This is a genomic window from Brevundimonas sp. G8, assembly GCF_902506205.1.
Classification (GTDB): domain Bacteria; phylum Pseudomonadota; class Alphaproteobacteria; order Caulobacterales; family Caulobacteraceae; genus Brevundimonas.
On record NZ_LR732816.1, the window covers coordinates 1352106 to 1409128 of the forward strand.

General features: G+C 62.2%; 49 protein-coding genes and 2 pseudogenes (1 of these 51 only partly in view). 14 read left to right on the top strand and 37 right to left on the bottom strand.

Annotated features, from left to right (window positions below; all coding sequences use genetic code 11):
- The coding region (locus CHRYSEO8AT_RS06565) for a S8 family peptidase (protein ID WP_370514229.1) at nt 1-2115 on the top strand (2115 nt) is incomplete at its 5' end.
- Between the two features lie 24 nt (nt 2116-2139).
- Here the strand turns inward: CHRYSEO8AT_RS06565 and grpE are convergent.
- Nucleotides 2140-2781, bottom strand: a complete 642-nt coding sequence (gene grpE, locus CHRYSEO8AT_RS06570; RefSeq protein WP_159848028.1) for a nucleotide exchange factor GrpE — start codon at nt 2779-2781, stop codon at nt 2140-2142.
- Nucleotides 2778-3836, bottom strand: coding sequence for a heat-inducible transcriptional repressor HrcA (gene hrcA / locus CHRYSEO8AT_RS06575; protein ID WP_159851639.1), 1059 nt, complete (start codon nt 3834-3836; stop codon nt 2778-2780). Before hrcA ends, grpE begins: the two co-directional genes overlap by 4 nt.
- A 115-nt stretch (nt 3837-3951) precedes the next feature.
- Between hrcA and rph the strand changes: the two genes are divergently transcribed.
- Both rph and CHRYSEO8AT_RS06585 read left to right on the top strand, forming a co-directional pair.
- The gene (rph, locus tag CHRYSEO8AT_RS06580; RefSeq protein WP_159848031.1) at nt 3952-4677 is read left to right on the top strand and encodes a ribonuclease PH; all 726 of its coding nucleotides are present in this window, start codon (nt 3952-3954) and stop codon (nt 4675-4677) included.
- A gap of 64 nt (nt 4678-4741) precedes the next feature.
- Entirely contained in the window at nt 4742-5200 is a 459-nt protein-coding gene (locus CHRYSEO8AT_RS06585) for a hypothetical protein (RefSeq protein ID WP_159848035.1), read from the top strand.
- 10 nt (nt 5201-5210) lie between these two features.
- On the opposite strand, the pseudogene CHRYSEO8AT_RS06590 reads toward CHRYSEO8AT_RS06585, so the two are convergent.
- Nucleotides 5211-5455 (bottom strand): annotated as a pseudogene (locus tag CHRYSEO8AT_RS06590) (phosphoglucosamine mutase); the annotation flags it as partial.
- A gap of 223 nt (nt 5456-5678) precedes the next feature.
- Between CHRYSEO8AT_RS06590 and CHRYSEO8AT_RS06595 the strand changes: the two are divergent.
- Entirely contained in the window at nt 5679-7616 is a 1938-nt protein-coding gene (locus tag CHRYSEO8AT_RS06595; protein WP_159848038.1) for a DUF3363 domain-containing protein, read from the top strand.
- 291 nt (nt 7617-7907) lie between these two features.
- Here CHRYSEO8AT_RS06595 and CHRYSEO8AT_RS06600 read toward each other — a convergent pair whose 3' ends face one another.
- Together CHRYSEO8AT_RS06600 and glmM are read right to left on the bottom strand one after the other, a co-directional pair.
- The gene (locus CHRYSEO8AT_RS06600) at nt 7908-8843 is read right to left on the bottom strand and encodes a HEPN domain-containing protein (RefSeq protein WP_159848041.1); all 936 of its coding nucleotides are present in this window, start codon (nt 8841-8843) and stop codon (nt 7908-7910) included.
- A gap of 86 nt (nt 8844-8929) precedes the next feature.
- Nucleotides 8930-10279 carry a phosphoglucosamine mutase gene (gene glmM / locus CHRYSEO8AT_RS06605; protein WP_159848044.1) on the bottom strand — a complete coding sequence of 450 codons (1350 nt, stop codon included), beginning with the start codon at nt 10277-10279 and terminating at the stop codon, nt 8930-8932.
- 162 nt (nt 10280-10441) lie between these two features.
- Here glmM and glmS point away from each other — a divergent pair, with 162 nt between their 5' ends.
- Nucleotides 10442-12256: a glutamine--fructose-6-phosphate transaminase (isomerizing) gene (gene glmS, locus CHRYSEO8AT_RS06610; RefSeq protein ID WP_159848047.1), complete on the top strand. Its 1815-nt coding sequence runs from the start codon at nt 10442-10444 to the stop codon at nt 12254-12256.
- Here glmS and CHRYSEO8AT_RS06615 read toward each other — a convergent pair.
- The 5 genes from CHRYSEO8AT_RS06615 to CHRYSEO8AT_RS06635 all read right to left on the bottom strand — a co-directional run bounded on the left by CHRYSEO8AT_RS06615 (nt 12217) and on the right by CHRYSEO8AT_RS06635 (nt 16624).
- Nucleotides 12217-12885, bottom strand: a complete 669-nt coding sequence (locus tag CHRYSEO8AT_RS06615) for a Crp/Fnr family transcriptional regulator (protein WP_159848050.1) — start codon at nt 12883-12885, stop codon at nt 12217-12219. The two genes, glmS and CHRYSEO8AT_RS06615, sit on opposite strands and share 40 nt — an antisense overlap.
- A 52-nt stretch (nt 12886-12937) precedes the next feature.
- The gene (locus CHRYSEO8AT_RS06620; protein WP_159848053.1) at nt 12938-13681 is read right to left on the bottom strand and encodes a Crp/Fnr family transcriptional regulator; all 744 of its coding nucleotides are present in this window, start codon (nt 13679-13681) and stop codon (nt 12938-12940) included.
- Entirely contained in the window at nt 13678-13941 is a 264-nt protein-coding gene (locus CHRYSEO8AT_RS06625; RefSeq protein ID WP_159848056.1) for a hypothetical protein, read from the bottom strand. Before CHRYSEO8AT_RS06625 ends, CHRYSEO8AT_RS06620 begins: the two co-directional genes overlap by 4 nt.
- A gap of 67 nt (nt 13942-14008) precedes the next feature.
- Nucleotides 14009-15508 carry a phosphomannomutase/phosphoglucomutase gene (locus CHRYSEO8AT_RS06630; protein ID WP_159848059.1) on the bottom strand — a complete coding sequence of 500 codons (1500 nt, stop codon included), beginning with the start codon at nt 15506-15508 and terminating at the stop codon, nt 14009-14011.
- A 30-nt stretch (nt 15509-15538) separates the two neighbouring features.
- Complete coding sequence (locus tag CHRYSEO8AT_RS06635) at nt 15539-16624, bottom strand: glycosyltransferase family 1 protein (protein WP_159848062.1); 1086 nt, start codon at nt 16622-16624, stop codon at nt 15539-15541.
- 174 nt (nt 16625-16798) lie between these two features.
- Between CHRYSEO8AT_RS06635 and CHRYSEO8AT_RS06640 the strand changes: the two genes are divergently transcribed.
- Nucleotides 16799-17653, top strand: coding sequence for an FkbM family methyltransferase (locus CHRYSEO8AT_RS06640; RefSeq protein WP_159848065.1), 855 nt, complete (start codon nt 16799-16801; stop codon nt 17651-17653).
- A gap of 34 nt (nt 17654-17687) precedes the next feature.
- On the opposite strand, the gene CHRYSEO8AT_RS06645 is transcribed toward CHRYSEO8AT_RS06640, so the two are convergent.
- Complete coding sequence (locus CHRYSEO8AT_RS06645) at nt 17688-19907, bottom strand: AGE family epimerase/isomerase (protein ID WP_236547451.1); 2220 nt, start codon at nt 19905-19907, stop codon at nt 17688-17690.
- Between the two features lie 133 nt (nt 19908-20040).
- A complete protein-coding gene (locus CHRYSEO8AT_RS06650; protein WP_159848068.1) occupies nt 20041-20502 on the bottom strand; it encodes an Lrp/AsnC ligand binding domain-containing protein in 462 nt (153 codons plus the stop codon).
- Nucleotides 20503-20611: 109 nt separating this feature from the next.
- Between CHRYSEO8AT_RS06650 and putA the strand changes: the two genes are divergently transcribed.
- Complete coding sequence (putA, locus tag CHRYSEO8AT_RS06655; protein ID WP_159848071.1) at nt 20612-23743, top strand: bifunctional proline dehydrogenase/L-glutamate gamma-semialdehyde dehydrogenase PutA; 3132 nt, start codon at nt 20612-20614, stop codon at nt 23741-23743.
- A gap of 298 nt (nt 23744-24041) precedes the next feature.
- The gene (locus tag CHRYSEO8AT_RS06660) at nt 24042-25412 is read left to right on the top strand and encodes a glycosyltransferase family 1 protein (protein WP_159848074.1); all 1371 of its coding nucleotides are present in this window, start codon (nt 24042-24044) and stop codon (nt 25410-25412) included.
- A 235-nt stretch (nt 25413-25647) separates the two neighbouring features.
- On the opposite strand, the gene CHRYSEO8AT_RS06665 is transcribed toward CHRYSEO8AT_RS06660, so the two are convergent.
- From CHRYSEO8AT_RS06665 to rfbF, 11 genes are all read right to left on the bottom strand, one after another.
- Entirely contained in the window at nt 25648-26286 is a 639-nt protein-coding gene (locus tag CHRYSEO8AT_RS06665) for a bifunctional 2-polyprenyl-6-hydroxyphenol methylase/3-demethylubiquinol 3-O-methyltransferase UbiG (RefSeq protein ID WP_159848077.1), read from the bottom strand.
- 216 nt (nt 26287-26502) lie between these two features.
- Entirely contained in the window at nt 26503-27621 is a 1119-nt protein-coding gene (locus tag CHRYSEO8AT_RS06670; protein WP_159848080.1) for an NAD(P)/FAD-dependent oxidoreductase, read from the bottom strand.
- The gene (locus CHRYSEO8AT_RS06675) at nt 27622-28557 is read right to left on the bottom strand and encodes an NAD(P)-dependent oxidoreductase (RefSeq protein WP_159848083.1); all 936 of its coding nucleotides are present in this window, start codon (nt 28555-28557) and stop codon (nt 27622-27624) included. It abuts the gene before it with no gap.
- A gap of 12 nt (nt 28558-28569) precedes the next feature.
- Nucleotides 28570-29619: an NAD(P)-dependent oxidoreductase gene (locus CHRYSEO8AT_RS06680; protein ID WP_159848086.1), complete on the bottom strand. Its 1050-nt coding sequence runs from the start codon at nt 29617-29619 to the stop codon at nt 28570-28572.
- 138 nt (nt 29620-29757) lie between these two features.
- Nucleotides 29758-30672 carry a hypothetical protein gene (locus CHRYSEO8AT_RS06685; protein WP_159848089.1) on the bottom strand — a complete coding sequence of 305 codons (915 nt, stop codon included), beginning with the start codon at nt 30670-30672 and terminating at the stop codon, nt 29758-29760.
- Between the two features lie 32 nt (nt 30673-30704).
- Complete coding sequence (locus CHRYSEO8AT_RS06690; RefSeq protein WP_159848092.1) at nt 30705-32480, bottom strand: hypothetical protein; 1776 nt, start codon at nt 32478-32480, stop codon at nt 30705-30707.
- Complete coding sequence (locus tag CHRYSEO8AT_RS06695; protein ID WP_159848096.1) at nt 32480-35134, bottom strand: glycosyltransferase family 1 protein; 2655 nt, start codon at nt 35132-35134, stop codon at nt 32480-32482. The genes CHRYSEO8AT_RS06690 and CHRYSEO8AT_RS06695 overlap by 1 nt, the downstream gene beginning before the upstream one ends.
- A gap of 37 nt (nt 35135-35171) precedes the next feature.
- Complete coding sequence (locus CHRYSEO8AT_RS06700; protein ID WP_159848099.1) at nt 35172-35909, bottom strand: hypothetical protein; 738 nt, start codon at nt 35907-35909, stop codon at nt 35172-35174.
- Between the two features lie 49 nt (nt 35910-35958).
- Nucleotides 35959-37185, bottom strand: coding sequence for a class I SAM-dependent methyltransferase (locus CHRYSEO8AT_RS06705; protein WP_159848102.1), 1227 nt, complete (start codon nt 37183-37185; stop codon nt 35959-35961).
- Nucleotides 37186-37192: 7 nt separating this feature from the next.
- Nucleotides 37193-37765 (bottom strand): dTDP-4-dehydrorhamnose 3,5-epimerase, encoded by a 573-nt coding sequence (gene rfbC / locus CHRYSEO8AT_RS06710; protein ID WP_159848105.1) that lies wholly within the window; start codon nt 37763-37765, stop codon nt 37193-37195.
- A 7-nt stretch (nt 37766-37772) separates the two neighbouring features.
- Nucleotides 37773-38546 (bottom strand): glucose-1-phosphate cytidylyltransferase, encoded by a 774-nt coding sequence (rfbF, locus tag CHRYSEO8AT_RS06715; protein WP_159848108.1) that lies wholly within the window; start codon nt 38544-38546, stop codon nt 37773-37775.
- Between the two features lie 696 nt (nt 38547-39242).
- Here rfbF and gmd point away from each other — a divergent pair.
- Both gmd and CHRYSEO8AT_RS06725 read left to right on the top strand, forming a co-directional pair.
- Nucleotides 39243-40223 carry a GDP-mannose 4,6-dehydratase gene (gmd, locus tag CHRYSEO8AT_RS06720; RefSeq protein ID WP_159848111.1) on the top strand — a complete coding sequence of 327 codons (981 nt, stop codon included), beginning with the start codon at nt 39243-39245 and terminating at the stop codon, nt 40221-40223.
- 2 nt (nt 40224-40225) lie between these two features.
- Entirely contained in the window at nt 40226-41185 is a 960-nt protein-coding gene (locus tag CHRYSEO8AT_RS06725) for a GDP-mannose 4,6-dehydratase (protein ID WP_255451467.1), read from the top strand.
- Between the two features lie 170 nt (nt 41186-41355).
- On the opposite strand, the gene CHRYSEO8AT_RS06730 is transcribed toward CHRYSEO8AT_RS06725, so the two are convergent.
- From CHRYSEO8AT_RS06730 to CHRYSEO8AT_RS06745, 4 genes are read right to left on the bottom strand one after another with little or no spacing between them, the layout of a single operon-like run.
- Nucleotides 41356-42270 carry a hypothetical protein gene (locus CHRYSEO8AT_RS06730; RefSeq protein ID WP_159848117.1) on the bottom strand — a complete coding sequence of 305 codons (915 nt, stop codon included), beginning with the start codon at nt 42268-42270 and terminating at the stop codon, nt 41356-41358.
- A complete protein-coding gene (locus CHRYSEO8AT_RS06735; protein WP_159848120.1) occupies nt 42267-42947 on the bottom strand; it encodes an ABC transporter ATP-binding protein in 681 nt (226 codons plus the stop codon). Before CHRYSEO8AT_RS06735 ends, CHRYSEO8AT_RS06730 begins: the two co-directional genes overlap by 4 nt.
- Nucleotides 42947-44113: a chain-length determining protein gene (locus CHRYSEO8AT_RS06740; protein ID WP_159848123.1), complete on the bottom strand. Its 1167-nt coding sequence runs from the start codon at nt 44111-44113 to the stop codon at nt 42947-42949. Before CHRYSEO8AT_RS06740 ends, CHRYSEO8AT_RS06735 begins: the two co-directional genes overlap by 1 nt.
- 37 nt (nt 44114-44150) lie before the next feature.
- A complete protein-coding gene (locus CHRYSEO8AT_RS06745) occupies nt 44151-44936 on the bottom strand; it encodes an ABC transporter permease (protein ID WP_201304375.1) in 786 nt (261 codons plus the stop codon).
- 445 nt (nt 44937-45381) lie between these two features.
- Here CHRYSEO8AT_RS06745 and argB point away from each other — a divergent pair, with 445 nt between their 5' ends.
- From argB to dapD, 3 genes are read left to right on the top strand one after another with little or no spacing between them, the layout of a single operon-like run.
- Nucleotides 45382-46311, top strand: coding sequence for an acetylglutamate kinase (argB, locus tag CHRYSEO8AT_RS06750; protein WP_159851642.1), 930 nt, complete (start codon nt 45382-45384; stop codon nt 46309-46311).
- A complete protein-coding gene (locus tag CHRYSEO8AT_RS06755) occupies nt 46308-46982 on the top strand; it encodes a pyrimidine 5'-nucleotidase (RefSeq protein WP_236547452.1) in 675 nt (224 codons plus the stop codon). Before argB ends, CHRYSEO8AT_RS06755 begins: the two co-directional genes overlap by 4 nt.
- The gene (gene dapD, locus CHRYSEO8AT_RS06760) at nt 46979-47848 is read left to right on the top strand and encodes a 2,3,4,5-tetrahydropyridine-2,6-dicarboxylate N-succinyltransferase (protein WP_159848126.1); all 870 of its coding nucleotides are present in this window, start codon (nt 46979-46981) and stop codon (nt 47846-47848) included. Before CHRYSEO8AT_RS06755 ends, dapD begins: the two co-directional genes overlap by 4 nt.
- Here dapD and CHRYSEO8AT_RS06765 read toward each other — a convergent pair whose 3' ends face one another.
- From CHRYSEO8AT_RS06765 to CHRYSEO8AT_RS06805, 10 genes and pseudogenes are all read right to left on the bottom strand, one after another.
- Nucleotides 47849-49186 carry a cell wall metabolism sensor histidine kinase WalK gene (locus tag CHRYSEO8AT_RS06765; RefSeq protein ID WP_159848129.1) on the bottom strand — a complete coding sequence of 446 codons (1338 nt, stop codon included), beginning with the start codon at nt 49184-49186 and terminating at the stop codon, nt 47849-47851.
- A 154-nt stretch (nt 49187-49340) separates the two neighbouring features.
- Nucleotides 49341-49841, bottom strand: a complete 501-nt coding sequence (locus tag CHRYSEO8AT_RS06770) for a ferritin-like domain-containing protein (protein ID WP_159848132.1) — start codon at nt 49839-49841, stop codon at nt 49341-49343.
- 105 nt (nt 49842-49946) lie between these two features.
- Nucleotides 49947-50936 (bottom strand): UDP-glucose 4-epimerase GalE, encoded by a 990-nt coding sequence (gene galE, locus CHRYSEO8AT_RS06775; protein ID WP_159848135.1) that lies wholly within the window; start codon nt 50934-50936, stop codon nt 49947-49949.
- 95 nt (nt 50937-51031) lie between these two features.
- A complete protein-coding gene (thrS, locus tag CHRYSEO8AT_RS06780) occupies nt 51032-52969 on the bottom strand; it encodes a threonine--tRNA ligase (RefSeq protein ID WP_159848138.1) in 1938 nt (645 codons plus the stop codon).
- Nucleotides 52966-53217, bottom strand: a complete 252-nt coding sequence (gene yidD, locus CHRYSEO8AT_RS06785) for a membrane protein insertion efficiency factor YidD (protein WP_159848141.1) — start codon at nt 53215-53217, stop codon at nt 52966-52968. The genes thrS and yidD overlap by 4 nt, the downstream gene beginning before the upstream one ends.
- A 79-nt stretch (nt 53218-53296) precedes the next feature.
- The gene (locus CHRYSEO8AT_RS06790) at nt 53297-53752 is read right to left on the bottom strand and encodes an iron-sulfur cluster assembly scaffold protein (RefSeq protein ID WP_159848144.1); all 456 of its coding nucleotides are present in this window, start codon (nt 53750-53752) and stop codon (nt 53297-53299) included.
- Between the two features lie 72 nt (nt 53753-53824).
- Nucleotides 53825-54481 (bottom strand): GyrI-like domain-containing protein, encoded by a 657-nt coding sequence (locus CHRYSEO8AT_RS16285; protein ID WP_370514250.1) that lies wholly within the window; start codon nt 54479-54481, stop codon nt 53825-53827.
- A pseudogene (locus CHRYSEO8AT_RS16120) lies at nt 54438-54713 on the bottom strand (helix-turn-helix domain-containing protein); the annotation flags it as partial. The gene CHRYSEO8AT_RS16285 and the pseudogene CHRYSEO8AT_RS16120, both read right to left, overlap by 44 nt.
- A 70-nt stretch (nt 54714-54783) precedes the next feature.
- Nucleotides 54784-55449 (bottom strand): HAD-IA family hydrolase, encoded by a 666-nt coding sequence (locus tag CHRYSEO8AT_RS06800; protein ID WP_159848147.1) that lies wholly within the window; start codon nt 55447-55449, stop codon nt 54784-54786.
- Nucleotides 55450-55491: 42 nt separating this feature from the next.
- Nucleotides 55492-56340, bottom strand: a complete 849-nt coding sequence (locus CHRYSEO8AT_RS06805; protein WP_159848150.1) for a tetratricopeptide repeat protein — start codon at nt 56338-56340, stop codon at nt 55492-55494.
- 85 nt (nt 56341-56425) lie between these two features.
- Here CHRYSEO8AT_RS06805 and CHRYSEO8AT_RS06810 point away from each other — a divergent pair, with 85 nt between their 5' ends.
- Nucleotides 56426-57023: the beginning of a M17 family metallopeptidase gene (locus CHRYSEO8AT_RS06810; protein WP_159848153.1), read on the top strand. The gene runs 788 nt beyond the window's last position; only the first 598 of its 1386 coding nucleotides appear in the window; its start codon is at nt 56426-56428; its stop codon lies off the right edge, out of view.

Here is a 57023-nt window from a genome sequence, read left to right on the forward strand (position 1 = left end):
CCCCCACCTCCACCACCACCCCCGCCTTCGGTGACATCGAGCGAATATCTGCGGAACTACGGCCTGGCGAATATGAAGGCCCAAGTCGCCTGGCAGGCCGGGGCGACCGGGTTGGGCGTCACCGTCGCCGTCGTCGATTCCGGCATCGCCAACACCCTGCCCGAGCTCGAAGGGCGGATTTCCAGCGCCTCGACCGACGTGGTCGCGGGGCGCAACACCCCCTATGTCGCGTCGAGCAGCCACGGCACCCGGGTGTCGGGCGTCATCGCCTCCAATTTCAACGGCTTCGGCACGATCGGCGTGGCCTATGAATCGACCATCCTGTCGATCCGCACCGACATCTCGGACTGCACGGACAAGAACACCGACGTCTGTTTCAGCAGTTCGGACCTGGTGCGCGCCCTGGACTACGCCGTCGCCAACGGGGTCAAGATCATCAACATGTCGCTGGGCGGCGATGGCCGGCTGGGCTCGGCGTTCGAGGCGGCGCTGCTGCGCGCCGTCAACTCGGGCGCGGTGATCGTGGCCTCGTCGGGCAATGACGGAAACGCCAATCCGGGCTGGCCGGCGCGCTACGCCATCGATCCGCGCTTCGCCGGAAGTGTGATTGCCGTCGGCTCGCACGGCGCGACCGATGTCATGTCCAGCTTCTCGAACCGGGCCGGTGATACGGCGGCGGGCTACATCTCTGCGCCCGGCGAGGACGTCATCACCGGCTGCGAGGGCACGTCTTGCTGGCGCGTCAACGGCACCTCCTTCTCGGCGCCACATGTCTCGGGCGCTCTTGCCCTGCTGATGGACGCCTTCCCCAATCTGACGGCGCGAGCGGCCCTGGCTATTCTGGTCGATACGGCGCGCGACGCGGGCGATCCGGGCACCGATATCGTCTATGGGCGCGGCCTGCTGGATATGGCCGGCGCCTTCCGCCCGGTCGGCACGACTTCCACCCCGATGGCGGACGGAAGCTCCATCGTGACCCTCAGCGAGCCGGGCAGTTTCGTTGGCGCGGCCTTCGGCGACGCCTTCCTGCGTCAGAGCGCGCTCAACACTGTGCTGTATGACGCCTACGACCGGATGTTCGCGGTCCAGCTAGGCGGGGCCTATCCGACCGCGCCCAGCCGATCCTATCAGGCTGCGCCCTTCGAGCAGAGCACCACGGCGACCACCACCCTGGCCCTGCCCGGCGGCGGGCGACTGAACCTGATCGCGGCCCAGCCCAGCCCGACGCCCGAGCCCGTGACGCCGCGCCACGATCTTTATGACGCGCCGTGGATGGGCGACGAGCCGCGCCAGGAGGCGATGCTGAACCTAGAGACCGGGCGGATGAACTTCTCGGTCTGGCAGGGCAAGGGCGGGGCGGTCTCGCCTTTCGACGGCGCGGCCGGCGACGGCTTCGCCGCCCTGGCCCAGGCCGACCATGCAGTGCGCGGCGCAATGCGGTTCGGCGCCGTGACCATCTCGGCCGAAAGCGGGGGCGGCGATCGCCGCATGCCGCTGCGCCAGGTCGAGCAGGACGCCTCCACCTATAGCCGGGCGGCGATCGGATGGCGGGGCGCCGAGGGCGGCCTGTCGTTCAGCGTCGGCGCGCTTGACGAACGGCTCGGGCCATTGGGCGCCTTCCTGCCTGGCGGGTCCGACTTCGCCCTTCCGTCGCGGACCGCCTTTTATGCGCTTGGCGGGGACTGGACGCTGAGGCCCGGTCTGCGCCTGATCGGCGAGGCGGGCATGGGGTCGACGCAGATCGAGGGTCGGTTCCTGTCGATGGATCAGGCGGCGATCAGTTCGAACTGGCGGCTGGGCCTGCTGACCGGCTGTTCGATGCTGTGCGACCGGATCAGCTTTACCCTGTCGCAGCCCCTGCGGATCGAGAGCGGGACCTTCTCGGCCCTGCTGGCCGATGTTCCGGTCGAATATTTCGATCCCCTGACCTATTCGCGGCGCAGCTTCTCGGCGTCGCCCAGCGGTCGCCAGATCGATTTCATCCTGGGTGGTGAGCGTCGGCTGTGGGATGGCTCCAGCATGACGTTGCAGGCCGTCGCCAGCCGTGAGCCACGCCATGTGGCGGATGCGCCCCCGGAGTTCGCCCTGATCGGAGCATGGCGGCGTCAGTTCTGACCGACGCCGCCTGCTGAACCGGGATCAGGCCTTGCCGTCGAAGGCCTGACCTTCGGGCGCCTGTGCGGCCCCATAGGGGTTGGGCCCTTGCGCGCCAGAGCCCTTGGCCGCGACCACGACCATGGCGGGCCGGACGGTGCGGCCGAACAGTTCAAAGCCGGACTGCATGGTCTGGAGCACCGATCCGCCGGGCACGGTGTCCGACGGCTGTTCCATCATCGCCTGATGCAGGTGCGGGTTGAAGGCCTCGCCGGCTTCCGGCGCGACGCGCTTCAGGCCGTTGCTGTCGAACGCCTGAAGCAGGGCTTTCTGGGTCAGTTCCAGCCCGGTCACCAGGCCGGCGGTGGCGCCCTCTGCGTCCTTGGGCGCGGCCATCAGGGCGCGTTCCAGATTGTCGGCCACGCCCAGCAGGTCCTTGGCGAAGCGCTGGATGGCGAAGGCGCGGGCGTCGTTCTGCTGCGTCTCCGAACGGCGCTTGAGGTTCTCCATCTCTGCGGCGACGCGCAGGGCGCGGTCCTTCCACTCGTCGCGTTCGGCGATGATGGCGTCCAGCGGCGCCAGATCATCACCCCGATTTTCAGAAGGATGGGCGTCCAGGCCGTGTTCGGCGTCGGTCTCGGCCGCGTCCAGGGCGTCGAATTCGTCGTTAAGGGGTTTGTCGCTCACTTGTCGTTCCCGTCCAGCATCCGGCCCAGCACCCGGGCGGTATAGTCCACCAACGGAATGACACGGGCGTAGTTCAGTCTTGCGGGCCCAATGACGCCGATGGCGCCCAGGACCCTTTGTCGGCCGCTCATATAGGGCGCCGCGATCACGGCGGAACCCGAAAGTGAAAACAACCGTGTTTCCGCGCCGATGAAAATGCGCACGCCCTGGGCCGCATCGACGCCGTCCAGCAGGCCGATCAGCTGTTCTTTCTGTTCCAGGTCGTCAAACAGGACGCGCACCCGCTCCAGATCCGCCAGCCCCTCGCCGTCCTGCAGCAGATTGGCGCGCCCGCGCACGATCAGGGCGCGCTCGCGGTCCTGTCCGCCGGACCAGGCGGCGAACCCGTCCTCGACCAGGCGAGCGGCGGTCTGGTCCAGCTCGCGTCGGGCGATTTCCAGCTCGTGCGTCATCTCCCGCTTGGCGTCGGCGAAGGGGCGGCCGCGCAGGCGGGCGTTCAGGAAGTTGGAGGCCTCGACAAGAGTGGAGGGCGTGACCCCCGCTGACAGGGTCATGATTCGGTTCTCGACCGTGCCGTCGTCGGCGACGATCACCGCCAAGGCCTGATCCCCGCCCAGAGCCACGAATTCGACGTGTTTGACGCCGGAATCGCGCACCGGGCTGGACACCACGCCCGCCCCGCCCGCCAGGCCGGACAACAGATTGGACGCCTCGTCCAGGGCGGATTCGAAGTTCCGTCCGCGTCCGGCCAGGCGCCCGTCGATCTCGCGCCGCTCCTCCTTCGTCAGGTCGCCGACTTCCAGCAGGCCGTCCACGAACAGCCGCAGGCCGGCGTGGGTGGGGATACGCCCGGCCGAGGTGTGGGGCGCGGCCAGCAGCCCGGCCAGGGTCAGATCCTGCATGGTGTTGCGGATCGAGGCCGGCGACAGGGCGATGCCGCCCAGCGAGAGGGTGCGCGACCCGACCGGCTCGCCCGTCTCCAGATAGCTCTCGACGATGCGCCGAAAGATGTCGCGGGCGCGCGCGTCCAGCCCCGCCAGTCCCGCCAAGGCCATGCCTGGGGACTGGGCGCCATCGAACGGCGGGGTTTTGGGGGCATACAGGCTCACGGTTTCAGGATAAGCACCGCCGCCACGGCTTCCAAGGCCAGACTTCCAAGGAGTGCTCTCAATGCGCCATTCGCAACGCACCGACGATCAACTGCGTCCCGTGACCATCGAGACCGGCGTCAACCGCTATGCCGAAGGCTCGTGCCTGATCACCTTCGGCCACACCAAGGTGCTGGTGACGGCTTCGGTCGAGGAGAGCATTCCCGGCTGGATGCGCGGCAAGGGTCAGGGCTGGGTCACGGCCGAATACGGCATGCTGCCCCGCGCCACCCACACCCGCGGCCGCCGCGAGGCCGCCGCCGGCAAGCAGTCGGGCCGCACCCAGGAAATCCAGCGCCTGATCGGCCGGTCTTTGCGCGCCGTGGTCGATCTGAAGGCCCTGGGCGAGCGTCAGGTCGTGCTGGACTGCGACGTTATCCAGGCCGACGGCGGCACCCGTACCGCCTCGATCACCGGCGCCTGGGTCGCCATGGCCTCGGCGCTGAACTACCTCCGTGACGAGGGCGTGCTGAAATCCGACCCGATCCTGGACCAGGTGGCGGCCGTGTCGTGCGGCATCTGCAACGGCGTGCCCGTTCTGGACCTGGATTATGAAGAGGACTCAGAGGCCGAGGCGGATTCCAACTTCGTCCTGACCGGCGGGGGGCAGATCGTCGAGGTCCAGGCCACCGGCGAAAAGCGCGGTTTCTCGCGCGCCGAGTTCGACCGGCTGTTCTCGCTGGCCGAGGTCGGCTGCACCGAACTGTTCGCCCTGCAGAAGGCGGCGCTGGCGGCGGTGAAGCGATAGGGGGTTTCGCCTTGAGTCGTTGACGGGCATCCTCGCCTGGTTGGTCCTGACCGGAGACAAGTCGATGCGTCGATCCCAATGGCTTTCGCTCGCCGCCTGCGCTGTGCTGATGGCCGGATGTCAGCCCTCCGGCCCCGGAGCGCCCGCATCCAGCGATTCGGCGTCGAACCCCGACGTGATCGATGCGGTTCCACTACAGCCGGAAACCGCGCCGGTCGCTCCGCCTGCCAAGGCGGATGCTCCGGCCAAGGAGCCGGCAAAGCCCGTAGAGGAGCCCCAGGCCAGCATCCCCGAGGGGCCGGACATGGCGCCTCAGCCGGTTCCGGTCAGCGAAGTTCCATGTCGCGAAGCCATCGGGGCCGCCGCCTCGGCCCGCCTGGTCGAGCGCTGCATCCAGGTCAGCCCGGCGACCCGCCCGCCCTGCAACGCCGCCAACCCTTGCGACCTGATCCAGGGCGAGATCGACCGCTCCTGCAAGCTGTGGGAACGCGACGGCGACCCGCCGGCGGCGTGTAAGCCCTAAAGGCCGACCCTCAGCCGGCGGCGCGCACCGCGCCGGCAACATCGGCCACCACCCGTTTCACCAGCGCCTCGTCGTCGCCTTCGGCCATGACGCGGATCAGCTTTTCCGTGCCCGACGGCCGCACCAGCAACCGCCCCTGACCGTTCAGCGCCGCCTCGGCCTCGGCGATGGCGACCTTGACCGTGTCTGTCTCCAGCGGCTTTTCGGCGGTGAAGCGGACGTCTCCAGCTTTTGCTGCACCGGATCGAACTGACGGACGGACAGTCAGCAGCGAAGAGCGTGGGATGGGCGGTCGTCAGAGCGCCCAGGTCGTAAGGCCCGAACACGGTCGATCGTGATGCACTCCGATCAAAGGTGATCAAACCCCGTCAATCCGACGGAATAACTCAGGGCGCGACAGGCGCGACTTTGTTCGCAAAACTTCCGGCGACCGGTGGACGGTTCGCGAACAAAACGGTTGTTGACGACAGGTTGCCCCATGGCCACGCCTCACGATCCTGACGATTTTCCATTTCGTCCGTCAATGACGGCCCACAGAGATCACTATCCCCGCGGGGCCGTCGGCCTGCCCGGTCGTGCGACGGCGTCGATGACCTTGAGAGCGAGAACACGACACTTTGCCGCCAAGACCGTCGCGAAGCGGGTCCGGCCTGCCTTCCGGGGCGCCGGGCCGTCGCGTCGCGTATTCGTGAAGGTCAAGGTCGTGATGAGGACACCGAACGCGCGCGCCTCCCTGAAAGCTTGTGTGCGATATTTCGGACGGGAGGGCGCTGGCGAGGAGGGCGCGAGAGCGGCGTTTTTCGGGCCGCAGGAGGACCGGCCTGACGCCAAGGCGGAGGTCGATCGGTGGGCCGATGACCGCCGTCATTACCGGATCGTCGTGAACCCGGAGGATGGACAAGAGCTCGCGGACGTCAGGCAGTTCGCACGTCGGATGATGAAACAGGTTGAGATCGACACCGGCACGCCGCTCGAATGGCTCGCCGTGACGCACTACGACACCGGACGGCCCCATCTCCACATCATTTTACGCGGTCTGCGCGACGACGGGCGCGACCTTGTCTTCAGCCGCGGTTATGCAGCACAAGGCCTGCGCAGCCGGTGCGAGGCCCTGGCGACCGAAATCCTGGGTCCGAGATCCGACCGGACGGCCTCCACCCGTGATCTGACGGCGGACCGATTGACGGCGATGGATGACACGCTTTTGCGCAGTCAGGGCGACGGCAAGCTCAATCTCGAGGGTCTGGAAAGCGGAGAAAGAGCCAACGCCCTCCGCCGTCTGGTCCATCTTGAGCGTCGCGGATGGGCTCAGCGAGATAGCCAAGGCTTTTGGGCCGTCCCTGAAAATCTGCGCGATATACTGCGGAATCTCGGTGAACAGGAGGCGCGTGAAGCCGCCGCGACGCGCGCCATCTGGGGCGGCTTTTGGGGCGGGCAAACCGATCGCCTTGAACCGCTGAGTCTCTCGGAAGGCGAGGTGGTCGCTGGCGCTTACGCCGGCGTTCAGCCGCTCAAATGGCACAAGAAAGCGGCCCAGTTGCTCGTGCTCGAGACCATGGATGGACGTCTGGGGCATGTCCGGCTGGCGTCATTGGATCGCGTCATGATCCTGGATCGCGTGCCCGAGCGGGCCGTCATCGCGTTGCGGGGAAGGCCATGGAGGGAAAGGACTTCGGACCAGACCATCGCCCAGGTCGCGCGATTGAGAAACGGCGTCTACTCTGAAGGCGATCATCTTGCGGTCCGGCCCGAAGATCGGTCTGGTTTCATAGAGCGCCATCTTCGACGGCTCGAAGCGATGCGCCGCGAAGGCGCGGTTGAGCCTCTGGGCGAAGGCCGGTTCGCCATTCCACCCGACTACATCTCGCGGGCGTCGGCGGCGGATCAGGCGCGCCACGGTCCCACCGACGTCGAAGTCCGCGTGCTCGATGTCAGGCCTCTGCACCTCCAGACCGCAGCGCGTGGGGTCACGTGGCTGGACCGGGTTGCTGGCGGGTTCGAACCTGATCCCGGCGCGGGCGCCATGGCGGATGAAGCCAGGAAGTTGGGACAAGAACGGGCTGAGATTCGCAAGGGGTGGGGGATCGGCGATGGCGATGGCTCAAAGCTTGCCGACAAGGACATGCTCACCCTCTGGACGATGGAGCTAGAGACCCAGTTCAAGAGGCTTGGAAAAGGCGAGAAACTGGTCGTCAAGGCTGAGGAGGGGCAGCCCTTCTCGGGCGTCTACGACGATAGAGTTCACATGGGCGGTCGAACCTATGCGGCGGTCGAGAGCCGCACCGTGGTCACCCTGGCGCCTTGGCGAGCGGGTTTGGAGGCGTGTCGTGGCCAGGGTCTCACCGGGGTCCTGCAGGCAGGGCAGGTGGAGTTTCGGTTCGGAGAGCGTGGCCGGGGTCTGGGACTCGAGCTCTAGGCATCGTCCTCCTTCGACTCCTGCGCGAGGCGCGGCTCGCGCGATGAAGACCGCAGCGCGCTGACCTGCAGCTTGGCCCAGTCCCGAAGCTGACGTCTCGGATAGTAGGGGCGTTTTCGAAGGTGGATATAGGGCGGACCGTCCAACCCCAGGCACAGCATTTTCGCTAGCGTGGACGGAGCGAGTTGAATGCCCAAGGCGGCGAGTTCACGCGACGCTTCCTTTCGATTCAGAAGACGATTTTCGTATTCGACTGCCCTATTTGCATCTGCGTCTCCCAAGGTTGACGACCTATCCGGCGCTCCCGACCTTCACCCTGAGGTCTTCAATGCGCGCCTTGCTGAGTTCGGCGACCCGATCGCGCAGACACCGAGCCCGCGCCATGAGCCACTCCAGGTCTTCGGACGAGGCATCATATTGGTCGCTGTACCGCGCTTCGACATAGGCCCGTTTCAGCAGTTCGAACCGGCGGCGATCGAAGCGGCCTTCACGCGGCCAGGCCTCGACCAGGCTGGTGTTTACGTCCTCGGCCAAGGAGCGGAGGAACTTGATGTTGTGCGAGCGCGGAAAATAGAAGGTGTGGACGAGGAGAAAGCAGGCGTAGGAAGTCTCGACCGCTTGGTGGAGATTGAAGGCGGCGTGAGCTCGGAGGTGAGGTTCCGCGTCTGATCGATCCATCTGCCCTTGAGCGGTATTCAACCACTCGCCGATATCGCGGTGTTTCTTCTCATAGAACCGCACCGCCGTATCAAGCGCGTCTTGCGCCGTCATCGGCTGCGGCGTCGCGAAGGGATGGCCGGGAACTTCGTAAAGGGCGATGCCGTCGCGGACGATGTCAGTCCAGAAGTACTCGCCGCGTCGCAGGGCGTCGTTCACCTCATGAAGATCGTGAACGATCAGATTGACGGTGCGGCCGATGGCCGGGTCGCGAAGGATTTGATCCTCAGAGCTCCACCAGTAGTCGGCGATGTTGGTGAGCTTCTCGTGGTTGACCACGATCAGGAGGTCGAAGTCCGAGAGATAGCCATTCTCCGGCTCGTCGACCCAGTCCGTCCGTGCGTACGACCCGAACAGGATGATCTTGAGGATCTGGCCGCCGCGTCTCCAACCGGAGTTGGCGCCGCCGCCGCTTGTCCTGGCCGCTTCAAATCCGGCAAGCAGGATGTCGCGAACGCGTCGAAGTTCACGTTGCTGACGCTCCGGCAGATGTTCCAGATCGGACTGCATAGGAAGAGTCTACCGTAAACTCAGACGCTGTGAACCGCGAAGTTGCACGCATACGCCGCATAGGTTCGTACATTGTGTTATGGGTCTCACCCTGCTGTTTTCACAGCCGCTGCAACTTCAGCCACCACCCGTTTCACCAAGGCCTCGTCGTCGCCCTCGGCCATGACGCGGATCAGTTTTTCCGTGCCCGACGGCCTCACCAGCAACCGCCCCTGACCGTTCAGCGCCGCCTCGGCGTCGGCGATGGCGGCCTTGACCGTGTCAGTCTCCAGCGGCTTTTCGGCGGTGAAGCGGACGTTCTCAAGTTTTTGCGGCACCGGATCGAACTGATGGGCCAGTTCGCTCATCGGCTTGCCGGATTCGACCAGGACCGCCAGCACCTGCAGCGCCGCCATCAGGCCGTCGCCGGTGGTGGCGTGGTCGTGCAGGATGATGTGGCCCGACTGTTCGCCACCGATGTTGAAGCCGCCCTCACGCATCCGCTCCATGACGTAGCGGTCGCCGACCTTGGTCCGCTCCAGCGTCAGCCCCTCGGCGGTCAGTCGGCGCTCCAGCCCCAGGTTGGACATGACGGTGGCGACGACGCCGCCGCCGGTCAGGATGCCGCGTCTGGCCCAGTCCAGACCGACCAGGGCCATGATCTGGTCGCCGTCCACCACCTGGCCCTTCTCGTCACAGATGATCAGTCGGTCCGCGTCGCCGTCCAGGGCGATGCCGATGTCGGCGCGGTAGCGTTTGACCGCATCGACCAGGGTCGCCGGATGGGTCGAGCCGCATTCGGCGTTGATATTGGTCCCGTTCGGCGTCACCCCGACGGGGAAGACTTCGGCCCCTAGCTCGAACAGGGTGGTGGGCGCGACCTTGTAGCCGGCGCCATTGGCGCAATCGACGGCGATGCGCAGCCCTTGCAGCGTCAACCGCTTGGGGAAGGCCTGTTTGGCGATCTCGATATAGCGGGCCTGGGCGTCGTCGATCCGCTTGACCCGACCCAGCTTGTTCGACGGCGCCAGGCCCTGGTCCAGGCCCTGGTCCATCATGGCCTCGATCTTCAGCTCGATCTCGTCCGACAGTTTGTAGCCGTCCGGCCCGAACAGCTTGATCCCGTTGTCGGCATAGTCGTTGTGCGAGGCCGAGATCATGACCCCCAGGTCGGCGCGCATCGACCGGGTTAGCATGGCCACGCCCGGCGTCGGCACAGGACCGAAGGTGCGCACGTCCATGCCCACCGAGGCGAAGCCTGCGACCAGGGCCGGCTCGATCGTATAGCCCGACAGGCGGGTGTCCTTGCCGATCACCACCAGATGGCGGCGGTCGTCATCGGTGCGGAACAGTTTCCCGGCGGCCAGACCCACGCGCAACGCGACCTCGGCCGTCATCGGATAGGTGTTGGCGCGCCCGCGAATCCCGTCGGTGCCGAAGTATTTTCTGTCGCCCAAGGCCTGGTCCTTTGTTTCGGGTAACGTTCCGAAACCCCTTTTTTGATGCGGTCCGCCTTAAGATTGCATAGACGGCCGGTGGGGCTTGATGTGTGGCTTAGCCTCGGATCGCCGCCAGTGCAAAGCGGCGCCCCTTTCCCTGACCTCTCGGAGCCTTCGCTTATGTGCGGCATCATCGGCGTCACCGGCAACGGACCTGTCGTTCCCCGGCTGATCGACAGCCTGAAACGGCTGGAGTACCGCGGCTATGATTCCGCCGGCGTCGCCGCCGTCGTTAACGGCTCGGTCGAACGCCGCCGCGCCAAGGGCAAGATCCGCAATCTGGAGGCCGTCCTGGCCGAACAGCCGATGACGGCGACGGTCGGCATCGGCCATACCCGCTGGGCCACGCACGGCGCCCCGACGACGGCTAACGCCCACCCGCACAAGGCCGGCCGCGTCACCCTGGTCCACAACGGCATCATCGAGAATTTCGCCGAGCTCAAGGCCGAACTGGCCGCCGAGGGCCACGTCTTTGAAAGCCAGACCGACACCGAGGTCATCGCCCACCTGCTGGATGCCGAACTGAATACGGGTCGTGCGCCGCTTGAGGCGTTCAAGATCACCCTGGATCGCCTGACCGGCGCCTATGCGCTGGCTGTGCTGATCGACGGGACGGACGACCTGATCCTGGGCGCGCGTCGCGGCAGCCCGCTGGTCGTCGGCTGGGGCGAGGACGAGATGTATCTGGGCTCGGACGCGCTCGCGGTCGGTCCCTTCACGCAGAAGATTTCCTACCTGGAAGAGGGCGATTACGTCGCCGTGACCAAGGCCGGCGCCCAGATGTTCGACGTGGCGGGCAAGCCGGTCGAACGCGCCATCGTCCAGGTCTCGGCGTCCTCGGCCATGGTCGAGAAGGGCGAGTATCGTCACTTCATGGAAAAGGAGATCCATGAACAACCCGACAGCGTCCAGCACACCCTGTCGGAATATCTCGATCTGGTGACCGGCACAGCCAAAACGAACATCGTCGATTTCGCCGCCATCGACCGCATTCAGATCGTGGCCTGCGGCACCGCCTTCTACGCCGGTCAGATCGGCCGCTACGCCTTCGAGAAGCTGGCGGGCCTGCCCTGCGACGTCGAGATCGCATCCGAGTTCCGCTACCGCTCGCCGGCGGTGTCGCAAAAGACCCTGGCGGTCGCTGTCAGCCAGTCGGGCGAAACCGCCGACACCCTGGCCAGCCTGACATGGTGCAAGGCGCAAGGGTTGAACACCGCCGCCGTCGTCAACGTCCATTCCTCGTCCATGGCGCGCGAAGCGGCCGTGCTGTGGCCCACCCATGCGGGACCGGAGATCGGCGTGGCCTCGACCAAGGCCTTCACCGCCCAGGTCGCGGCCCTATTGGCCTTGGCGGTCGCGGCGGGAGTGGCGCGCGGCCGGATCGAAGCGGCTCAGGAGGCCGAACTGGTCAAGGCCCTGTTCGAAAGCCCCCGCCTGATCGCCGAGGCCCTGACGATGGGCGACAGCATCCGCGCCGTCGTTCAGGACCTGGCCAAGGCCGACGACGTCCTGTTTCTGGGTCGGGGCGCCATGTTCCCGCTGGCCATGGAAGGGGCGCTGAAGCTGAAGGAGATCAGCTATATCCATGCGGAAGGCTATGCCGCTGGCGAGTTGAAGCACGGCCCTATCGCCCTGATCGACGAGGAGACGCCGACCATCGCCCTGGCGCCGCTGGACGATGTGTTCGAGAAGACCGCATCCAACCTTCAGGAAGTGGCGGCGCGCGGCGGCCCGGTCATCATGATCGCGCCGGAGAGCGCACCCGACCTTCACGGCGCCGGAATCCGGCGTATACACGCTCCCGATTGCCACCCGCTGATCGCGCCCCTGGTCTATGCCGTGCCGGTGCAACTGCTGGCCTATTACACCGCCGTCCAGAAGGGCACCGACGTGGATCAGCCGAGGAACCTCGCCAAGTCTGTCACGGTGGAGTGAGGCGCGGCCGCCGTCTCGCGCAGGGTCTCGACATCGGCGATCTGGATCGCGCCACGCCTTAAGCGCAGCGCGCCCGCGGCGCACAGTTCGGTGCAGGCTGTCGAGACGCTGGCGCGCCGCACCGACATCAGGTCGGCCAAGTCGCTCTGACGCAGGGATACAGTGTCGCCGCCGCCCTGGTCGTGAACGTCAAGGATGAGCGTTGCCAGACGCTGGCTGACCTTGAGGGCCGCGTGACGTCCTAGCTCAGCTTGAAGCGCGGCGTTGCGGCGGCGCAGGTCGGTCAAGGTCGCCTCAATCAGGGTCTCGCGGTCGATCCGCTGGGCCAGCCGTCGCGCCGGCACGGTCAGGAACCGTCCCGCCGTCAGCCACAGGGCGACTTCCTTCTCGCCGCATTCCGTCACGGCGTCGAAATTGATCAAGTCGTCGCGAGAGGCCAGGCCGCGCGACAGGGTTTCATCCGGGCCGAGACGGGCGGCGACTCCATCAAGAATGAAGGTGACCTGGGGTTCGCCATCACGCGTCAGGGCGGTGCGTTCGCCGGGCGCCGCGTTGAAGGCGTCGCCGTCGTCCAGACCCTGTACCGCCAGCAGGGAGAGCAGGGACCGCGCGAGGTTCGACTTGGACATGCGCCGTGTAGACCGCCAAACGGCGTTCTGCGCGATAACATGCGTTAAGGGGTCAGACCGGGTCGCTCTGAAGCCTCAGATAGGTCGGGTCGAACTCGGCGATCTCGGCCAGGCGGCGCCAGTCGAGGATGTCGATCCGACCGCCTGACCAGTTGACCACGCCCTCGCCGCGCAGTTCCGAGATCAGACGGCTGACATGGACCGTAGACAGGCCCAGAGCGTCGCCCAGAACGGCCTGCGTCAGCGGCAGGTCGAAGCTCAGGTCACCGGTCTGGCCGACGGCCTGAAGACGCAGATAGAGCTCGCAGACCAGATGGGCGAGATGACCCAACCCGCTGCGCCGACCCATGGCGACTAGCCACTGGCGGTGGATGGCCGCGTCGATGATGGTGTCCAGCCACAGCAGGCGCGTCAGGTGCGGATGGCGCTCGGTGATGTCGATAAGGCCGCTGTGGGGCGCCTCGGCGACGACGCACTCCGTCAGGGCGACGACCCCGTGATCCATCTGCTTCATCAACAGGCTGTGCAGGTCGATGAAGTCGCCGGCCACATTGATCTCGGTGATCTGACGCGCTCCGTCCTCCAGCGTGGAATAACGGGCGGAGAAGCCGGAGATCAGCAGCGTGCTGTGCAGCGGCCGGGTATGTTCGCGCACGATGTCGGAACCTGCGGCGACGATCTTGGGCGACTCCAGCGCCTTTTGCAGAGCCTCGATCTCGTCCGGCGAGATGCGGTCGCGCAGGGACAGTTTTTCGACCAGGGTCGTGATCTTTGGCGCGGCTTGAAGTCTGCTCATTTGGCGCTTTCCATCAGGCTCCAGCCCTCAGGCGCATCATCGGAAGCGGCTGCGGTAACGCTGACGACCGTCTGGCCGTCTGCATCGGTGACGATGACGCTGAAGGCGCCGGTCGTCCAGAAGGATGCTCCACGATAACGTAGGATTTCGCCCAGAACGGCGACGGCTTCCTCCCTTGCGGCATCGACGCTCTTCAGCTCCTCGCCCTGCTCGTCGCGGATGCAATCGCCGTTCTGGGTATGGAAAAAGTAGCGCGGCAATCTTTCCTCCTGGCAGCCGAGGGAGGAAGCGGTCACGGGGCCGATTGGTTCAGCCCTCTGTGATCTTTCAGATTTCCTGGTTGAAGGCGCCGATTTCCGGATAGGCGGCCAAGCGGGGTTTGATCTCCTTGCGGAAGAGATCGCGCATGTCGTCTTCGGATTGCATGCTCTCGACCACCACAACCAGTTCCGGCTTGTTCGACGAGGCGCGAACCAGAACCCAGGATCCGTCCTCCAGATGCACGCGCACGCCGTTGACGGTGATGGCCTCAAGGATCTTGCGGCCCAGGATTTGGCCGCCGGACGCGGCCAGATCGGAATATTCCTTCACGATCCGCTCCAGCACGCCGTACTTCAATTCGTCGTCGCAGTGGGGCGACATGGTCAGGCTGGTCCAGGCGTCCGGCAGGGCGGCCTTCAGTTCGCTCAGTTTCTTGCCCGGATTGCGGTCCAGCATGGCCAGAACCGCTCCGGCCGCGGCCAGGCCGTCGTCATACCCATGCCCCAGATCGCCGGCCATGAAGAAATGGCCCGACTTCTCGAACCCGGCCAGGGCGCCCAGTTCGGCGGTCTTGCGTTTGATGTAGGAATGGCCCGTCTTCCAATAGACCACCTCGGCGCCGTTGGCCTTGAGGATCTCGTCGGTCTTGTAGAGGCCGGTTGATTTCACATCGACGACGAAGGTGCTGTCCGGATAGACCTTGGACAGGTCGCGGGCCAGCATCAGACCGATCTTGTCGGCGAAGATCTCATCGCCCATGTCGTCCACCACGCCGCAGCGGTCGCCGTCGCCGTCGAAGCCCAGGGCTAGATCGGCGCCGGTCTCGCGCACCCGCTGGGCCATCTGCACCAGCATGGCGTGATCTTCCGGGTTCGGATTGTATTTGGGGAAGGTGTAGTCGAGATCCGTGTCCATCTCGATCACCTCGGCGCCCATGCGGCGCAGCGCATCCGGGGCGAAGGCGCCGGCCGTGCCGTTGCCGCAGGCGCAGACGACCTTCAGCGGTCGCTTGATCTGAACCTTGGAGGCGACGTCGGCGACATAGGTCTCGCGGAAGTCCTCGACCCGGACCAGCTTGCCGCCCGGGCGGGCCACGCCCTCGCCGTTCAGCACGATCTCTTTCAGACGGCTCATCTCCTCGGGGCCGAAGGTCAGGGGCTTGTTCGCTCCCATCTTCACGCCAGTCCAGCCGTTCTCGTTATGGCTGGCGGTGACCATGGCGACGCAGGGCGCGTCCAGTTCGAACTGGCCGAAATAGGCCATGGGCGACAGGGCCAGGCCGACGTCCAGAACCTCCATTCCGCCTTCCAGCAGGCCCAGGATGAGGGCCTGTTTGACGCTCAGGCTATAGCGGCGGAAATCATGGCCGGTGACGATCTTCGGCGGTACGCCGATTTCGTGGACATAGGTGGCCAAGCCCAGACCTAGCGCCTGGATGCCGAGGAGATTGATCTCCTTTTCCAGGATCCAGCGTGCATCGTATTCGCGGAAACCGGTGTGCTTAACCAGCGCCTGGGTTTCGTAGGCGGCCGTGTTCGGCTTCAGATCCTGACGGGGCTTCAGCATGGTGGTCCTTGGTTGTGGGCGGCCGGCCAATCAGGCTGCGGCGCGCTTGCGAATACGGGCTATGCGGCGCAGGCGGCGCCAGAAACGGCCGCGCTCCGGCTCGGGATAGGGCTGCAGGTTCTCGACGAACTGATCGGCCGAGGCGCGCCAGCTGAACTTTTCCGCATAGGCGCGGACGACCTTGCGGTCGAGTTCGAGGCATTCCAGGCAGGCGGTCCTGAGATCCTTATCGATAGCCCCGGCGTTAGAGCCGGGGATGATGTCGATAGGGCCATGCGCCGGATAGGCGGCGACCGGCGTGCCGGCGGCCATGGCTTCCAAAATCACCAGGCCGAAGGTGTCGGTCCAACTGGGGAAGACGAAGACATCGGCGTCGCGGAAGCAGCGGGCCAGATCGTCGCCGAACCGGGCGCCCAGGAACTTGGCCTCGGGATATTTCTCCTGCAACTCCGCGCGGGCGGGTCCGTCGCCGACGACGATCTTGGTGCCGGGTAGATCGAGCTGAAGGAAGGATTCGATGTTCTTCTCGACCGCTACGCGGCCGACGTTCAGGAAGAAGGGGCGGGGCCAGTCCTTGCCCCCCAACTCATCGTAGATGCGCTCCAGGTCGGGGTTGAACACGTCCGTGTCCACGCCGCGCGACCAGGGAGAAACGTTCTTGAACCCATGCTCGACCAGTTCGTCGCGCAAAGTCGGCGTCGCCACCATCAGCCGGCCAGACGGCTTGTGGAACCACTTCATATAGGCGTAGCCGACCTGGACCGGGATCGGGAAACGGGCCGAGACATATTCGGGGAATTTGGTGTGGTAGCTGGTCGTGAACGGCAGTTTCCATTCCACGCAGATGCGGCGTGTGGCGATGCCGATCGGACCCTCGGTGGCGATATGCACGGCCTCCGGCTCGAAGGCTCGCAGCATCTCACGGATCTCTTCTTCCGCCCCTAGCGCCAGCCGGATTTCCGGATAGGTGGGGCACGGAATGGTCTTGAACAGGCTGGGCTCGATGACCTCGACCTCATGGCCCATGCTGCGGCATTCCGCGACCGTACGGGTCAGGGTGCGGACGACGCCATTGACCTGAGGTTCCCAGGCGTCGGTGGCCAGAACGATGCGCATTGAGGCGGGCGGACCCTGAGCCGTTGGTAAGGGCGGAACTTCTAGACGGTTCGAATGACGAAGGCGAGACGGTTGCAGTTGTTTGGTCAATACCAATAGGATAAGCGGCGGTCTGCTTGGCAGGCGCGCATTGGCTCTGCTGCGGCAGTGACCGTCGTGGATTCGGAAAGCGTTATGAAAAACTGGTCGAAATCGGTTTCCAAGTTGTGGAGACCGAAAAAAGACGTTGCGCGTAACGATATGCCCGAGCGGCCATATTTCTATCTAGGCGATGGCTTGGCTCTTACGAAGCTCAAAAGCGGCCACTTCCTTTATGTTGACCCGATGGAAGAAAGTGTTTGTGCGCATCTAATTGCGCACGGAACATGGGAGCCTTGGATCGCTAAGGTTGTGCTGAGCCTGCTGAGGCCCGGAGATCGTGTCGTCGAGGTTGGCGGGCACGTCGGGTTTTACACCGTGGCAATGGCTCATCGAGTAGGGCCTGGCGGAAGTGTTCTGACATTCGAAGCGAATCCGAGACTTGCTGCGCTTTCCGCCAAGTCGGTTCGCCTGAACGGCTATGCGTCTTGGGTGCAAATCATTCAAAAAGTCGCAAGCGACACGGCTGGTGCTGTCAGGTTCTCGATCTCCCGCCAATATGGAGGCGGCGGCCACGTCTACGTGGGAGATAATGCGCTCGGCGGCGATACTCAGGTACTTGAGGTCGAAGCGATCCGTTTGGATGATCTTGATCTGCCCAACGTAAGATTGCTTCGGATTGATGCAGAAGGGTCGGAGCCGTTGATTTTGTCGGGAGCCGAAAATCTTCTTCAGCAGCCTGATATCATTCTATGCATTGAGTGGGACGTAGTGCAGATACGTTCCCGCGCGGACCCACAACAAGTCGCTAATCGACTCCAAGGAATGGGGTTCAGATTTTGGCGCATCACCACCAAGGCGCAACTTTTGCCCGTTGATTGCAATATTCTTGGAGATTTGGACCCGTGCGATCTCGTGGTCGCTCGGTCGAATCCATTTGGTGAACGCTGACGACGTGTCCGAAGAACTGCTCTAGCTGTAAATTTCAAGCGAGGGATAAGGTGGCGCTCATGTTTGGATTTAGAGCAATGATCGTTTGGCGCACCTGAACATAGGCGGCCATGATGTGGTAGAACGAGCTTGCGGGAGCAGGCTCGTCGATAAAGATCCCATTTTCCAACATCTTGTCATGCCACAGACCTTGCGGCGTTAGATAGCGCCATAGGGCCCGTTGTGCGCGCGACGCCTGATCGAGACATTGGGCGCGTCGCCCGTCGTCGCTGAGAGTGGCGAGTATGAGCGACGCCTTCAGCCATTCGGTCTGAGGCCACAGGCGCGAGCGCGGGCTACGCACGCTGCCGTCGATGTTTATGGCGTCGATAGCGATGCCGCGTTTCGGATCGACGCCCTTCAGGCCGGCTTCGTAGAGTCTCCAGGCGTCCGCGATCGCCGCCTCGTCGTTCCGGCTGCGGCCATACCGCGCCATCAGCCACGCCCATTCGAACTGGTGACCGGGTTCGACCAAGCGTCCGTCGTCGCCTGTGGTGGGCGACCAGTCCGCGTCGAAAAACTCACGTAGGCTGCCAGTTTCGGTGTCGATGAATTGGGTTCGGGCCAAGTGCACGATCTGGTCAGCCAACGCGGTCCATCTGTCGCCGCCGCCGACTTCTTCCCAAGCCAACGCAGCCTCTAGAAGATGCATATGGGGGTTGGATTGGTAAGGATGGATCCCCGCTTCCTCAAAGCCGCCTTTTGCGTCGGCGGCTTGCATAAGGAGGTCGCGAATCCGTGCCGCCTCCTCTTCGATGGCCGGGTTTGCGGTCACGTCTGAGATGCAGGCCAGGGCGAAGATCAGGAAGGCTTGGTCATAGACCATCGCCGTCTCGTCCAGCGGCGATCCGTCCGCCGCCAGCAAGGTGCGCATCTGACCGTCGGGGCGCAGGTAGGCAGATTTGAGGCGATCCAGTCCGCTCTCAACGACGGCTTTCCATTGCCCCTGCCATCCCTGGCGGCCGGCCTCGGCGTAGACCTGCAACTGGCGCGCCTGGACGCGCGCACGACGCGATGTGGCGATGTGTCGGCCGTCGAGCGCCAGGACCTCTTCGAAGGCGCCTGTCTCGTCCTGGCCCAGGCTTGACCAGACGGGAAGGGCGGCCTGTCTGAGCCAGGTCGTCAGGCGAGCGGCGCCGGCCTCCAAAGTTTCCAGGGGCTTGGCCGACGGGAAGTCGAGATGTTGCGGCGACAGCTTGCGCAGTCGCTCCACCACCTTTTTGACGTCCTGGCTCTTCTTCAGGTCCGTGACCAGCACGGCATCACGTTCCACGATGATGCCGACATCCCTGAGGCCAATGGCCGCGACCATCACGCCGTCGCACGCACGAACAAGGCAGCCTTCCGAATCTTCGAGGATATGGAGGCCCACATCGCCTTCGCCTGAAGCGTGCACCGAGTCCCAGGCGCCGAGGTCCGACCATTCGAACCGTACGGGCAAGACCGACGCACGGGAGGTCTTTTCCATGACGGCATAGTCGATGGAAATCTTGGGTGCAGCCTTGAAACCGGACCCCAGGGTTATGCAGGGCCCGTCGATTTCGGCCTGGTCCAGCGCAACCCGAACCGCTTCTCCGACGGCGGGCGCCCGATCGGCGATTTCCTTGCCCAGCACATCCGCGCGAACGATGAAGTTGCCGCTGTTCCAGAGGTAGCCCTCGGAAATATAGCGGCGGGCCGTCGCCGGGTCAGGCTTTTCGACGAAGGCGGACACTTCCGACAGCATGGGGCCGGAGGGGGCGATGTAACCATAAGCCGACGAGGGTTCGGTGGGAACCACGCCCAAAGTGACGATCTGTCCCTGCGCAGCGGCGGACACGGCCTCTTTCACAGACTGCCGAAAAGCTTCTGCATCGGGGATGTGGTGGTCGGATGCGACGAAGAGGTTGACCGCATCTGGCGCACGACGCGCTGTCCACAGCGCAGCGGCGGCCATGGCGGCGGAAGAGTCGCGACCCTCGGGTTCGAGCAGGATGACAGCGGTGACGCCGATTTCCTCAAGCTGTTCGAGGATGGCTCGCTTGTGAGAGACTCCGCCCACGATAACCAATTCGCCGCCTTTATGTGCAAGCGCCGCGACGCGAGAGACGGCCTCCTGAAATAAAGATCGGTTCCCGGCGAGAGGAATAAACTGCTTGGGGAGCGAGGGCCGTGACGCAGGCCACAGGCGCGTTCCGGAGCCGCCGCACATGATGACGGGATAGATGGTAGCCATTTATCAACGCTGTGATCTGTGAGGTAGATCAGTCTATTAAGTGAGACGGTTGGCGTCGTCACCTCATTTGCTGATCCGAAGTCACGGCTGGAGTCGGTACTTTAAAGGTTGAAGCCGGTGTGACGGGTTTTGATCAAAGCGGGAGCACCGTCGTCGATTTGACCTCTTCCAGCACTGCATAGGTCCGTGTCTCCCGCACGCCCGGCATCCGCACGAGGACGTCGCCCAGGAAGGCGCGGTAGGCGTCCATGTCGCCGACGCGGGCTTTGATCAGATAGTCGAAGCCGCCGGCGACCATGTGGCATTCCAGCACCTCGGGCTGGCTGCGGACGGCGGCGGCGAAGGCTTCGAAGACGTCGCCAGTGGTGCGGTCCAAGAGGACTTCGACGAAGATCAGCAGGTCGCGGCCGACCTGGTTCGGGTCGATCATGGCGGCGTAGCCGGTGATGATCTTCTTCTCGCGCAGTCGTTTGACCCGTTCGAAACAGGCGGCGGGCGACAGGTTGCAGCGCCGCGCCAGCTCTGCGTTGGAGATGCGGGCGTCGGTCTGAAGCACCCTGAGGATGCGGCGGTCGACGGCGTCTATGTCGATCATCGGAAATTAGGGCTCTTCGCCGAACGATCTTCGGCTCAGGTTCGTATCATACGAAGCACCTTCAATGAACTCCGGCATATACGGCGGAAATCCACAGGATCTGTCGCCGATGACCACCCCCGCCTTCACGCCTTCGAGCCTGGCCGCCTGGGAGGGTCTGGATACGCACAAGTTCCGCGACGAACGCGAAGCCGTCGCCGACAACCTGGCGCGCATGCCTCTGGATGCGACCGAACGGGCCGATGTCGTCGCCGAGGCTACGGCTCTGGTCGAACATGCGCGCCGCAGCCAGAAGAAGCAGGGGGTGGTCGAAAGCTTCCTGCAGCAGTTCTCGCTGGGCACCCGCGAGGGTCTGGCCCTGATGTGCCTGGCCGAGGCCCTCTTGCGCGTGCCGGACGAGGAGACCCGCGACCGGCTGATCGCCGAAAAGATCGGCTCCGCCGACTGGGCTTCGCACCTGGGCCAGTCCGACAGCCTGTTCGTCAACGCCTCGACCTGGGGCCTGATGCTGACCGGCAAACTGGTCGATGTCGACGACGAGGCGCGCAGCGACCTACCCGGCTTCCTGAAGCGGATCGCGGGTCGTCTGGGCGAACCGGTCATCCGCCAGGCGGTGGCCACCGCCGTCAAGATCATGGGCGAACAGTTCGTCGTCGGTCGCACCATCCAGGGCGCGCTGAAGCGGTCGAACAAGGAAGGCTGGCTGTGCAGCTTCGACATGCTGGGAGAGGGCGCCCGCACCGTCGCCGACGCTGACCGCTACGAGAAGATCTACGCCGACGCCATTGAGGCGGTGGGCAAGACGTCAAAAAGTCAGGGGCCGGAACACGGCCACGGCGTCTCGGTGAAACTGTCGGCTCTATCGCCCCGCTATGAGGCGACGCACGAGGACGACGTGTGGGCGACCCTGTATCCCCGCATCCTTCGCCTGGCCCAGATCGCGGCCAAATACGACATCAACTATACGATGGACGCCGAAGAGGCGGACCGTCTGGCCCTGTCGCTGAAGCTGCTTGATCGGCTGGCGCAGGAACCCAGCCTGGGCGGCTGGACCGGCCTGGGTCTGGCGGTTCAGGCCTATCAGAAGCGCGGGCTGGAGACGATCGAACGGGTCGCCGACCTGGCCCGCCGCTCGGGCCGTCGCCTGATGGTGCGGCTGGTCAAGGGCGCCTATTGGGACACCGAGATCAAGCGCGCCCAGGTGTTCGGCCGCACCGACTACCCCGTCTACACGACCAAGGCGGCGACCGACCTGAACTACCTCGTCTGCGCCAAGGCCATGATCGAGGCGGCGCCTGCGATCTACAGCCAGTTCGCCAGCCACAACGCCCACACTCTGGCGGCCGTGCGTCTCATGGCCCGCGACCGGAATGTGACCGTCGAGCACCAGCGCCTGCACGGAATGGGCGAAGCGCTTTACGACGCGGCGCACGAGGCCTGGGCCGACGAAGTCGTCATCGTCCGCGCCTATGCCCCCGTCGGCGGGCATGAGGAACTGCTGCCCTATCTGGTGCGGCGCCTGCTGGAAAACGGCGCCAACTCCTCCTTCGTCCACGCCCTGCTGGACGAGCGCGTGCCCGCCTCGGCGGTCGCGGCCGATCCCATTTCCCTGGTCGAGCAAGCGCCCGACCGTCACCCCAAGATTCCGGTTCCGAAAGACATGTACGGCGATCGTCAGAACTCCCTCGGCCGCGACTATTCCCAGGCCGCCGACCGTGAAGCCCACGCCAAGGCGCTGGAGGGCGTCGATCGCGAGAAGCTGACCTCCGGTCCCATCGTCGGGGGCAAGCTGCGCGCAGGCATCGACGCCCAGCCCGTGACCAATCCCTTCGACCGGTCGCAGGTGCTGGGCCATGTGTCCGAGGCCGAACCGGCCGACATCGACGCCGCCGTCCAAGCCGCCGCTGAGGCCCAGGTCAAATGGGATCGCCAAGGCGGCGCCAAGCGCGCCATCGTCCTGCGGGCTATGGGCGATGCGCTGGAGGCCGACCTGGACCGTCTGGTCGCCCTGCTCAGCCGCGAGGCGGGCAAGACCCTGAACGACGGCGTCGCCGAGGTGCGTGAGGCGGCCGACTTCTGCCGCTATTACGCCCTGCTGGCCGAACGCGACTTCACCGCGCCGGAAACCCTGAAAGGCCCGACCGGCGAAACCAACCAACTGTTCCTGCACGGACGCGGCGTCTTCGCCTGCATCAGCCCGTGGAACTTCCCCCTGGCCATCTTCACCGGCCAGATCGCCGCCGCCCTGGCCGCCGGCAACGCCGTCCTAGCCAAGCCCGCCGAACAGACGCCACTGATCGCCGCCGAGGCCGTTCGCCTGTATCACAAGGCTGGTCTGAACCCCGACCTGCTCGCCCTTGTCCCTGGCCGCGGCGAGACCGTCGGCGCAGCCCTGGTCACGCACCCCGGCATCGACGGCGTCGCTTTCACCGGCGGCACCGATACGGCCGCCGCCATCAACCGCTCCATCGCCGCCCGCCCCGGCGCCATCATCCCCTTCATCGCCGAGACCGGCGGCCTGAACGGCATGTTCATCGACACCACGGCGCTGAAGGAACAGGTCATCGACGACGTGATCCAGTCGGCCTTCGGCTCGGCGGGCCAGCGCTGCTCGGCCCTGCGGGTCCTCTATGTGCCCAGGGATTCGGCCGACGCCCTGATCGAGGGCCTGAAGGGCGCGCTTGCGGTCCAGACCGTCGGCGATCCCGTCGATCCCAAGACCGACATCGGCCCCGTCATAGACACGGAATCGCGCCGCGCCTTGGAAGCCCACGTCGAACGCCTGTCGAAGGAAGCCAAGATCATCGCCCGCGCCGACCTGCCGCTGGGCGCGGAAAAGGGCGACCTGTTCGCCCCCACCATCGCCGAAATTCCCACGCCCGACTTCCTGGAGCGCGAGGTCTTCGGTCCCATATTGCACATCTACCGCTACGCCCCGTCCGACCTGAAGTCGGTCGCCGGCAAGCTCGCCGCGCGCGGCTACGGCCTGACCCTGGGCGTCCACAGCCGCATCGAAGCCTTCGCTGCCGAGGTGGTCGACCTGGTCCCGGCCGGCAACGTCTACGTCAACCGCTCGATCACCGGGGCGGTGGTTGGCGTCCAGCCGTTCGGTGGCGAGGGCCTGTCGGGCACCGGCCCCAAGGCCGGCGGACCCAACAGCCTGATCCGCTACGCCGCCGAGAAGGCGATCAGCGTGAACATCGCTGCCCAAGGCGGGGATCCGGCGTTGCTGAACCTTTAGGCTTCACCGGCCCCGCCAATACAATACGGCCATGCGCGCCTCAGAGTGTCGGCAAGGCATAATCGTGGAAATGGCGCGGTGCACGTTTTGGGTGATCCCATCACAACCAACTATCCGCACGCTGAACTGGTCAGCGGGCCTACCGGGTTTGTGCCTCGCAGAGCGTCTGGTGTTTGGTTTCGAAACGCCTGTTGATGACTGCGATGGTCACCTCTCTAGCCGTCCAGTAGCGAAACCCGGCCACCCATGCCCTGTGGGAGTTGTTGCATAGCGCAATCGATTGGGCAGGATCGCGTCGATGCACTGGCGGCGCCACGGCGACTTCATGCTAGGCTGGCTGCTGCTGATAATAATGACGGAATCGCTCGTGTCTGCAATTTGCATCGACGGCTTCAATCTTGCCCTGCCCAAAGGATCGGGCATAGCCACATACAGTCGCAACCTGCTTACGGCGTTCAACGATATCGGCATAAGTGGCCAAGTTCTCTATGGCCCACCTGCTAAAGATAGCCGCAAGATATCCGAAGTGACTCTTGCCGACGCCATTCGGCAGCCCGCAAAAGGCCAGAAGCTTGATCGCTTCAAACGTACGGCCATGTCGCAGTTTGGGCGATCAGCATATCCGATTGTCCCCAGCGACAATGTGATCTGGTCTTCGCGAGGTGGCGGCCGCCCCCAGGCGGACTGCTTTTGGGCGGCGGGCAATCTGTTTCACTATGCGCATCGTTGCTTTCAGGCCTATGGCCAAGTGACGCCCGTTGCATTTGAAGCAGTTGGTCATGTTGGTCGCCCTGATGCAGTTCAATGGACGGCCACATTGCCATTGTATGCGAAAAATTCGGCTAACATATACACTATACACGATCTAATACCACTTCGTCTTCCGCACACTACTATGGAAGACAAGCAAAGATACCTCTCCATGTGTGAGTTTATTGCAAAAAAAGCCGATCATATCGCGGTGGTTTCTGAAACAACAAAGAACGATGTAGTAAAACTGCTAGGCGTGAGTGCGGATCGCGTTACCAATACATATCAATCTGTTTCTATACCGGAATCAATATCTGGCAGGTCGCAGGATGAAGTCGCTCTGGAGGTGGAGGGCGTCTTCGATCTCGGTTGGAAAGACTATTTCCTTTATTATGGCGCGATCGAGCCAAAGAAAAATGTCGGACGGATTGTCGAAGCATACCTGGCCTCTGGCGTCGAACGACCGCTCGTTATCGTGGGTGGTAGAGCATGGTTGGAGGAAGGGGAAATCTCGTTGCTCGATCAGGTGCAAAGAGATGGTACTCGAGCAGGAAAACGTATCCGGCGCTATGAATATATGCCGTATTCTATGCTGATCAGTTTGGTACGTGGGGCGCGGGCGACCTTGTTCCCCTCGCTTTACGAAGGTTTTGGTCTTCCAGTTCTGGAGTCCATGATTTTGGACACTGCCGTGCTTACTTCGACGGGGGGGGCTTTGCACGAAGTGGCCAGCGACGCCGCATTCATGGTCGATCCGTACGATGTGCCAGCCATCACCAAGGGAATCCAGGCGCTAGCCGTAGATGACGATCTGGTGGACGAACTGGTGCGCCGTGGCCGTGTCCGTGCTGCGGCGTTTTCGCCGCAGGCTCATGCAGATAGGGTCCGTACAATGTACGCCGGACTTGGGCTTGTCTGAAAGCTTTTCAAGTGGTGGTCGAGGCCAGCGCGAGTGCAGAGAAGATAATAAGGTGACCATGTCGCTGTTCGGCAATCGCATTGTGAACTCATCACGATGCGATTGCCGCTTTGCTGTAGCTTCAATAGATCGCCACTCTTTGCGCAAGAGAGGGCCACCGCGCTGTTCTAGCAGGCCCTAAAGTTCAGCCGATAAGCCGAACGGCCAATCCACCTGGGTCATGCAGGTGACAGCCTTAACGCTTGGATGCGGCCGGTTTGCGTGCCGTCAGCGGCAGCGGGTAGTGATTGAAAATGCCAAATTCTTCAACATGATGGCAGAATTCGATATCCACGAAGCCAGCCTTTTCGAGGTGCGATATCATGTCTGTCTTGGAGATCTTCCGCATCTCAAGCACGGTGCCAGGGCCACCATGGAAGATCAGATTGTCGTAACGGCTGGTGGTTCCGTCTACTCGGGTATTCTCTATGATGAACACGCCATTTTCTTCCTTGATTTGATAATCATGCAAGTCAGGGAAAAATTCATCAGTCAAAGCGTCGTAATAAGGCATCGAAAACACGAACGTTCCACCGGGGCGCAGCATAGCATAAGTGTTCTCGAACGCTCGCGATACGGGATGGGTGACGTGCTCGAACACATCGCTAGAGACGATAAAGTCCATCGTATCGCGCGCTTCGTCCGGCACCGGACGGGTGATGTCTAGGAGCGGCTCCTGATGGTAGAAGGTGTTGGTGTAGGAAAAAACACGCCGAAAGTGCCCGGCATAGTTTTCTGAATCGGACATTCCACAGCCGACGATATCCTTGCGCTCGGGCAGAGTCGCCAAGACGGCCCCCTTGCCCAGCATCGCCTTGGTGACGAGATAGCCCATCGCCCTGAACCGGGGGGTGGAATGACAATGATGACATGACGATCCCTCGCGCCAAATGAGTTGCGGCTGGAGATCAGTGTGCTGCTGGCCGCACAGATTACATTGAAATCCCATATTGCTCACACTCTCTGTGCTGCAGGGACACACCCTTGCGGCGGTCCCTTTGTTGCCGACGATTTGCCCGACATGGCGGGCAAGTCAAGGAAAACGCGCCCGCTAAAGTCTGTGTAGCTGGGCGCTGCCGCTGGCAAGGTCCGAGATGGCATCCGCAATATCCAACGACGCCGTCAACCCTGGTGATTCGATGCCGAAAAGGTTAACTAGGCCATGCCTGCCATGCGCGTCGGGACCATCAATTTGAAAGTCGGGGCTTAAATTGTCAGGCGACCCAATCTTTGGTCGGATGCCGGTATAGGCGGGTTCGAGGTCGTCGATCGCGAGGTCCGGGTAATACCGTTGGATGGCTGCGGCGAAGTCTGACCGGCGGTTGTCGTCGAATGCGTAGTCCAGGTCATCGATCCAGCGAACATCCGGACCGAACCGAGCGCATCCTGCCATGTCGATCGTCACATGGACGCCAAGGCCTCCAGCTTCGGCGACCGGATAGATCAAACGGTTGAATGGAACTTTCCCCCGTAGAGCGTAGTAATGGCCAATCGCGTAGGCCGGTCGCGGAATATGATCCGCCGGCAATCCCTCGATAAGTGTGGCGACGGCGGGCGCAGCGTGCCCGGCCGCATTGATCAGCCACTCGACAAGCACCTCTGTGCCATCCCCCAACTGCACTTGGTGTCCGTCTCGTCTGACTTTTGCCGCCACAAATGCAGTCTGGCGCAGAAAGATGCCGCCCGCGTCCTCAAAATCGTGGAGCAGAGCGAGCATATAGGCATGGCTGTCGATGATGCCGGTGCTTGGCGAATGAAGTCCCGCTTCCGATTTGATCGCGGGCTCCATCGTCGCGATCTGCTGCCTGTCTACCCATACCAAGTCTTCCACGCCGTTATCGACGGCGCGACGCTCGTAGTTGGCCAAGATTGAGACATCGGCGGGCGATGCTGCAACAATCAGCTTGCCGATCTGGCGGTGCGGCACGCCTCGTTGCCTGCAATAGGCGTAGAGCTTCTCTTTACCGGATACGCAGTACCGCGCCTTCGACGAGCCGGCCGGGTAGTAAATTCCCGCGTGGATCACTTCCGAACTGCGCGAACTCGTCTGCGTTCCGAAAGACGACTCCTTCTCAATCAGGACCGTTTCACGTCCAGCCCTCTGAAGCGCGCGCGCTATAGCCAAGCCGATGACGCCAGCCCCCACGACCATCGCATCAACCCTCAGCATTCAGGAAGGCTCTGTCGGATAGACGGTCCGGTAATAGGCTGCGAGCTCGTCCCAGCAACTGGCCTCATCATGGTTGACGGTGTCGCGATCAGTGTTCACCCGCATCCGCGGCTCATCGAACTCGGTCTGTACCGCAAAGCTCAACGGTGTTTCCAGGGCCAGGCGGGGCCCAATCTCTCTTGCGAAGCGTGCTGCGAAACTTCCTTGGCTCTCAACGTAGCAACTAGGGCGGCAATAAAGCACCGGTTCTGCCGCTGCGGCGCGGGCCACGAAGTCGACATAAGCCGAGGCAAGCATCCGGACCGGGATATTGTCGCGGATATAGGACGGCGTATTGACGCGAGCGACCTGCCCGTTGGTCCAACACCTCATCAGATAAGCGCAAAAACGCGGTTCTTCGTAGGGGCCGAAGGGATTCGGGATAACGAACTTTGCCGAAGGCAGGTCGGCGCGCTCGCAATAGGCGCGAAACAGCGCCCAGGTAATGCCCTTCGATAGGCCATAGGGGGACGCCGCGCCCAACGGTTGTTCGCCTGCGCCCTCGCCCTCTTCGAACACGCTGCCTGTCGCAATCAGGCGCCGCACTCCACTTTGCTTCGCGAGGCTTACGACCTCCCTCAGGTTGCGTGTGTTCGCTTGGACCGCGCCGACGACGTCGAAATCAAGACTTTTGTAGTCGTGCACATAGGCGCCGTGCAGACAGAGGACGTCGAACCCCTCTGCCAGCGTCTGGAGAAAGGCGTCGTGCCCGAACGGATGCGACGCCAAAAGGCTGACGCCGGCGCTTTCCATAAAGCCGAAGCGCGCCTGGTGCGCGGGGCCGTATGTGTCTACTGGACGCTGCAGAGTTCCTTGAACCTCGTGTCCGCGTTCAGCCAGCGCCCGGGCGAACCAGGCGCCCGTAAAGGAACTCACCCCTGTCAGCAGGATCTTCATCGCCGCGTCCGTCTACCGGGCCGTCCAGTTGAGGTCCGACGTCAGTCTGCCGTCGTCGATATGCGCCTCAAGCACCTTAAGTCGCATGAACTGGGAGTTGCGGAAATTGGCGTCGGAGAAGTGCATTCCCTCCAACCCGATCTTCAGCCGATCGATCGCCTGATCAAGCGTGACCTGCGGCTGATGCTGCGGTGCGATCTGACGATATTTCTCGAAATCGACCTTATAGGATCGACGATCTGGTGGAGCGTCAGCGTTGATGCTGAGTCTGGCGCCGGGGACACGCCGCACTACGGCCTCCGCCAAATCGCGCACCTGATAGTTCCACTCGGCCGCGCCTACATTCACGGCGACATATTGTCCGCCTTGATCGGCCTCACGTGTCAGCGCCCATTCGATAGACCGCGCCATATCCTCGACGTCGATCAGCGGCCGCCACGGTTGGCCATCGCTCAAAATGGTGATTTCCCCGCTGGCCAGCGCACAGGCGACAAAATCGTTGAGCACCAAGTCTAGCCTTAGGCGCGGAGACATGCCGCACGCCGTCGAAAAACGCAGAGACGTGATGACCGCGTCACCGGGATCGAGCGCAGCCAAGGCTTGCTCGGTCGCCACCTTAGAGCGAGCATAGGCGGTCAAAGGATTGAGTGCGTCCGTTTCCTTGCGAGCGCCGCCTTCTGCGGAACCGTACATGCTGCAGCTGGAGGCGAACACGACGCGTTTCACGCCGCGGGCCACGGCACGCCTGGCGATATCGGCACAGGCAAGATGATTGATCTCGTCGGTCACCTTCTCAAAGCTGGCGCCCATCGGATCGTTCGAGATCGCCGCCAGCATCACCACGGCGTCAATCTGCTCCAGGACTTCGTCCGGAAACGCCCGGACATCCCCGAAATACTGCACGTCGCAATCGTTTTCCGGGAGCATTGCAGCGTCGGTCAAACAGTGTCCGAAATAGCCCTTGTCGTAGCCGTATATCCGGGCGTCCGGCATCGTTCTGCGCAGATGGCGTACGACAACGGGGCCGATGTATCCCATGTTGCCCGTGATCAAAACATTCATGCGAACGGCCTCCCAGCCGGGATTTTCTAGACGATACTATGGAGTGAACAGGTATAGCTGGACAAATTCGGTTGGGCGCCGCGCTTATATCGGCGACGTGGAACGTGGCAAAGCGATAAGAAATGCGTAGGTCCAGCGTCAGACCGTTCCGGTGAACTCACCGAAGCGGCCCATGTGGATTTCCTTCATCGGCCGGTCAAACACCACGAGCTCGGGTTCCATAGCCCGGAAGTCTCGCAGACAGCGATCTTTGACCACGTCGGGCGTATAAACATCTTGTTCGAACACTTTGAGCAGATCTGCGAAGCGCGCCTCATCGTGCCCAAAGTACTTCTTTGCCAGGATTAAATGGCCTAGCCCCATGTAATAGGCGTGCTGAGGATATTTGTGCGTCTGGTAGACGCCCCGGAATAGTCCTCCCGTCATATGGGAAATATAGGCCCACGGGCAGTAGTAGCATTTCTTGCCGTATTGCCACGCTTGCCAGCTGAGATCGACATCTTCGCAGTAAAGGAAGATATGTTCATCAAAACCGCCACCGGTCTCGAACAACGCGTCGGCATAGAGTGCGCATGCCCCGCTGCACCACGAAATCTCGTAGGTGTCAGGGTTGAAGTGGCGGTACGGATTCTCGTGTGGAAACTGGCGTGCCTCCACTACGAACGCATCGTCCTTCTTCGCCAGATACATCTCCCATAGCGAGAGCACACAATCGCGATGGACAATCGTATCGGGGTTAAGTGCAATGAACACGCGCTCGTCGCGCGGGATCGAACGCGTCACCTCATTCCAGATGAGGTTCTGCTTTTCGCCATAACCGCAATAGCGGTCGATGGTCATATGTTGCGGATGGAAATGCTCGCCTTGGAAACGCTCGATGAGGCCCTGCATCCACGCAGCGTCGACCGGCTGGTGCGTGGCGATGATTGGCACCAGTCTGAACTTTTCGCCAAGACCCGTCTGGCGGGTCAGCGATTGAAGGCAGTCCTCGATATAGCGGTCGATCTCGTCCCGCGTAGCTAGGATCTGCACGGGGATGGTCGCCAGCGTCATGAGTTGCGTTTCCGTGGAGGGGCTCAGAGTCATTACGCGCGCTGAAACAGATCGCGCAGCCGCTTGAAACGCCGGCGCGTCCTGAAGTACCAGCTGTTTCTGAGCTTGTTGATCGACAGTTTCTGCCGGTCGGCCAAATCTCGCAGACCGGCGATCTCGTGCTCGGCGTGATCGCGATACGCCTCTAATTCGGCCAGCCTTGCTCTTTGTCGTTGCGACGCGGCGTCTTCGTCCCGCCAGGACAGCCCCGGCGCTATAACCCCGGCGTCTACGGCGTACTGCAGCACGTTCGATCGCGCATCGAGTAGCGCGCCCGCCTTATTCGCCAAGTGGTACGGCGTACCCGCCTCCACCAGCGGTGAGATCGTCTCGTTGGGCGAGGGCTTCTGGAAGCTCATGTAGCCCGCACCCCGCTCGATGAGGAAGAAGGATATCGGCTCGGCCATCAGGCGTTGTGGCAGGGTGCTGCCCAAATCGAACAGATTGATTCCATCAAGCGGGGTCGCTCGGAGGAAAGCGTTGGGGAAGGTGAAATGCAGCGTGGAACTGGGCTCTGACGACAGCCACTGCTCCCGGTGGGTAAAGCCAAACTTCTCTACTTCCAGGAAGAATGCTTGAGGCCGAGGGGAGAAGCGCGTTTCCACGCTGCGATGGAGCCGCGATATCTCGGCGGTCGTGATGGGCAGAACATTCACGTCACGCAGCGCGAATTGCATGAACTCGCAAATCTGCCGGACAGCCTGCGGAAAAAGAACATACGCATCGTAGACCAGTAGGCTGAAGCCGTCGTTGGGGGTGCGCTGGAGATATGTTCGCCATTGATCGATCGCGGCTATTCCCGGAAGTTCCTCCTCAGACCAATGGATCGTCAGATAGTCGCGATAGCATTCGACGATAGCGCGGAATTCGTCGTATTTCGCGCTGTCCAGCCGGTCCAAGCCGATCAGGTAAACAGCGTCGGGCCGCTGGAACTGAGAGACGACGCTCATCAGGCAGCGATCGAATACGTCCGGGTCGTAGTATGTCGCGAAAACGAAGACCGTTACGGACGCGCGGTCTAGATGATGGGTCGCCCGGTTCAACACGGGTTCAACCAGACTGTAATAAAAATCCTTCGCGTCTGCGGCATGGCCGGACAGGCCGATAGTTCCGTACGCGGAGACGAAGCTCGCGTTATTGTACCGCGTGGCAAGATAGCGAGCCCATGCGTCGCGATCGCCTGCAACTTGCCCGTCGATGGACGCGCCATCGAGATAGACCGGCAGATTGCAGATCCAGCACGGCCGCTCTGCCTCCCATGCGGCGAGCGTAGCGAGATCGCCGACCGGCGCATCCGCTGGACACTCGCCCGACCCCACGAAAGTCTCAAGCCGAACGTCGCGATGGATCAGAAGTAGGTGGGCATCGAGATGGGCGGCGGGCACCACGCCCGCAAACCGGTCTGCCGCGGCACCCACGGCGAGCATATTTTTGACCGGCTTGAAATATGGGAACGATATGCCCGCGTTTCCGATAACGCCCCAAGCCACGTTGCGCTCTGCGAAGAAGCGGATCTGGGATCGTACGGTTTGGAGGAAGGACGACGGTACGACTACGTTTTGGTCCAGTAGCAGGATATGGCTGTCGGGATAGGTTGCCTGCAAAGCCTGCGCATAACTCAGCAGGGCCTGGCCGTCGCCTCGAAGGGCGACGTCGACCTGAACACCATCAACGCCAGTCACGTCAATGCTCTGGATGGCGCTCGCCTTCTGTTCGGGTTGCGAAAGCAGGATACCGATGACCAGATTAGGTTCGACGTCGATCAGCATCAAGCAACCCCTGTTTCGCCTTGCAGCTCGCCGCGAGGTCCATCGCCGCTTGCGAACGGGCGCTTCGTTGGATCAGGCGCCGCAAAGATCTTGGTGATCAAGCCTCTAATGCTTTCCCGCCAAGTGAGCCAAGGCATATTGGTTGATGTCGGATGCTCGCCGTTTTCATGAAGCGAAAGCCACTGCTCAATGTAGGGCGCCACCTCTATGGGGCTCAGATTGTCGGGGAAATAGAAGGCGTGCTCGCCGCAGACTTCCCTGAACACCGGCGCATCCCGAACGATGATGGGCACACCGTGCTGCGCCGCTTCGATTAACGGCAGGCCGAAACCTTCGACTTTCGAGAAATAGAGCAGGCAGGTCGATAGGTGGTAAATTTCGTCTAGTTGAACGTCGGTTAGATCGTTGAAAAGGAAGAAACGGCGGCCGAGCTCGGGGTGTTGCTTGATATAAGTCATCTGTTTTTCGTCGAGCCAGCCCACCTTTCCTACGATGATGAGATTCACGTCGGAGCCCTTCTCCCAAAGCACTTCCATGGCCCTGAGCATATCCGCATGACTCTTTCGGGGCTCGATCGTGCCCACCATCAAAAAGTTGGTCTTGCCTCTGAGGCCTGCGATCTCCTTCTCGCGGAACGTCTCCAGAACCTCCGACGTGCTCCGCTTCACAGCGTCCTGATGGACATAGTTGTGGAAGTCGCCGCCGAGATGGAACCAGTCAAGCTCGACCATCGGCTGAAAAGGCAGATCGTGTTCTATGACGCTGGCGCGGACATCGTCCTCCGTCGCCCGAGATATGGAGATTAGTTTGTCACCCTGCAGCAGGCATGACAGCCAACTGAGCATCGCCTCCTTGGCATGATGCCCCTCATGGAACGAGTAGTTGATCGGGATGAGGTCGTAGACAATGAACACGGTCTTGACGCCGATCTCGCGAAGCGTCTGCAGATGGAAACGTTGCCGGATCAATTGCGGCATCGTCAGTTCGGAATGGAGCAGGGTGTCGCCGTCGGAAAAGACCACCCGCTCAGTCGACTCTTGATCGAAGGGCCTCCTAGATTTCCCGTTCAGAAGATGATCCTGCAAGTTCCGAGCATAATGATACCCGATGCCATCAGCATGCGAATACACTAGGGCGAGTTCGACATCCTCAAGTTGACGCGCCATTTCGATTACGATGCACTTGATTACGCGCTGAATGCCAGTGTTGTAGTCGTAATGGACGAACTCGGAAACATCGATGAATATCCGACGCCGTTCGATAGGCGCCGATGTCGGGTAGGTCAGATCAATCGCAGTCGCCGCATTTGCCAGAATGGTGTCTATTTCCGCTCCCGCAGCTGTATTGGGCAACGGCAGCGCGCCGATTTGTTCGATCGCCCACTTCCGGGCCGAGAATCCATCTGGGAGCCGCGTGCCGGCCTTGGAATGGGCGTGCTCTAGCCCAGCGATCGCGCGCATCCCGCAAGCGGCCCAGTCCCATTTTTCGACGTGTTCGAGACCGTAGTCTCTCAGGTCTGAGCGGAACGCCTCATCGGTCAGGCCCTGCGCCATCTTCGCCGCCATGTCGTCGGCATCGGTCGGGTCGAACAACGCATCGTTGCGTCCCATGACTTCTGGCATCGCGCTCGTACTAGAGGCGATCACAGGAAGCCCGAAGGCCATAGACTCAAGAATCCCCAGGCCAAATCCCTCATACAGCGACGGGAAAATGCCGAGATGAGCCAGCTTGTATAGGACCTGCAGATCCTCGTCTGTGGGATGCACCGCAACGCTCAGCACACTTTGCGGTAGATCGTTCGCCTGAATTACGGCTGACAGCCGGCCGAGATCGTTGAAGTTGGAGCCTGCGAATACGATTTGATAGGAATCCCTGATGTGGGGCTCCAGTCGAGCGAATGCCTCGATCACGCCAACATGGTTTTTCCGTGGATCCTGTGCACTGACGTACAGGATGAATGGCTTCCTTATATTGTACTTGTGACAGACATCTTGAACCTGACTGCTGGTGGGCGTCGCCGTGGAAAGATTTGTGAAACCCAGGCTCGTCATCGTGATGTCGGTAGCAGAATAATCAAGGAACTGAACGATGTCGTCCTTAACGCTCTCAGAAATCGCGAATATGTGGTGAGATTTTTTTAAGTACGCCAAGTGTTCGCGGTAGAAATCGATGAATCCGTTACCCGTGCGGTCATCGTACAATTGCGGATAAACGAGAGGGATGAGGTCGTAGCAAATCATGACGACCGGAATTTCGTAGGCTCCGGCGGGTACAGGGAGCAGGCAGGCGTCGTGGTATCCGTCGCAAAAGTTTCCAAACAAAACGACATCTGGTTTCAGTCCCGTTAGGAAGGACTGGTACAGAATAGTGTTGATTCTCCGCTGATAGGCCCAAGTGTCGTTTTGTCGTGCTTGGTGCCAGCTAACTTCGACAATGCCATGCCAAACATGGAAATTTTCTATCGGCAATATGTCGGATAGCTGCGCCCAGATCTCTTCGGCATAATCGTAAAGCAGGCCGCTGATGACGACGAGGACTTCGTGATCTCCACGTTGCAGGATGATTTCCCGCACAAGAGAGCGATAGGCACGACCGATGCCGCGGCTCCGATTTGCTGGGGCCTGGATGGCTTGAAGGTCGAGTACGATACGCATCAGCGCTCCTTGATGACCGAACCGGTCTGACGTTCTGTTAGGTGCGCGGCTTGGCGATGCTACGCCTCAGTCGTCTAAACCAAACACTGATGCCGGAGCTCAGTTGCGTGGCGAGGGTGTGCAGGCCCGGCACCTTAAAGACGACGGCAACCTGCGTCACCGTGACGCCAACCACATCTTTAAGATTAAGGCGTACCTCAATCGCCGGCACCACGTGCCGCATAAGGTCGTCCTCTCGCAGGCGGAAGGGCAGGTGGAATGTCGACTTGCCTAGTGCCGTTATCTTTTTGGTCTGCTGGCAAAGGTTTGTCCTGTTATTCAGTGTGACCTCACCCGTCACCCGCGCCCTTTTTCGGTCCCCCATATTCGTCACCTGAAACTCGATGATCGCCATGTAGAGACCGGCCGGCAGACACAAATCAGGTGGGCCGTAGATGATCCGACCAGTTCCCACGCCGTCGCCGACGATGGTGTTATCGATCCGTTCACCTAAATCGGGATTGTGTGACAGGCGATCGGTGACAATCCATGTCGCTGCTCCGTCCACTGTCTTCAGCGCGCGTTCCTTCTCCAGCGCGCGCAACTTTTGCCGCAGCGCCCTCGCGTTCAACTGTTCCTGCCTCGGCGAGGGGGGAAGCGCCACAGGCTCTATCTTTTCGTCGTGCTGGACGATCGGCTCGGATCCTGTGGGACGCCTCAAAGACACCAGCAGATCTCGCGCCGGTCCGCTGAGATGTTCCGGCGGTTGGAACCGGATGGAAATTGCTTGGCTCATCGTGATGCCTTGCTGGTGACGTGCTACGCGGACTTGTGAACAATTCGAGTTAGTTGAGGACGGCGAGTTCGGGAATGGCGATCACGAACCTTCCCCCATTCTCGCGGATCGCAACTTGTTGCTGCACGATCTCGGCCGCGATGTTCCAAGGGAAGATCACGACATAGTCCGGCCGGTATGCCACGAGATCTGCGGGTGGCAGGATTGGCAAGTGGTTGCCAGGCATCCACTTGCCCTGTTTGGACGGGGCCGCATCCGCTACGAAAGCGATCAGATCGGTAGAGATGCCTGAAAAGTTCATGAACGTGTTGCCCTTCGCCGCCGCCCCATAGGCCGCGACCTTTTTTCCGGCGCGCTTTTGCTGGATCAGGAAGAGGAGCAGATCGTCCTTGATCCGTTCAATCTTGCCCTGGAATTCCCGGTAGGTGTCCAGCTCTGTAAGTCCGAAGGCCTGCTCCTCGTCAAGCAATGCCTGGACGTTCTTTGTATCGGAACGCGCGTCGGTATCGTGGCAGCCGTAGATCCGATAGCTGCCGCCGTGAGTCGGCAGGCATTCCACATCGAATATGCGCAATCCGCAGCTTGCGAAAATCCGTCGTGCCGCAGTCAGCGACAGATAGGAAAAATGCTCGTGGTAGATGGTGTCGAACTGGAAGTCGCGCATCAGCGACATCAGGCTGGGAAACTCTAGAGTGACGACGCCGCCTAGCTTAAGCGCGACCGCGAGACCCTTTGTAAAGTCATTGATGTCGGGGACGTGCGCATAGACGTTGTTACCGCAGATCAAATCGGCTTGGCGCCAGCTCTCGATCAGCGTGCCGGCGGTCTCTTCTCCGAAAAAACGCCGCCAGATGGGAACACCTATCTTTTCGGCGGCCAGCGCTGTGCTCTCAGTCGGCTCGATCCCGAGACACGGTATCCCTTCGGCGACGAAGTTGCGAAGTAGGTAGCCGTCGTTTGCGGCGATCTCGACTACAAAGCTGTCTGCGGTCAGGCCAAGCCTGCCGCTGATCATTTCACAATAGGACTTCGCATGCTGGAGCCAACTACTCGACGTCGATGAGAAGTACGCATAATCGGGCGAGAAAACATCGTCGGCCGCAGTGAAATCTTCGTTCTGGGCAAGCCAGCACGTGTCGCAGATCATGACGCGCAAGGGAAAGGTCACTTCCGGCGCATGAAGCTGGTCCGCGCTCAGGTAGGCGTTCGACGGCGGCGCATAGCCAAGATCGACGAACTTATGTGTGAGCGGCTGGCTGCAGTGGCGACACTTCATGACGATCCTAGCGACTGGGATTGGAGTTCGGGAACACGACGCCCGCATATTCGGGCGTAATCAGCGGGTGTGCGACATCCCGATTGGATAGGTTGATGGCGGGCAAGGGCCATTCGATTCCCAGGCGGGGATCGTCGTAGCGAAGACCGTCCTCTGCACCCGGGGTATAATATTCCGAATGGAAGTAGAGGATTTCACTGTCATCCGCGAGAGTCTGGAATCCATGCGCGCAGCCCTGGGGAATCAGTAAGGCGTGCCTGTTTTCGGCGCTCAGCTCGACACCGAGCCAACACAAGAAGGTTGGCGATCCTGGACGCAGGTCTACGACGACGTCGAATATGCTGCCTGCCATGCAACGGACGATTTTGATCTCGGCATGAGGAGGGTTCTGATAGTGCAGCCCTCGAACCGTACCCCGTTCACGATTGATCGAGTGATTTATCTGTACGATCGAAGCCTGCCCAAGATGCGGCTCGAATTCTCGCTGGCAGAATAGGCGGGCGAATCCACCTCGCTGGTCGCCAATCCAGCGTGCATCGAGACGATAGACGCCATGGATAGAGAGTTCTTGGAAGTCCATGCGCGGGTTACCAAATCTTCCAAGGGGCCCGTTGCGACTGCCACAGCTCTTCGAGAACATTCTTGTCGCGAAGCGTATCCATCGGACGCCAAAAACCGTCGTGCTGCCAAGTGTAGAGCTCTTCGTCGCGCGCAAGATTGCGAAGCGGATCCTGCTCAAACACCGTCGCATCGCCATCTGTTATATAATCGAAGACGGTCGGTTCGCAGACGAAGAAGCCTGCATTGATCCATCCGCCTTCAGTCTTGGGCTTTTCAGAGAAGCTCGCGACTCGCATGTTGTCGCCGATCTCTAGAGCGCCAAACCGCGCGTCCGGCTGCGCGGAGGTCATTGTAATCGCCTTGCCATGGCTCTTGTGAAAGCGAACGAGCTCGGCCAGATCGATGTCGGCTACACCATCGCCATACGTCAGCAGGAATGGCTGATCCCCGATAAACGGCTGTGCGCGCTTGATGCGGCCCCCGGTCATCGTCTCGAGGCCTGTATCGAGAAGGGTCACCCTCCAAGGCTCGCTCTCGTTGTTGTGCACCTCCATCGACCCGTCGCGGATATCGATGGTCACGTCGCTCATGTGCAAGAAGTAGTTGGCGAAATACTCCTTTATATAGAAGCCCTTGTACCCGGTCAGTATCACGAAATCGTTGAAGCCATAATGCGAATAAAGCCGCATTATATGCCAGAGGATCGGCCGCCCGCCGATCTCAACCATCGGCTTCGGGCGCGAGCCGGTTTCTTCAGCTAGGCGTGTTCCGAGGCCGCCAGCCAGCAAAAGGACCTTCATATATCTCAACCCACTCAGCTTATATCCAGCAAAGCCAAATAATATGGTTTGCGCTCGGAGGGGGCGGATCAGCCCATATAAACGGATCCGCCCTTCGGCGGAGAAACCGCGGTGCCGCTCTAGCCTATATTAGGCGCGTCGCAGGGTTTCAATAGTCGGGCGTCCGCGCCAGCCCTGAAAATCAGCCTATTAGGCTTGAAGTTTCCGTCTAGCCTAGGGGGCAGAACGAGGAAAAGACGATGCCTGTAGAGGGGCGGCGACGGCTCGGCTGCCGGGTCCGGGGAAGACAAGCGAGCCTCAATCGGGGCGTTTGGCCACAGTGCAGATGCTCAGAATGCGAGGATCTAGATATCCGAATAAAATGGACCTATAAATACAAGCATAGAGTAAGCGGCTCCTGAAGCTTCATCAAATGGACGGAGAACTAAAGTGGAAGTCGACGAAATGCACCGTTGTTTCCATGAAGTCTGGCAAGTTGCGGCGGCGGACGAAGAATGACGACTGAAATGTGTGGTCATTCTCGACCGTGGGCGCGTCCCTATACAGGGATCACAATTTGAGCGGTCGGGGTTTTTCCAATGTGCCCCCATCACTGGCTATAAGCAGATCGTTCGGTGTTTGCGGTGCGAATGGCGTTTTGACTTCGAAGGCCAGCCGATGCTAGCTCGGGCCAATCGGCGAGATGGAGACTTCGACTTGGCTAGAACCGCGTTGGTCACGGGCGTCACAGGACAGGACGGAGCGTATCTTTCCCAGCTACTGCTGGAGAAGGGGTATGAGGTTTACGGCCTTGTGCGTCGTTCCAGCCACTCTGAAGTCGATGACCATCGACTGAGGTGGCTGGGTATTCACGACGATGTCCGTATCGTTGATGGCAACCTTACGGACCTCAGTTCTCTCATTCGCGTGCTTCGCGAAGTCAAACCCGACGAAATTTATAATCTGGGCGCCCAGTCGTTTGTAAAGGCTAGCTGGGACCAGCCTATTGTGACCGCCAGTGTCACGGCGAACGGGGTGTTGAACATTCTAGAAGCGGCGCGATTTGAGGCTCCAAGCGCACGTTTTTATCAAGCCTCTTCGTCCGAAATGTACGGCCTGATTCAGGAGCCGATGCAGAGCGAGACCACACCCTTCTATCCTCGCAGCCCCTATGCGGTAGCCAAGCTTTACGGTCACTGGATCACGGTGAATTATCGCGAGAGCTTTAACATGCACGCATCGTCGGGCATCCTGTTCAATCACGAATCCCCGCTTCGTGGCCTTGAGTTCGTCACGCGCAAAGTCACGCGTACTGCGGCTGCGATCAAGCTGGGGCTGGCTAGCAAACTGGAAATGGGCAACCTTGACGCCAAGCGTGACTGGGGTCACGCCAAGGATTACGTGCGCGCGATGTGGCTTATGCTGCAGCAGGACAAGCCCGACGATTATGTGGTCGCCACAGGCGAAACTCATACGGTACGTCACATGATTGATGTGGCTTTCAAGCGGGTCGATCTCAATCCCGACGACTATCTGTCAATCAATCCCAAATTCCTCCGTCCTGCCGAAGTAGATGTTCTTTTGGGAGATGCGACCAAGGCGCGAAACCAACTAGGCTGGACGCCCGAGATCAGCTTCGAAGCGCTGATCTCGGAGATGGTCGAAGCCGACTTGGTTCGACTGCGCCGCACGATCTGAAGATGGAGGGCAGCGCAAGGGTTTTGGTCACTGGTGCCGGCGGGTTTGTAGGGCGCCGCCTCGTGAGCGCGCTTTCCGGGGAGCCAGGTGTCGGCGCTATTCTGGCATTGGGGGGAGGTGCAACAACCCCATCGAAAGTCGAGACCGGCGTGGCTGATGTCACGACCAATGAAATCGAAATGGCGATTGGCGCGTTCAGACCCAGTCATATTGTGCACTTGGCGGCTAAGTCGTCAGTCTTCTCAGCCCTGCGAGATAGTCGAGGCGTTATGGATGTGTCCGTGGGTGGGGCGCTGAGAATAGCCGACGGCGTAGCAATGCACGCCCCTTACGCCAAGGTCCTGTTTGCGAGTTCCGCCGAAGTTTACGGTGCTGCGTTCTCTTCCGGTGTGGAGCTTGATGAGGCAAGCCCTGTCGCGCCGGCCAATCCCTACGCGCGCTCAAAGCTTGCAGCCGAGTTTTTGCTCGCCGATCGGCTGAATTCGGAAGCCAGCCTAGTTGTGATGCGTCCCCTAAATCATATCGGACCGGGGCAGGACTCCAGATTTGTGGTTTCCGCCTTCGCCCAACAGATTGCCGAAATTGAACGCGGTTTGCGTCCCCCGGAAATCCGTGTCGGAAATCTTGACGCCCAGCGCGATTTCATGAGCGTCGACGATGTGGTGGAAGCCTATCTCATGGTTCTCTTACAGAAGGCAATCGAACCTGGTTCAAGAGATATATTCAATATATCATCGGGATCTGTAAGAAGCATAAAAAGTGTGTTGACCGACCTTCTTGCTCTTTCTGCTGTCACCTGCAGCATTATCGTAGATAAAGAACGTTTTCGACCTAACGATATTGCCGTCACACGTCTTTCAAGCGCCAAGTTGAAGAAGGATATCGGCTGGTCTCCTAGGGGGGAGTGGACCGCCCTGTTGGCCTCGGTGCTCGACGAACATCGCTCCAAGCTGGCGAGCTAGGCGCGCACGCTCCACATGGCGAATACTCCTCACGAGCGTCTTTAAGACGTGCCGTAAAGACGCCCCCTTGTTCAAGTTGCGCCCTGAGACGTTTTGGGTGCCTCCGACTGACTAGGCGCGGTGAACTTTTCAAGATCTGATAGTGTAAAACTACGAACCAGCCAGTCCGTCTAGGCCGGGGCGGTCTCGCCCATCATTTCGATATCGACGCCTTCTAGGGTTAAAGCGCCTGCGAGCGAGCTTTCTGGAAGAATAACCCGGAGTTCACAAAGCGCCGCTTCTTCAAAAATATGGGTGATTTGAGCGATGAAATGACCAGATTTTCCCGGAGAAGCTTCGAATGAAGCAAATTGGGCAAGAGGCCCCCACTCGAACCGCAGCCGATGTCGACATGCAGACGCGTCAACAGAAAATCTAACGGTCGCCTGCCATTGGCCTTTGGGCAACGCCACGTATGGACCGTGAACCAGACATCGAGCACGACCCGTCAAGTCGATTCGTGTGCCGACTGATGCATCAAGGCTTTGATGAGCAGGATCGATCGAGAAATCTGAGGGTAACCATGAATAGATGGCCCCCGGCTTCAGTGGGCCCTCCCTGTAGAGGGTGAGCGCATGATCTACAGGGCCCTCCTTCGAATCAAACGTTCCGTCGAGGGGCACGTTGAGGAAGGATGTCACAGCTACAGACTTGGCCCCATCCAGCGTAGATGGGGTTATATATCGCACGCTAGGACTTGTCGGAAGGACCGAAAGGGCAAGCGATACATCGGCTCTTTGCCTGCCAGTCCAGTGCCCGAGAGCGTCAGCCTGCGTAAGAATTACCGTTTTCTCAGTGTAGGCGTTGGTCGATAGGTCGTTAAGATTATCGGAAATATGGATGCTGTAGGCATTTGTCGGATCGACGGCCTCATTTTCCCACGTGGAAATGGCTATGCCGCTGCCCTGCCCTTCAGCCAAGATTGCCCGACGCCACCCCTCAGAGTCAGGTGACGATGGAATAATGACCAATGCACTGCCCGAATGGGTTTCGGATTGACTGATCAGTAGCGGATTAGGAGAGAGCATTTCTATTTCGATCGTCAACTAGCGCGAAGCCACATGTAGACATCGACAGCCTCATCAATATCGTCGAAAATCTTAGCTTGTCCGCCCTCGATAACAAGAGCGCGACTGCAGTGCGCCTTGATAAGGCCCATGTCGTGCGACGCCATTATGAAGGCGCGATCAGCGCGGTGTTGGAAGAGTTCGGTATTACAGCGCTCCTGAAAGCGAGCGTCTCCCACCGAAACCAGTTCATCTATCAGGTAGCAATCGAATTCGATCGCTAGCGACATGCCAAAAGCCAGGCGTGCCCGCATCCCTGATGAATAGTGTTTGACGGGCATTTCAAGGCGCTTGCCCAGTTCAGCGAAGCCTTCCACACGATTAAGAATTTCATGATAATCACGACCATAGAGCCGTGATATGAAGCGGATATTGTCTAGGCCTGAAAGGCTTCCCTGAAAACCTCCCCCGAAACCGATCGGCCACGATGGTTTTACCGACCATTCTATCTTGCCGGATGTCGGGGGTAGGACGCCTCCTAGAATCTTTATCAGCGTCGATTTGCCTTGCCCGTTGCGACCGAGCAGAGCGAGGCGACCAGATCTGGGCACTTCGAAATTTAGATCGGAAAACACCGGACGACCGACGCCGGGTTTTCCGTATGTCTTTGTCAGTGAGGTAACGCGAAGGCCGCTGTCGCTCTGCAAGCTGGACATCAGTCCTGCCTGTGCTCGCGCACTCCAGCCCAAACCAGCCAACCAACCCCATAAATCAATAGGCAGGTCATAAGGACTGAAAGAATGGAACGTAGCCTGCGAGGCTCGGATGCTACGTCTGGCAGATTCGGAGACGCGATACGTTCCAGGTAGAGCTGTTGGCGCTGTGCGTCCTGTTGAGAGGACAAGAGGCTTGCTGTCGCCGCAGCAACTTCTTTGGCGGCAAGCTCGTTGTTGAGGACCAGAGTTTCATATTGGCCAAGTTGGGGGGCAAGCGAAGATGCGCCGCCAGCGATCTTGCTGCGTTCTTCAGCGATCTGGCGCTCAAGGGCTGTAATCCTGCCATTGATCGAGGGGAGCAATGGGCTTTGGGGTGTTTCAGCCCGCAACTGATCACGTTGCGCCTCGATTTCCGCAAGGCTGGACATCAGTCCAACCATCACTTGCGACATCGCAGTGGCCTCGCGTGCGGGATCGAGAAAACGCTGCTGATTGCGGAAGGTGGCCAAGGCAGCTTGTGCTTCGCCAGACAAGCGGACGGCCGAATCCCGACGTAGCGTTGCGTCAGAGATCGCATTTGCAGTTGCGCGACGATTTAGCTGGTTAACAAGCGTTTCTCCTTCGTCAAGCAAGGCATTGGCCACCTTTTGGGCGTCGCCCGGTCGGAAGGCTTCAACGCGCAGCGTGCTGATTCCAGTTTGAGAGGCGTAGCCGACAGTTATAAATCGGCTGGATGCCTTGTACATGCTTTCAAAGCTGCGATCCTCAAGCAGATTAGGGTAGCGTGCGAAGACGTCTGCATGCGCGGGACCCAAAACATCGACCATGTTCACGCGCCGGTTCAGTTCGACAAGGCCATCGCGCGAAGTGATGTACTCGTGAATGGCGAAGGCGTCCGACGCTTGGCTCGTGAAGCCTGCTCCTTGAAGCGCGATGCCCAATGCCGACATTTGGGGTTGTGTTGGCGAACGCACGATGAAGCGCGCCTCTGATACATATATCGGGGCGGCAATCAGAGCGAAGTAGATGGCGGCGATCAGTGTGGGGATGGCGACCACGACCAAAAAACCCCAAGGTATCTTTTTGAAGATATGCCGGTAATTTCGTTGTGGAGGCTTCTGTGCCGACGAGAGCGGGCCGACGTAGGATAGACGATTTTCGGTCATTGGTGTTTCGCGTTTGAGGCGTACGTCGGATCGATGCTTAATCGACTTCGATGCGCTTGCTGGCAACTGTTATCAACAACACGCCGCTGAGGTTCATGATGAGAACCCAAAGAAGTGCGTAAGCCGGATTGTAGTGCGTTTCAACGAACTCGCCGAACACGGCTGCCCGTATCATTTCCACAGCATGAGGGAAGGGAATCCAGAGGTAAATCTCGCGCGCAGACGGAGGCAAAAATGATGTCATGACGAATGCGCCCGATATCGGAATGAGCGCATAACTGAGAAAGCCGATCAGCCGTTCGAAAAGATCTGACATCATGGCCAGGCCGCCGAATGTCAGTGCAAGCCCTGAGCCGAGGCCCAGCATGATAAGCCAACCGGAATAAAGCAGCAGATAGTCTGTGGGCAGGTTGACTTGCTTGAGCCCGAGCAGAAGTGCGTAGACGATAATGAAGGCGCATGTGGCACCGGCAAATTCGAGAACTACTCGGGTCGCGTAGATGTGCAGAGGCTTGATGCGTGAATGGTACAATAGCCCTGAGTTCGCTTGCAAAGCGGTGATGGTCGTGCCGATCAGGTGGCGCAAAAGCAGCAGGCTCATGTAGCCCGTCATCACAAATGGCCCCAGCTTTATGCCGTGTTCATAGGGGGGCTTGATAAAGTGCCACATCGTGAGCACGCCAACGCAGAAGATTAGCGGTTCGGCCACCAACCACAGAAAGCCAAGACCTTCCCGACCGTAACGCGTCATTATCTCGCGCATCATGAGCGCGCCTATTATACGGCCATGGAGAGGCAGGCCGGTAGGAAGCGAACGGTTCATAGGATCTTACTCTGCGCGTAGCGCATGGGATGCAAGCCGAGATGCGTCTTGGGCGGATGACAAACAGCTTTCATACCGCATGGCATTCCCAGCAGGTTGATCAAGCGGCCGTCGAAATTCGCGCCCATGATAACCGTTGATGCGAAGGATTTGGCTCCTGAAATAGATGTCAGTTTCGGCTACGACAAGCGCGCAGGCTGCGTCAACCTTGATGTCGATTCTGCGGGTAACTCTGCAGGTTGTTCGCTGGCCGACGATGTTGGCATTGTCCAACGGTTATTTCGCTAGGTGTTGGCGCGCGACGATTCTCGGCCGTACGCAGCAAGCTGCTTACTTTTGACGATAAATCCGCTGTCGCAACGGTTGTCCACTATGTGGCGGATCGAGGATGTGTCGGCCCTTCCTGCGTGACACCGCCTCCATCCCCCGCTATCTCGCGCGCGTGATGAACGAAACAGAACGCCAGTCCGAAGAACGCAGCTGGGAGACGGCGAAGACGCTCGCCGAGGCCTTGCCGTATATTCAGGTCTATGACCGCGAGACCGTGGTCATCAAATACGGCGGCCACGCCATGGGCGAGAGCGCAGTGGCGCGTCAGTTTGCGGCCGATGTCGTGCTGCTGAAGCTGATGGGCGTGAACCCGGTCGTGGTGCATGGCGGCGGGCCGCAGATCAGCGCCATGCTGGAAAAGGCGGGCGTGAAGTCCAGCTTCGTCGATGGCCTTCGGGTCACCGATCCGGCGACGATGGAGGTCGCCGAGATGGTGCTGTCGGGCGCGGTGAACAAGGAAATCGCCCACTGGATCACCATGGCGGGCAAGGAGGCGGACGTGCGCGGCGTCGGTCTGTCGGGCAAGGACGCGGGCCTGCTGACGGTCGAGAAGACCTGTCGCACCAAACGCGATCCCGACAGTATGATCGAGCATGAGGTGGACCTGGGCTATGTCGGGGAGCCGACCAAGGTCGATCCCAAGCTGATTAAGGGCCTGATCGCGTCGGAGACCGAGGATTGGGTTCCGGTGATCGCTCCAATTGGCGTCGCCGAGGACGGCCAGACCTACAACGTCAACGCCGATACGGTGGCGGGCGCCATCGCCGGATCGTTGAACGCCAAGCGGATGCTGCTGCTGACCGACGTGCCCGGGGTCAAGGGCGCGGACGGCGACATCATTCGCCAGATGACGCTGGAGGAGGCGCAGGCCCTGATCGACAGCGGCGTCGCCCACGGCGGCATGATCCCCAAGCTGGAGACGGCCATGGCGGCCGTGCGTGCGGGCGTCGAGGCGGTGGTCATTCTTGATGGTCGCCGGCCGCATGCCATGCTGGTCGAGCTGTTCACCGAGTTCGGCGCGGGCACCCTGGTGAAGGCGTCTTGACGGATCCCCATTCTGCATCCCTTGGGCATGTGCGGGCCTGGGTGTTCGACATGGACGACACCCTGTATCCGCGCGAGCAGGGGCTGATGCGGCTGGTGCAGGCGCGGATCAACGCCTTCGTGGTCGAGGCCGTGGGGCTGGACCCCGAGGCGGCGGCGGCGATGCAGCGTCAGTTCCTGGACGAGCATGGCACCACCCTGGCCGGTCTGATGGCCAACTATGCCGTCGATACCGAGCGGTTCCTGCGCGAGGTGCACGATGTGCCGCTGGATGGGGTCGAACCCAATCCGCGCCTGGCCGAGCGGCTGAAAAGCCTGCCGGGGCGGTGCTACGTCTTCACCAATGGGGCGCGCGACTATGCGCACCAGGTGCTGGAGCGGATCGGGATCGCCGATTGTTTCGCCGACGTCTTCGCCATCGAGGACGGCGACCTGACGCCCAAGCCCAATCCCGCCACCTTCCGCCGGATGCTGGAACGGTTCGACATCGACCCGCACCAGGCCGCCTTCTTCGAGGACACGCCCAAGAACTTGGAGCCGGCCAAGGCCCTGGGCATGGCCACCGTCCTGATCGGCGACGGCCACGGCAAGCCGATCGGCCCGCACATCGACCATGTGGGCCCCGACCTTCTCGACTTCCTCTCCGACCTGACCTTCAAGGACGCCGCATGACCGATCTGTCGCATCTCGAATCCGTCGTCGAGGCCGCCTGGGAACAGCGCGCCGAGGTGTCCGCCGCCACCCACGGCGAGGTCCGCGACGCCGTCGAGACGGCCTTGGCCCTGCTGGATTCCGGCCAGGCGCGCGTCGCCTCGCGCGGTGAGGACGGCGTCTGGACCACGCATCAGTGGCTGAAGAAGGCGGTGCTGCTGTCCTTCCGTCTGAACGACAACCAGATCATGCGCGCCGGCCCTGCGTCCGTCATGCCGTTGTCGGCGGATCATCCGGTCGCCGTCGGACCCTTCTGGGATAAGGTGCCCAACAAGTTCGGTGACTGGACGGCGGCGGATTATCAATCGGCGGGCTTCCGCTCGGTCCCCGGCGCCATCGTTCGTCACGGCGCCCACATCGCCAGGAACGTCGTGCTGATGCCGTCGTTCGTGAACATCGGCGCCTATGTGGACGAGGGGTCAATGGTCGACGCCTGGGCCACGGTCGGCTCCTGCGCCCAGATCGGCAAGAACGTCCACCTGTCGGGCGGCGCGGGCATCGGCGGCGTACTGGAGCCGCTGCAGGCCAATCCGACCATCATCGAAGACGGCTGTTTCATCGGCGCCCGCGCCGAGGTGGCCGAGGGCGTGATCGTGCGCGAGGGCGCGGTTCTGGCCATGGGCGTCTATCTGTCGGGCTCCACCAAGATCGTGGACCGGGCGACGGGAGAAGTCTTCCGGGGCGAGGTGCCGGCCTATTCGGTCGTGGTGCCGGGCGCGCTGCCCGATCCTAATGGCGGGCCGTCGCTGTATTGCGCCGTCATCGTCAAGCGCGTGGACGCCCAGACGCGGGCCAAGACCGGCGTCAACGAACTGCTGCGCGACTGATCAGGCGGCGATGCGGGCGTCCTGTATCATGGGCGTTTCGAACGTCGCGTGAAGGGTGAAGGTCGACCCTTGGCCCGGGGTCGACGTCACCGTGATCTCGCCATCCATCAGGACGGCCAGACGCTGGCAGATGCTGAGGCCCAGGCCGGTGCCGCCGAACCGGCGCGTGGACGAGCCGTCCACCTGAGAGAAGGGCTGGAACAGGCGCGACAGATCGTCGGCGGCGATGCCGATGCCGGAATCGACGATGCCGATCCGCAGGGCGATGCGGCCTTCGGCGCGCGGTTCGCTTTCGACGACCATACGCACCTCGCCTTGCGGCGTGAACTTGATCGCATTGGCCAGAAGATTGTGCGTGACCTGGGCCAGGCGCAGCGGGTCCATCTTCAGCACGGGCGGAAGATCGTCTCGAATTTCGGTCGCGAAGGTCAGGCCGCGCGCCTCGGCCTGGGCCTTGAACGGCCCTGTCAGCCGGGTCACCAGCGTGTCGGTCTCGATATCGGCGATGTCGAGTTCCATCTTGCCGGACTCGATCTTGGTGATGTCGAGGATGTCGTTCAGCAGCACCATCAAACCTTCGCCCGAGTTGCGGATCACGCCGACGAACTCCTTCTGGCGGTCGCTGAGTTCGGACATTTGAAGCAGTTGCGCCGCGCCCAGCACCCCGTTCATCGGCGTGCGCAGTTCGTGCGAGATGACGCCCAGGAAGTTGGACTTGGCCGCGCTGGCCGCGTCGGCGCGGTCGCGGGCGGTTTCCAGCTCTGCGATCAGCTCGGCCTGACGCCGGTTCACGGCCTCGAGATCGCCGTCCTTCATCTGGGTGATGACGACCTTGATGAGAAGCGCAAGCGCCAGGACGGGAACCATGCTGAGCATGACCCAGAATCCGGGACCACCCCATAGGCGGACCAACAGCATGGCCGCCACGATCGAATAGGGCGCCGACACGATCAAGGCCTCGCGCGGTGCGGCGCGCATCTGGGTGAAGACGAGGACATAGCCCGCCATCAGCAGGCCGACGCCCAGCGGCACGCCATAGGCGCCGCCGTGCAGGATGGCCAACAGCGGCGCAGCCGCCCAGGCGACGCAGGAAACCGTCGCCGTCGTCAGCTTGATGCGATCGTGAAGCCGGATGTCGGAAAGAACCAGTCGGCGCTCGACGAAGGTTCGCAACATGCCGATCATCGTAGCCGCACAGAACCAGGAGACGGCCTCGTACCAGTCAGTGACGGTGGCGAGGGCCAAGGCCCAGCTGGCGATCAACAGATACCGCATGTAACCCGCTGCAATCACGTGCTGCAGAACCAGGCGGCCTGAGGCGGATTGGGGCTGGGTCATCGTCAGGGTCTCGGAAAAGGCAACGACCTTTTATACCCACTCTTCACCTAACATACGGTGAACGCTGACTTTTGTAGCCTGTAATGTCCGGGTTCGTACGCAAGGCTTGAGGGCGGATAGGGTGGAGGCGGCCGCGAAACCGCCTCCGGTCGTATCAGGCGGCCGTCTTCATGGCGGCGGCGTTGACGGCGGCGTCGGCGATGCCGGTCAGGTCTTCGTCGGTCTGGGCTTCCTCCTGCAGGGTCTCGTCCAGCAGGGCGGCGGCCTCCTTCATGCCAAGGACCAGCGCCCAGCGCTTCAGCGTGCCGTAGCGGGTGATCTCATAATGCTCAACCGCCTGGGCGGCGGCCAGCAGACCGGCGTCTAGGGCAGGGTTGTCCTTGTATTCGTCCATGATCTCCTCCCCCTCGGCCAGGATGCCCTCGATGGCGTCGCAGGTCTTGCCGCGGGCGGGCTTGCCGATCAGTTCGAAGACCTGTTGCAGGCGTTCGATCTGGCCTTCGGTCTGGTCCTTGTGTTTCTCGAGGGCGGCCTTCAGCTCGGGCGATTGCGCGGCGCGGGCCATCTTGGGCAGGGACTTCAGGATTTTCCGCTCGGCGTAATAGATGTCCTTGAGCGTGTCGTGGAACAGGGTGTCGAGGGTTTTCTCGGCCATGGTCGTGTCTCGCTATTTGTGGTGGAGCGCAGGCGCGCACCTCACCACAAGCGATCTTTCAGGTTTACGTTCCTCTGTTCGGTTTCGCGCGCAGGCTGCGAAGATCTAGGCCTCAAGTGCGTCACGCTCGGCGGCATGCCAGCGCCAGGCCGTGCGAACGATGTCGTCCAGGGTCCGTGTCGGCCGCCAGCCGAGAACCTCGCGCGCGCGGCTGTTGTCGGCCACCAGACAGGGGGCGTCGCCGGGACGACGCGGCGCGGTCTCCACGGGGAAGGGGCGGTTGGTCGTGCAGCGGATGGTGTCGATCAGTTCCCTGACCGTCGTGCCCGTGCCGGCCCCCAGGTTGAAGACCGTCGTCTCGCCGCCGTCGAGCAGGTATTTCAGCGCCCGCACATGGGCGTCAGCCAGGTCCATGACGTGGACATAGTCGCGCATCGCCGTGCCGTCGCGGGTGTCGTAATCGTCGCCGAACAGCTTGAACCCCTGGCGCTGGCCCAGCGTCGTCTGGAGCGCCAGCGGAATGGCGTGGGTCTCGGGGTGGTGGCGCTCGCCGATCCTGCCGTCCTCATCGGCGCCGGCGGCGTTGAAATAGCGCAGGCAGACAGAGCGGAAACCGGCATAGGCCGAATAGTCGGCCAGGGCCTGTTCGACCATCAGCTTGGATCGGCCATAGGGGTTCAGAGGCGCTTGGGGATGGGCCTCGTCCATCGGCAGATAGACGGGGTCGCCATAGGTGGCGCAGGTCGAGGAGAAGACCATCGCCTCGATCCCGCCGCGCCGCGCCGCCTCGATCAGGGTCAGGGCGCCGACGACATTGTTGTCATAGAAGCGGCCTGGCGCCTTGACCGATTCCCCCACCTCGATCAGGGCGGCGAAATGCAGGACCGCAACGGGCCTGTGTCTGGCGATCACCGCATCCAGGCGAGCGCCGTCGCGGATGTCGCCGGTCTCCAGTTCGCCCCACTGGACGAAGGCCGCATGACCGTTCGACAGATTGTCATAGACCACCGGCGTGAAACCGGCCTGGGACAGGGCTAGGCAGGTGTGCGACCCCACATAGCCGGCGCCGCCCGTGACCAGGATGGTGCTGGCCATGCCGCTCTCCCCTTGGACCGTTGCCGGCACAGACACGGGAGCGTGTTGAAGCCTGCCGTCCTAAGATGGATAACAGCCTGGGGTCATTCTTTCTGTCAATCCAGGGTATTGTCTCGCTTCAGATCCGGCGGCGTCGCCTCGTCGGTCAGGATGCGGATGGCCTCATCGACCGTGACGAGGGTCTGGGCCTGCGAGCCCAGGCGGCGGATGGCGACCATGCCTTCCTCGGCCTCCTTGCGACCGACGACGGCGATGACCGGCACCTTGCCGACCGAGTGTTCGCGGACCTTGTAGCCCACCTTCTCATTGCGCAGGTCGATCTCGGTGCGCAGGCCGGCGGCCTTGAACTTGGCCATGACCTCGCGGGCGTAGTCGTCGGCGTCCGAGGTAATGGTCGCCACCACGGCCTGGGTCGGCGCCAGCCACAGGGGGAAGGCGCCGGCGTAGTTCTCGATCATGATGCCGATGAACCGCTCGAACGATCCGAGGATCGCGCGGTGCAGCATGACCGGCCGGTGCTTCTGGCCATCCTCGGCGATGTAGGTCGCATCCAGGCGTTCGGGCAGGACATAGTCCAGTTGGATCGTGCCGCAGGTCCATTCGCGGCCGATGGCGTCCTTGACCACGAAGTCCAGCTTGGGCGCGTAGAAGGCGCCGTCGCCTTCGGTGATGACCGGCTCGGTTCCGGCGGCGCGGGCGGCCTCCAGCATCAGGGCCTCGGCCTTGTCCCAGAACTCGTCGGTGCCGGCGCGGTTCTCGGGCCGAGTGCCCAGGCTGATGTAGGCCGTCTGCATGTCCAGGTCGGCGTGGACGCTGCGGGCCAGTTTGATGAACTCAGCCGTCTCCTCGACGATCTGGTCCTCGCGGCAGAAGATGTGGGCGTCGTCCTGGGTGAAGCCGCGCACTCGCATCAGGCCGTGCAGCGATCCCGACGGCTCATAGCGGTGGCAGGCGCCGAACTCGGCCATGCGCAGCGGCAGCTCGCGATAGGAGCGCTGGCCCTGGTCGAAGATTTGAACGTGGCCCGGACAGTTCATCGGCTTGAGGCTCAGTTCCTCGCCCTCGACCGTCTCGCAGACGAACATGTTTGGCCGGTATTTGTCCCAGTGGCCGCTCTGTTCCCAGAATTTCCGGTCCAGAACCTGGGGCGTCTTGACCTCGACATAGCCGGCGGCGTCCAGGCGGCGGCGCATATAGGCCTCCAGCACGCGCCACAGGACCCAGCCCTTGGGGTGCCAGAAGACCATGCCCCGGCCCTCTTCCTGCATGTGGAAGAGTTCCATGGCCTTGCCGACCTTGCGGTGGTCGCGCTTCTCGGCCTCTTCCAGACGCAGCAGGTGGGCGTCCAAGTCTTCCTTAGTGGCCCAGGCGGTGCCGTAGATGCGCTGCAGCTGTTCGCGTTTCGAATCCCCGCGCCAATAGGCGCCGGCCAGCTTGGTCAGTTTGAACGCCTTGCCGACGTGGCGGGTCGAGGGGAAGTGCGGGCCCCGGCACAGGTCGATCCAGTCGCCCTGCTTATAGAGGGTAATGGTTTCGGTCCCCGGCAGGTCGCGGATCAGCTCGGCCTTGAACTTCTCGCCGCGGGCCTCGAAGAATTGGATCGCCTCATCGCGCTCCCACACTTCGCGCTCGAACTTGGCGTCGCGGTCGACAATCTTCGCCATTTGCTTTTCGATGGCGGCGAAGTCGTCGGTCGAGAAGGGCTCCTCGCGGAAGAAGTCGTAATAGAAGCCGTCCTCGATGGCTGGGCCGATCGTGACCTGGGTGCCGGGGAACAGGGTCTGGACCGCTTCGGCCAGGACGTGGGCCGTGTCGTGACGGATCGTATAGAGGGCGGCGGGATCGTCGCGCATGATCAGGCGGAAGTCGCCGCTCGTCTCCAGCACCCGGCCCATGTCGCGCTGCTCGCCGTTCAACTCGGCCAGAACGGCCTTCTTGGCCAGTGACGGCGAGATCGAGGTTGCGACGTCGCGCGCCGTGGAGCCTTCGGGATACTGGCGAACCGCGCCGTCGGGGAATTTCAGGTCGATCATGACTGCTGTTCTTTTTGGTCGGTCTTCAGGGGCGGAACCGGGTCGTAACCCGACCCGCCGAAGGGATGGCATTTACAGAGCCTGCGCATGGTGAGCCATCCCCCCTTGACCGGTCCGTGCTGGATCAGGGCGTCGCGCCCGTAATCCGAACAGGTCGGCAGGAACCGGCACTGCTGGCCGATCAGGGGAGACAGCGTCAGCTTGTAGCCCCGATGGGCCGCGCGCACGCCGCGTTCATAGAGAGACATCACGTCCCTTCGCCGGGGGCTGGAAGAGTTCGCCGCGCTTATCCCCTGTCATCGCAGGGGGATCAACCGGTCGTGCCCCTCAGGCCGCGCCGGCGAGGCGAGTTCGGGCGGTCAGGGCGTTGTTAACCGCCTCCAGCGTCGCCTCCAGCGAGACCAGGGTCGAGGCGTGGCGGGCGGGATAATCCGCCACCTGCCGCAAGAGACGCAGATCCTCGAACCGGCCGCTTGGGCCTTCGCCGCCGGACTTCAGCATGGCGGACATGGCGTCACGAGCGTCCCGGAGTTCATCGACCGACGCGCCGATTACAGACTGGCCCAGCACCCCCGCGGCGGCCTGACCCAAGGCGCAGGCCTTCACGTCCTGAGCGAAGCGGGCGACGCGGCCTTGATCGTCCAGTGTCACATCGACGGTCGCCCGCGATCCGCACAGCTTGGCGACCCGCTCGCCGGTGCCGTCAGGCGCGGGCAGACGCCCCGCATGCGGGAGGTTCGCCGCCAGCGACAGGATGCGCGCGCTGTAGAGGTCGTCGATCATGGGGCGAAGATAGGGTGTTCGACGCCGGCGCGAAACCTCCCCCCCGTTGTGAGGAGGGGAGGCCCGTTCGGCTCAGTCCCGGATCGGCAGGAAGAGATCGGTGATCGCCTGATGCTCCGCCACGTCGGGGAAGAGGCTGACCCTCTGGGCGAACATCGGGAAGTCGCGCAGTTCCTGCCCGCTGTCCGGCAACCACTGACCATAAAGCCAATTCGCCGCCGCGCTCAGGTCGTCGCTGTTTCCGATCTGGCGCAGAACCGCGCAACGCCCGGCGGGTATGACCCCCGCCACCACGTCCGGGTCGTTCGGCGAGATCGCTCGGTTCGTGGCGGCGCACAGATCGACGCGATAGGCCTGCGGCGACGCCTCGTCGGGCTCGGGATGGAAGACGTTGAAGGTCGCGCTGATCTTGGGCGGCAGGCCGGCCGCCTTTCGCCAGGCGATGAAACGGCGAATGGTCTCGCCGATCTCTGCGGGGACCGCCCCTATGCGCCATGATGGCGACGGGGGTTTCGGGAAAGTCGAGAATGCGGACGTCGGTTTGGTCGAAGGTCTGTGACATGGTCTGGCTCCTGGCTTGAATGAGCGGCGTCTGGGCCGCGAGCCAAGGATTCCAGCGGGGCTCTCTTCTGAAGCCGGTGGGGCTCTGGTCGTAATGACGCCGGAAGGCGCGACTGAACGCCTCCGGCCCCTCGAAACCGCTGTCGAGCGCGATCTCCAGGACGCTATGCCCGTTGCGGAAGGCCAGCCTGTAGGCCGCGCGTTTCAGGCGCGTGAGCTGCACATAGCGGCCCAGGCTGACCCCGAACAGCGAAGAGAACTGCCGCTGGAAATGATGACGGGAGAAGGCCGCAACCTCGCTGACCGCCGCCACGCTCAGATCCTCATCCAGGTGCTCGTCGATGAAGACGAGCGCCCGGTGCATCCGCGCGTGATAGTTGTCGATGACGTTCCGGCCCATCCGCACCTCCTTGGCGCATGCAGGGATAAAGATCAGTCGGCGGGCGAACCTGACCGGGAATGCTGATGCGTCAGACCTGCGCGGTGAACGTCAGCGTCCCGTCGGTTCCGACTTCAAGCCCAGCATCCGCGTAGTCCGCCAGTGTGGGATGATCCGTCTCCAGCGGATGGGTCCAGGCGGCGGTGACGACCATCACGTCGGCGCCGGCCGCTTCGCCCGCCTTGATGCCGGCGGCGGCGTCCTCGAACACCAGGCAGTCGGCGACGTCGAAGCCCAGGGTCGCGGCGGCCTTCAGATAGCCGGCGGGGTCGGGCTTGCCGCGTTCGACGTCCTCAGCGGTGATCATGACCGCGGGCGGCGTCACCCCGGCCGCCTTCAGTCGGGCGCGGGCCAGGGGGACGGACGCGGAAGTGACCACGGCCCAGCGGTCGGGCGGCAGGCGTTTGACGAAGTCGATGGCGCCGGGAATGGGAGCGACGCCGTCCACGTCCTCGATCTCGCCCCGCTCGACCCAGGCGACCTCGGCGTCCAGGTCGATGTCGAGCAGGTTCTGTTTGCGGATGGTGTCGACGGCCCGCACCCCGTGCATGACCGACAGCAGGGCCGCGACATCCAGGCCGTGACGCTCGGCCCAGCGGGTCCAGACCCGTTCGGCGGCGAGCGTCGAGGTGATCAGGGTGCCGTCCATGTCGAACAGGAAGGCCTGGTAGGTGCGGGGTGCGGGGAGTGAAGCCATGGCCTCATCCACCACGCGGGCGGCCCGACCGCAACGGGTCGATCAGCCGCCTTGCAGCGAATTCCAGGTGCGGGCCGTGTCGGTCGTCGGCGTGTTCGCCGGTGCGCCGCCGCTGGACGGCGCGGCGCCGGCCGTGCCGCGCGCACGCAGCCATTGCAGGTTCTGCTCGGCCTGTTCGGGCGGAAGCTCGCGGCGCAGGATTTGTTCGGCCTCGCCCATCTTGCCTTGCAGGCCCAGCACCATGGCCAGGTTCTGGCGCACCTTGGCCGAGGCGGTCGGCTGGGCGACGGCGCGGCGCAACAGGGTCTCGGCGCCCGGCGCATCGCCCTGGGTCAGGGCGGCGGTGGCGGCGTTGGTCAGGACATCGGGATTGTCGGGCGACAGGGCCAGGGCCTGGTTCCAGGCGGCGCGGGCGTCGTCCGTGCGGCGCACCTGTTCATAGGCCACGCCCAACAGCGAATAGGCACGCCAGTCGCGCGGGGCCTGATTGCGGGCCTGTTCCAGAGGCGCGACGCCATAGAAGGCCTGGCCCCGCGCGATATGAGCGCGACCCAGCTCCAGCAGGGCGTCGAGATTGTTCGGCTGGACGGTCAGGGTCGCCTGGGCGGCCTCGGCGGCCTGATCGTAGCGGCCCAGTTCGCGCAGGGCCTGGGCCAGCTTTACCCCCGCGACCGCATCGGTCGGGTTGGCTTCCTGTTCCGAGGCCCAGAAGACCGAGCGTGACAGGGCGTCCATCCGGTCATAGGTGGCGCGGACCGCTGCGGACGATGGCGCGCGCGTCTGGGCCTGAGTCTGGGCCTGCGTGGCCGGCGTAAGGTCGGCCGCCAGGGCTGATCCGCCGGACAGGGCGATCAGGGCGACGGTTGCGAGAAGGGCGGGCATGCGCGACATGGGTCAGGTCCAGGCGGTCCTTGGGTCTTGCCCCTAGAATCGCCTTTTCGCGTCAACTGATGGTTAACTTCGTCCCGAGGGCCCCATGTCCGTCTCGCATCCCCTGCTGGTTTCCGCCCAAGACGGCGACGGCGCGATCCCGATCCGCTTCGTTCAGGCGGGCGGTGCGCTGGATGTCGGCGCCCGCCGCTGGGGTGATCTGCACAGGTTCGAGGGTAAGGCGGGGCAGCTTTTGGTCGTGCCGGGATCGGACGGCGAGATCGCCCAGGTCGTGGTTGGATCGGGGACGACGTTCGATCCGATGAGCGTGCGGGGCCTGTCGGCGCGGTTGCCGGGCGGCCTTTATCGGCTTGAGGTGGCGGCCGAGGACGCGGAACTTGCGACCCTGGCCTTCCTCTTGGGAGCCTATGTGTTCGACCGCTACAAGGCCCGGCCCGATCGGGCGCCGGCCAGGCTGGCCGCGCCGGACGGGGTGGATGTCGCCGAGGTCTCGCGCATCGCCGCCGCCTGCGCCCTGGCGCGCGAGATGGTCGATACGCCGGCCGCCGACATGGGGCCGCTGCAGATCGAGACCATCGCCCGCGAGATCGCCGAGAGCGCCGGCGCCGCGATCAGCGTCACGACCGGCGACGCCCTGCTGGAGGAGAACTATCCCGCCGTCCACGCCGTCGGCCGCGCCGCCG

Coding starts and splice junctions, on each gene's coding strand:
- CHRYSEO8AT_RS06600 (WP_159848041.1), bottom strand. CDS start 8,843: ATGCAGTCCGATCTGGAACATCTGCCGGAGCGTCAGCAACGTGAACTT.
- argB (WP_159851642.1), top strand. CDS start 45,382: ATGAACGAAACAGAACGCCAGTCCGAAGAACGCAGCTGGGAGACGGCG.
- CHRYSEO8AT_RS06680 (WP_159848086.1), bottom strand. CDS start 29,619: ATGAATGTTTTGATCACGGGCAACATGGGATACATCGGCCCCGTTGTC.
- CHRYSEO8AT_RS06700 (WP_159848099.1), bottom strand. CDS start 35,909: ATGAGCCAAGCAATTTCCATCCGGTTCCAACCGCCGGAACATCTCAGC.
- CHRYSEO8AT_RS06725 (WP_255451467.1), top strand. CDS start 40,226: ATGGAGGGCAGCGCAAGGGTTTTGGTCACTGGTGCCGGCGGGTTTGTA.
- CHRYSEO8AT_RS06805 (WP_159848150.1), bottom strand. CDS start 56,340: ATGTCGCGCATGCCCGCCCTTCTCGCAACCGTCGCCCTGATCGCCCTG.
- yidD (WP_159848141.1), bottom strand. CDS start 53,217: ATGTCTCTCTATGAACGCGGCGTGCGCGCGGCCCATCGGGGCTACAAG.
- rph (WP_159848031.1), top strand. CDS start 3,952: ATGCGCCATTCGCAACGCACCGACGATCAACTGCGTCCCGTGACCATC.
- CHRYSEO8AT_RS06790 (WP_159848144.1), bottom strand. CDS start 53,752: ATGATCGACGACCTCTACAGCGCGCGCATCCTGTCGCTGGCGGCGAAC.
- CHRYSEO8AT_RS06695 (WP_159848096.1), bottom strand. CDS start 35,134: ATGCGTATCGTACTCGACCTTCAAGCCATCCAGGCCCCAGCAAATCGG.
- CHRYSEO8AT_RS06635 (WP_159848062.1), bottom strand. CDS start 16,624: ATGCGCATCGTTCTGGCCACCGACGCCTGGGAACCTCAGGTCAATGGC.
- CHRYSEO8AT_RS06670 (WP_159848080.1), bottom strand. CDS start 27,621: ATGCTGAGGGTTGATGCGATGGTCGTGGGGGCTGGCGTCATCGGCTTG.
- dapD (WP_159848126.1), top strand. CDS start 46,979: ATGACCGATCTGTCGCATCTCGAATCCGTCGTCGAGGCCGCCTGGGAA.
- CHRYSEO8AT_RS06615 (WP_159848050.1), bottom strand. CDS start 12,885: ATGTCCAAGTCGAACCTCGCGCGGTCCCTGCTCTCCCTGCTGGCGGTA.
- CHRYSEO8AT_RS06770 (WP_159848132.1), bottom strand. CDS start 49,841: ATGGCCGAGAAAACCCTCGACACCCTGTTCCACGACACGCTCAAGGAC.
- CHRYSEO8AT_RS06705 (WP_159848102.1), bottom strand. CDS start 37,185: ATGAAGTGTCGCCACTGCAGCCAGCCGCTCACACATAAGTTCGTCGAT.
- thrS (WP_159848138.1), bottom strand. CDS start 52,969: ATGATCGACCTGAAATTCCCCGACGGCGCGGTTCGCCAGTATCCCGAA.
- CHRYSEO8AT_RS06735 (WP_159848120.1), bottom strand. CDS start 42,947: ATGTCCAGCTTGCAGAGCGACAGCGGCCTTCGCGTTACCTCACTGACA.
- CHRYSEO8AT_RS06685 (WP_159848089.1), bottom strand. CDS start 30,672: ATGACGCTGGCGACCATCCCCGTGCAGATCCTAGCTACGCGGGACGAG.
- CHRYSEO8AT_RS06645 (WP_236547451.1), bottom strand. CDS start 19,907: ATGGCTACCATCTATCCCGTCATCATGTGCGGCGGCTCCGGAACGCGC.
- CHRYSEO8AT_RS06765 (WP_159848129.1), bottom strand. CDS start 49,186: ATGACCCAGCCCCAATCCGCCTCAGGCCGCCTGGTTCTGCAGCACGTG.
- CHRYSEO8AT_RS06585 (WP_159848035.1), top strand. CDS start 4,742: ATGCGTCGATCCCAATGGCTTTCGCTCGCCGCCTGCGCTGTGCTGATG.
- CHRYSEO8AT_RS06740 (WP_159848123.1), bottom strand. CDS start 44,113: ATGACCGAAAATCGTCTATCCTACGTCGGCCCGCTCTCGTCGGCACAG.
- CHRYSEO8AT_RS06690 (WP_159848092.1), bottom strand. CDS start 32,480: ATGCTGATCGACGTCGAACCTAATCTGGTCATCGGTATCCTGCTTTCG.
- CHRYSEO8AT_RS06595 (WP_159848038.1), top strand. CDS start 5,679: ATGGCCACGCCTCACGATCCTGACGATTTTCCATTTCGTCCGTCAATG.
- CHRYSEO8AT_RS06745 (WP_201304375.1), bottom strand. CDS start 44,936: ATGAACCGTTCGCTTCCTACCGGCCTGCCTCTCCATGGCCGTATAATA.
- CHRYSEO8AT_RS06800 (WP_159848147.1), bottom strand. CDS start 55,449: ATGGCTTCACTCCCCGCACCCCGCACCTACCAGGCCTTCCTGTTCGAC.
- CHRYSEO8AT_RS06675 (WP_159848083.1), bottom strand. CDS start 28,557: ATGAAGATCCTGCTGACAGGGGTGAGTTCCTTTACGGGCGCCTGGTTC.
- CHRYSEO8AT_RS06640 (WP_159848065.1), top strand. CDS start 16,799: ATGAAAAACTGGTCGAAATCGGTTTCCAAGTTGTGGAGACCGAAAAAA.
- putA (WP_159848071.1), top strand. CDS start 20,612: ATGACCACCCCCGCCTTCACGCCTTCGAGCCTGGCCGCCTGGGAGGGT.
- rfbC (WP_159848105.1), bottom strand. CDS start 37,765: ATGGACTTCCAAGAACTCTCTATCCATGGCGTCTATCGTCTCGATGCA.
- CHRYSEO8AT_RS06620 (WP_159848053.1), bottom strand. CDS start 13,681: ATGAGCAGACTTCAAGCCGCGCCAAAGATCACGACCCTGGTCGAAAAA.
- CHRYSEO8AT_RS06665 (WP_159848077.1), bottom strand. CDS start 26,286: ATGGGCTATCTCGTCACCAAGGCGATGCTGGGCAAGGGGGCCGTCTTG.
- CHRYSEO8AT_RS06630 (WP_159848059.1), bottom strand. CDS start 15,508: ATGCTGAAGCCCCGTCAGGATCTGAAGCCGAACACGGCCGCCTACGAA.
- rfbF (WP_159848108.1), bottom strand. CDS start 38,546: ATGAAGGTCCTTTTGCTGGCTGGCGGCCTCGGAACACGCCTAGCTGAA.
- hrcA (WP_159851639.1), bottom strand. CDS start 3,836: ATGGCCTTGGCGGGACTGGCGGGGCTGGACGCGCGCGCCCGCGACATC.
- CHRYSEO8AT_RS06660 (WP_159848074.1), top strand. CDS start 24,042: ATGCACTGGCGGCGCCACGGCGACTTCATGCTAGGCTGGCTGCTGCTG.
- CHRYSEO8AT_RS06650 (WP_159848068.1), bottom strand. CDS start 20,502: ATGATCGACATAGACGCCGTCGACCGCCGCATCCTCAGGGTGCTTCAG.
- galE (WP_159848135.1), bottom strand. CDS start 50,936: ATGGCCAGCACCATCCTGGTCACGGGCGGCGCCGGCTATGTGGGGTCG.
- glmS (WP_159848047.1), top strand. CDS start 10,442: ATGTGCGGCATCATCGGCGTCACCGGCAACGGACCTGTCGTTCCCCGG.